The 57671-nt window shown below is 44.2% G+C and carries 43 protein-coding genes and 1 pseudogene (1 of these 44 running past the window's edge); 27 read left to right on the top strand and 17 right to left on the bottom strand.

Translation table 11 applies throughout. The features are described 5' to 3' along the window. From IEY67_RS12485 to IEY67_RS12475, 3 genes are all read right to left on the bottom strand, one after another. Positions 1–50: the beginning of a DUF6722 family protein gene (locus IEY67_RS12485; RefSeq protein WP_122357271.1), read on the bottom strand. 169 nt of this gene lie to the left of the window's left edge; only the first 50 of its 219 coding nucleotides appear in the window; it begins with the start codon at positions 48–50; the stop codon falls past the left edge of the window. Between the two features lie 311 nt (positions 51–361). After that, positions 362–2698, bottom strand: a complete 2337-nt coding sequence (locus tag IEY67_RS12480) for an ATP-dependent helicase (RefSeq protein WP_183671581.1) — start codon at positions 2696–2698, stop codon at positions 362–364. 37 nt (positions 2699–2735) lie between these two features. Further along, a complete protein-coding gene (locus IEY67_RS12475) occupies positions 2736–4946 on the bottom strand; it encodes an outer membrane beta-barrel family protein (RefSeq protein ID WP_183671580.1) in 2211 nt (736 codons plus the stop codon). A 205-nt stretch (positions 4947–5151) separates the two neighbouring features. On the opposite strand from IEY67_RS12475, the gene IEY67_RS12470 reads away from it, so the two are divergent. Further along, positions 5152–6069 (top strand): helix-turn-helix domain-containing protein, encoded by a 918-nt coding sequence (locus IEY67_RS12470; protein ID WP_183671579.1) that lies wholly within the window; start codon positions 5152–5154, stop codon positions 6067–6069. A 20-nt stretch (positions 6070–6089) separates the two neighbouring features. Continuing rightward, positions 6090–6983, top strand: coding sequence for a class A beta-lactamase, subclass A2 (bla, locus tag IEY67_RS12465; protein WP_183671578.1), 894 nt, complete (start codon positions 6090–6092; stop codon positions 6981–6983). Positions 6984–6998: 15 nt separating this feature from the next. Here the strand turns inward: bla and IEY67_RS12460 are convergent, their stop codons facing one another. Both IEY67_RS12460 and IEY67_RS12455 read right to left on the bottom strand, forming a co-directional pair. Then, complete coding sequence (locus IEY67_RS12460; RefSeq protein WP_183671577.1) at positions 6999–8156, bottom strand: MalY/PatB family protein; 1158 nt, start codon at positions 8154–8156, stop codon at positions 6999–7001. Further along, positions 8153–9019, bottom strand: a complete 867-nt coding sequence (locus IEY67_RS12455) for a DUF3737 family protein (protein ID WP_122357275.1) — start codon at positions 9017–9019, stop codon at positions 8153–8155. Before IEY67_RS12455 ends, IEY67_RS12460 begins: the two co-directional genes overlap by 4 nt. A 303-nt stretch (positions 9020–9322) precedes the next feature. Here IEY67_RS12455 and IEY67_RS12450 point away from each other — a divergent pair, with 303 nt between their 5' ends. Continuing rightward, the gene (locus IEY67_RS12450) at positions 9323–9916 is read left to right on the top strand and encodes a sugar O-acetyltransferase (RefSeq protein WP_183671576.1); all 594 of its coding nucleotides are present in this window, start codon (positions 9323–9325) and stop codon (positions 9914–9916) included. A gap of 173 nt (positions 9917–10089) precedes the next feature. Here the strand turns inward: IEY67_RS12450 and IEY67_RS12445 are convergent, their stop codons facing one another. Both IEY67_RS12445 and IEY67_RS12440 read right to left on the bottom strand, forming a co-directional pair. Continuing rightward, the gene (locus IEY67_RS12445) at positions 10090–10497 is read right to left on the bottom strand and encodes a secondary thiamine-phosphate synthase enzyme YjbQ (protein ID WP_183671575.1); all 408 of its coding nucleotides are present in this window, start codon (positions 10495–10497) and stop codon (positions 10090–10092) included. A 14-nt stretch (positions 10498–10511) separates the two neighbouring features. Beyond that, positions 10512–11309: a hypothetical protein gene (locus IEY67_RS12440; protein WP_183671574.1), complete on the bottom strand. Its 798-nt coding sequence runs from the start codon at positions 11307–11309 to the stop codon at positions 10512–10514. Positions 11310–11406: 97 nt separating this feature from the next. On the opposite strand from IEY67_RS12440, the gene IEY67_RS12435 reads away from it, so the two are divergent. From IEY67_RS12435 to IEY67_RS12420, 4 genes are all read left to right on the top strand, one after another. Continuing rightward, entirely contained in the window at positions 11407–12339 is a 933-nt protein-coding gene (locus tag IEY67_RS12435) for a DUF362 domain-containing protein (RefSeq protein ID WP_122356687.1), read from the top strand. After that, complete coding sequence (locus IEY67_RS12430; RefSeq protein WP_183671573.1) at positions 12339–13952, top strand: 4Fe-4S binding protein; 1614 nt, start codon at positions 12339–12341, stop codon at positions 13950–13952. The genes IEY67_RS12435 and IEY67_RS12430 overlap by 1 nt, the downstream gene beginning before the upstream one ends. Before the next feature lie 40 nt (positions 13953–13992). Next, positions 13993–15123, top strand: coding sequence for a tRNA guanosine(34) transglycosylase Tgt (gene tgt / locus IEY67_RS12425; protein ID WP_122356691.1), 1131 nt, complete (start codon positions 13993–13995; stop codon positions 15121–15123). 94 nt (positions 15124–15217) lie between these two features. Beyond that, positions 15218–16303, top strand: coding sequence for an LptF/LptG family permease (locus IEY67_RS12420; protein ID WP_122356693.1), 1086 nt, complete (start codon positions 15218–15220; stop codon positions 16301–16303). A gap of 122 nt (positions 16304–16425) precedes the next feature. On the opposite strand, the gene IEY67_RS12415 is transcribed toward IEY67_RS12420, so the two are convergent. Beyond that, entirely contained in the window at positions 16426–17895 is a 1470-nt protein-coding gene (locus IEY67_RS12415; protein ID WP_229801047.1) for a PCMD domain-containing protein, read from the bottom strand. 235 nt (positions 17896–18130) lie between these two features. Next, entirely contained in the window at positions 18131–19303 is a 1173-nt protein-coding gene (locus IEY67_RS12410; protein ID WP_183671572.1) for a DUF4925 domain-containing protein, read from the bottom strand. A 234-nt stretch (positions 19304–19537) separates the two neighbouring features. On the opposite strand from IEY67_RS12410, the gene IEY67_RS12405 reads away from it, so the two are divergent. After that, on the top strand, positions 19538–19738 hold the full coding sequence (locus IEY67_RS12405) for a hypothetical protein (protein ID WP_183671571.1): 201 nt from the start codon (positions 19538–19540) through the stop codon (positions 19736–19738). An 86-nt stretch (positions 19739–19824) separates the two neighbouring features. Here IEY67_RS12405 and IEY67_RS12400 read toward each other — a convergent pair whose 3' ends face one another. The 4 genes from IEY67_RS12400 to IEY67_RS12385 all read right to left on the bottom strand — a co-directional run bounded on the left by IEY67_RS12400 (position 19825) and on the right by IEY67_RS12385 (position 23716). After that, positions 19825–20010, bottom strand: coding sequence for a CDGSH iron-sulfur domain-containing protein (locus IEY67_RS12400; RefSeq protein WP_122356703.1), 186 nt, complete (start codon positions 20008–20010; stop codon positions 19825–19827). A gap of 96 nt (positions 20011–20106) precedes the next feature. Continuing rightward, on the bottom strand, positions 20107–20631 hold the full coding sequence (locus tag IEY67_RS12395) for an acyl-CoA carboxylase biotin carboxyl carrier protein subunit (protein WP_122356705.1): 525 nt from the start codon (positions 20629–20631) through the stop codon (positions 20107–20109). 15 nt (positions 20632–20646) lie between these two features. Continuing rightward, a complete protein-coding gene (gene accC / locus IEY67_RS12390; protein ID WP_183671570.1) occupies positions 20647–22158 on the bottom strand; it encodes an acetyl-CoA carboxylase biotin carboxylase subunit in 1512 nt (503 codons plus the stop codon). A 13-nt stretch (positions 22159–22171) separates the two neighbouring features. Beyond that, complete coding sequence (locus IEY67_RS12385; protein WP_122356708.1) at positions 22172–23716, bottom strand: acyl-CoA carboxylase subunit beta; 1545 nt, start codon at positions 23714–23716, stop codon at positions 22172–22174. A gap of 395 nt (positions 23717–24111) precedes the next feature. Between IEY67_RS12385 and IEY67_RS12380 the strand changes: the two genes are divergently transcribed. After that, entirely contained in the window at positions 24112–25236 is a 1125-nt protein-coding gene (locus IEY67_RS12380) for a sialidase family protein (RefSeq protein WP_183671569.1), read from the top strand. Positions 25237–25306: 70 nt separating this feature from the next. Here the strand turns inward: IEY67_RS12380 and IEY67_RS12375 are convergent, their stop codons facing one another. Beyond that, on the bottom strand, positions 25307–26596 hold the full coding sequence (locus tag IEY67_RS12375) for an L-cysteine desulfidase family protein (RefSeq protein WP_122356726.1): 1290 nt from the start codon (positions 26594–26596) through the stop codon (positions 25307–25309). A gap of 226 nt (positions 26597–26822) precedes the next feature. Between IEY67_RS12375 and IEY67_RS12370 the strand changes: the two genes are divergently transcribed. Beyond that, positions 26823–27986, top strand: coding sequence for a hypothetical protein (locus IEY67_RS12370; RefSeq protein ID WP_229801046.1), 1164 nt, complete (start codon positions 26823–26825; stop codon positions 27984–27986). 91 nt (positions 27987–28077) lie between these two features. Here IEY67_RS12370 and IEY67_RS12365 read toward each other — a convergent pair whose 3' ends face one another. Beyond that, complete coding sequence (locus IEY67_RS12365; protein ID WP_183671568.1) at positions 28078–28740, bottom strand: YMGG-like glycine zipper-containing protein; 663 nt, start codon at positions 28738–28740, stop codon at positions 28078–28080. 132 nt (positions 28741–28872) lie between these two features. On the opposite strand from IEY67_RS12365, the gene IEY67_RS12360 reads away from it, so the two are divergent. The 12 genes and pseudogenes from IEY67_RS12360 to IEY67_RS12310 all read left to right on the top strand — a co-directional run bounded on the left by IEY67_RS12360 (position 28873) and on the right by IEY67_RS12310 (position 47541). After that, on the top strand, positions 28873–30801 hold the full coding sequence (locus IEY67_RS12360) for an AAA domain-containing protein (RefSeq protein WP_183671567.1): 1929 nt from the start codon (positions 28873–28875) through the stop codon (positions 30799–30801). Positions 30802–30892: 91 nt separating this feature from the next. Further along, entirely contained in the window at positions 30893–32125 is a 1233-nt protein-coding gene (locus tag IEY67_RS12355) for a Cof-type HAD-IIB family hydrolase (RefSeq protein WP_122356815.1), read from the top strand. Beyond that, complete coding sequence (locus IEY67_RS12350) at positions 32122–33210, top strand: isochorismate synthase (RefSeq protein WP_183671566.1); 1089 nt, start codon at positions 32122–32124, stop codon at positions 33208–33210. Before IEY67_RS12355 ends, IEY67_RS12350 begins: the two co-directional genes overlap by 4 nt. Before the next feature lie 371 nt (positions 33211–33581). Beyond that, positions 33582–35243: a 2-succinyl-5-enolpyruvyl-6-hydroxy-3-cyclohexene-1-carboxylic-acid synthase gene (gene menD / locus IEY67_RS12345; RefSeq protein WP_183671565.1), complete on the top strand. Its 1662-nt coding sequence runs from the start codon at positions 33582–33584 to the stop codon at positions 35241–35243. 57 nt (positions 35244–35300) lie between these two features. Further along, positions 35301–36125 carry a 1,4-dihydroxy-2-naphthoyl-CoA synthase gene (gene menB, locus IEY67_RS12340; protein ID WP_122352848.1) on the top strand — a complete coding sequence of 275 codons (825 nt, stop codon included), beginning with the start codon at positions 35301–35303 and terminating at the stop codon, positions 36123–36125. A gap of 12 nt (positions 36126–36137) precedes the next feature. After that, a pseudogene (locus IEY67_RS25160) lies at positions 36138–37151 on the top strand (o-succinylbenzoate synthase); the annotation flags it as partial. Between the two features lie 63 nt (positions 37152–37214). Next, complete coding sequence (locus tag IEY67_RS25155; protein ID WP_373292255.1) at positions 37215–38303, top strand: AMP-binding protein; 1089 nt, start codon at positions 37215–37217, stop codon at positions 38301–38303. Between the two features lie 24 nt (positions 38304–38327). Continuing rightward, positions 38328–40292 (top strand): DUF3857 domain-containing transglutaminase family protein, encoded by a 1965-nt coding sequence (locus IEY67_RS12330; RefSeq protein ID WP_183671563.1) that lies wholly within the window; start codon positions 38328–38330, stop codon positions 40290–40292. A gap of 6 nt (positions 40293–40298) precedes the next feature. Further along, positions 40299–42008 (top strand): DUF3857 domain-containing protein, encoded by a 1710-nt coding sequence (locus IEY67_RS12325; RefSeq protein ID WP_183671562.1) that lies wholly within the window; start codon positions 40299–40301, stop codon positions 42006–42008. A gap of 121 nt (positions 42009–42129) precedes the next feature. Next, positions 42130–44646: a beta-N-acetylglucosaminidase domain-containing protein gene (locus IEY67_RS12320; RefSeq protein ID WP_183671561.1), complete on the top strand. Its 2517-nt coding sequence runs from the start codon at positions 42130–42132 to the stop codon at positions 44644–44646. Positions 44647–44799: 153 nt separating this feature from the next. Further along, a complete protein-coding gene (locus tag IEY67_RS12315) occupies positions 44800–46107 on the top strand; it encodes a bifunctional folylpolyglutamate synthase/dihydrofolate synthase (protein WP_122352842.1) in 1308 nt (435 codons plus the stop codon). A gap of 24 nt (positions 46108–46131) precedes the next feature. Then, positions 46132–47541, top strand: a complete 1410-nt coding sequence (locus IEY67_RS12310; RefSeq protein ID WP_122352841.1) for an MFS transporter — start codon at positions 46132–46134, stop codon at positions 47539–47541. Positions 47542–47625: 84 nt separating this feature from the next. On the opposite strand, the gene IEY67_RS12305 is transcribed toward IEY67_RS12310, so the two are convergent. After that, complete coding sequence (locus IEY67_RS12305; protein ID WP_183671560.1) at positions 47626–48717, bottom strand: acyltransferase; 1092 nt, start codon at positions 48715–48717, stop codon at positions 47626–47628. Positions 48718–48966: 249 nt separating this feature from the next. Here IEY67_RS12305 and ispE point away from each other — a divergent pair, with 249 nt between their 5' ends. From ispE to IEY67_RS12290, 3 genes are read left to right on the top strand one after another with little or no spacing between them, the layout of a single operon-like run. Next, the gene (gene ispE / locus IEY67_RS12300) at positions 48967–49776 is read left to right on the top strand and encodes a 4-(cytidine 5'-diphospho)-2-C-methyl-D-erythritol kinase (RefSeq protein WP_183671559.1); all 810 of its coding nucleotides are present in this window, start codon (positions 48967–48969) and stop codon (positions 49774–49776) included. Further along, on the top strand, positions 49773–50348 hold the full coding sequence (locus IEY67_RS12295) for a class I SAM-dependent methyltransferase (protein WP_122373092.1): 576 nt from the start codon (positions 49773–49775) through the stop codon (positions 50346–50348). Before ispE ends, IEY67_RS12295 begins: the two co-directional genes overlap by 4 nt. 16 nt (positions 50349–50364) lie before the next feature. Next, positions 50365–52857: a S9 family peptidase gene (locus IEY67_RS12290; protein ID WP_183671558.1), complete on the top strand. Its 2493-nt coding sequence runs from the start codon at positions 50365–50367 to the stop codon at positions 52855–52857. An 80-nt stretch (positions 52858–52937) separates the two neighbouring features. Here the strand turns inward: IEY67_RS12290 and IEY67_RS12285 are convergent, their stop codons facing one another. Next, a complete protein-coding gene (locus IEY67_RS12285) occupies positions 52938–53939 on the bottom strand; it encodes a malate dehydrogenase (RefSeq protein ID WP_122373090.1) in 1002 nt (333 codons plus the stop codon). A 182-nt stretch (positions 53940–54121) separates the two neighbouring features. On the opposite strand from IEY67_RS12285, the gene IEY67_RS12280 reads away from it, so the two are divergent. Together IEY67_RS12280 and IEY67_RS12275 are read left to right on the top strand one after the other, a co-directional pair. Beyond that, complete coding sequence (locus IEY67_RS12280) at positions 54122–55936, top strand: YgiQ family radical SAM protein (RefSeq protein WP_183671557.1); 1815 nt, start codon at positions 54122–54124, stop codon at positions 55934–55936. A 75-nt stretch (positions 55937–56011) separates the two neighbouring features. Then, complete coding sequence (locus IEY67_RS12275) at positions 56012–57574, top strand: TlpA family protein disulfide reductase (RefSeq protein ID WP_183671556.1); 1563 nt, start codon at positions 56012–56014, stop codon at positions 57572–57574. Positions 57575–57671 lie beyond the last annotated feature (97 nt).

Genomic DNA, 57671 nt, shown 5'->3' with positions numbered 1-57671 from the left:
GTCTCTTTACGGACTTTTTGCTTTTCTTGTTGAACTATAAACTTTCCCATAACGTAAGATTTTAATTGTAATCAGTTACAAATGTAATTATTTTTTCATCTATAAGGATAGATTATCAAATTATTTTCATTCAAGTAAACCGGATTTAGTATTAAGATATTGCAAGATACAAATTAGACTGGGGCATTAATGGATAATATTCTTTGAAGGTGATGCCGATCTCTATCTCAAAGACAAAAATCAGAACTATATCCAAACGGATCTTTTTGAATGCTGATGTACCATTCCAGTTCGTCTATATGAAGATGGAAGTTATGACCTTTTCGCTCGAATCCTGCATTTTGAGAATTTGTGAACTTATTTACTTTATGATTGTCAACCGGGCAAATTTTAAAAGTAACTGTTTTTGTCCGAAATGAGTAAATGCCACTGTCGCTTTGGCATTGCCTCCATCTCCTTCGATAGCAATAACTTCACCTTCCCCGAAGCGGTCATGGCGTACTTTGGCTCCGACACATAAACCGGAGAGATCGGAAGCTGGTGCAGAAGACGATACCGGAGAGGAAGTTGCAGTTTCCACCTTTCTCAAACGCTGACGTTGTTGTGCCTGTGCCACAGGAGAGATAAAAGACGGTTCTTCTTTCTCCACTGCCCGAGGCTGCTGGAAAGGTGAAGAAAAAGCCGGACGTTCAAAGCGTTCACGGGCAGCAGCAAACGTATCTGCTGACGAGTCTGCCGGAAGTTCCAGAAACTGCACATCGATATCTTTCAGGAAACGACTGGGAGAACACATGGCACTCTGCCCGTTCCGGAAACGGCTCTTGGCATAAGTCAGTACACAGTTTTCTTCGGCACGGGTAATTGCTACATAAAATAAACGACGTTCTTCCTCCACCGCACGCGGATTATCTTTCGACATGGACGACGGGAATAGTTCTTCTTCCAGACCGACTACAAACACATTTCTAAATTCCAATCCTTTGGCAGCATGAACAGTCATCATGGTAACTTTATTCGCCTGTTCGTCTTTGTCATTATCCTGATCCGTCAACAGGGATATTTCAGAAAGAAAGTCTGCCAGAGAAACTTGTTCGACTCCTTCCTCGCGTCTCAGTTCGCAAAATTCAGCGATGCCTTTCAATAACTCCTGCAGATTCTCCTGTTTACTGATCCCTTCTACCGAACGATCCTGAAAGAGCGTACTGACGATTCCACTCTCCTTTACGACCATAGCAGCCATTTCTTCAGCGGAAAGACGTGCATTCTCCTGTATAAACCGTTCGATCATTTCACGGAAATCGGACAACTTCTTCGCCGTCCCACTATTGATCGGCAACGCATAATCAATCGGCGCATTCAGTACGGTCCAAAGACTTACGTTATTTTCCGTAGCAGCACTGATTACCTTATTAACCGTTGTATCACCGATTCCCCTGGAAGGATAATTGATAACACGTTTAAAAGCCTCTTCATCATGCGGGTTGACTATCAGGCGCAGATAAGAAATTACATCCTTCACTTCTTTACGCTGATAAAAAGACAAGCCGCCATATATTTTGTAGGGTATTCCTCTTTTACGAAGCGCCTCTTCCAGAATACGCGATTGGGCATTTGTCCGGTACAGAATGGCAAATTCGGAATAATCATAATCCTTGCGCATCCGCATTTCATTGATCATAGCTGCTACTGCGTATCCTTCTTCATAATCGGAATAGGAAGAAGAGACACGGACTTTACTGCCTTGCTCCTTTTCCGAATATACGTTCTTGAATATCTGTTCTTTATTCTTATGGATCAGACTGTTTGCCGCATTTACGATATTCTGTGTAGAACGGTAATTGCGTTCCAATTTGAAGATACGGCAACCCGGATATTGATTTTTGAATTGCAGGATATTATCGATATTGGCTCCGCGGAAAGAGTATATACTTTGAGCATCATCTCCCACCACACAAATACGGCGATGTTGCTCGCAAAGTTTCTGAACGATCAAATGCTGGGCAAAGTTTGTATCCTGATACTCGTCAACCAGTACAAACTGAAAGAAGCTACGATATTTTTCCAATACTTGCGGATGGTCGCGAAACAGGATATTCGTTTGAAGCAGCAGATCGTCGAAGTCCATTGCTCCTGCCTGCTGGCAACGGTTCTGATAGCGCTTATATATTTCACGTAACAAAGGGACTTTCGAATCTATATCATGCTGCATCAACTCCTTGGATTGCTCATAAGCCTTCCAGGTGACCAACGCATTTTTAGCATTCGAAATACGGCTCTGTATCATTCCGATACGATACACTTTATCATCCAGCTGCATCTCTTTGATAATCGCTTTCAGCAGACTCTTCGAGTCGGATGCGTCGTAAATCGTGAAGTTGGAAGGGTAACCGATATGTTCTGCTTCATAGCGAAGGATACGTGAAAAGATCGAGTGGAACGTTCCCATCCATAACCGGCGTGCCGTCTGGTCACCGGTTATCTTTGCAATACGTTCTTTCATTTCACGTGCCGCTTTGTTGGTAAAAGTAAGTGCAAGAATACTCTGAGGTGCCAGCCCCAAATGTACCAGATAAGCTATCTTATAAGTAAGTACTCTTGTCTTACCGGAACCGGCGCCGGCAATCACCAGCGACGGCCCTTCATTATATTTAACAGCTTCGCGCTGACTCTCATTTAGTTGATCCAGATATTCTTCCACGTACCTTCTCTTTTTAGGAATACAAAGGTACTAATTTTTATTTATTTGAACGTTCCAGGTCGTCGTTCGTGATACTACGGGCAACCTTCCTCACATTCTCCTTCAATTCCCCGAAACGGTAACTTACTGAAATACCGAATGTATTATCGTAATACCGGATTTTCTGGGTGAGATTAAAATCCGGATAAATTTGTTTACCGGTTCCTTTCCGGTTAGGTTGCAGGAAATTTTGTCCGCGTAAAGCCAGCGTCAGTTTCTCTTTCATAAACGATTTAGAGATCGTTGCTCCGTAATAGTAAAATAAATCAGGATGATAACCCAGCGATATTTCCTGTTTACCGCAACCACCGGATAAATTGATACGCCATCCCCGGTTCAGCTTCTGTGAGAAATTGGCATATATACCTCCACTTACTCCCTGATTATCCAGTCCGGGAAGTAGAGTTTCATACTTCTTGTCGACCCACAAGTTCAGATAATAAAGAGATGCATTGACCGACAACGAAGTCTTAGCGGAAGGATTATATCCAACATAACCACCTAGTCCTCCGCCTCTTATATTTTCCAGATTTGCATAGGTATGATTCTGCACATTATTCGCATCCAGGAACTGATACTCACCGACCCCTTTGCGGGATTCAGTATAAAGCACGGTTGCCTGCATATTGAAGTTGGAGGCAAAATAGCTATAAGCCAATGTAATGCGATGATGTTTCTCCGATTTCAAATCCGGATTTCCGTAGTTGATACTCTTTCCCGTTATCGAGATATAAGGATTCAGACGGTCGATACCCGGCCTGCGCAAACGTAAATTATAAGACAAACGAAGACTCTGAAGATCGCTTATTTTAAATGATCCGGACAAAGACGGCACCCAGTCGGTTGCCTGATAACCGAAATCCTTTCCATCGCCTTCCTTATAGGTTACGTCCTGCCAGGTATGTTCCATCCGAAGGCCGCTTTTGACTCCCCATTTTTTATATGAATAGCCGTAACCTGCATAAACAGCCATTATATTCTGCAAATGTCTATAATCGAGAAAAGGTTGATAATCCGAAGGACTCCAGTCATCCGATTCCTGTCTTTTCACTTCTGAAATCGCTTTGCTGCTACTGACCCGGCGTATATATTTCAATCCGCTTTCCATACTATGTTTTTCAGTAAACGGATTTGTATAATCCAGTTGTAATGTATGTTCGTCACTCTTTGCTTTATTCCGTTGATGGTTAAAATTTTCCAGATATTCCAACGAAACAGCATCTCCTTGTTTATCTATAATTTCTGAATAATTATTGGTGTTTTGTGGAGAATAACCATACTGATATGACAATGTAAGCATCTCTTTCTTATTTCGCCTGAAAGAACGTTGATAATCTGCTTTTATCGAATTATATCCCCATTTATCATAATCATTCCGGTCATGCCCATAAGAATATACAGGTTCATATCCGGCGTCTTCCATGGAATAGCTAACGAAACTGTTCGATTTGTTATGCCCATTATTCAAAAAGCCAGATAAGGTTATCAGGTTAAGAGAATCGATCTCCAGACTAGCTTCCAGGCCTCCATAATGTCCGGGTGTTTTATAGGAACTATTGTTATATTGGTTCAGGTAAGTTTCTTCAGGCCTGTTAAACTGCTGCTGAAAAGATTCGGCCTTTATCTTACTTTTATAATGGCTGAAAGAATAATTGGCAGAGAGTGATAACTTGCCGTATTTGATCGTAGCATATCCTCCTATCATCTGCATTCTGTTCAACAAGATCGTGTTCAGATCTGCATTGTATCCTTCGAACTCCGAACCTTTGGTTATAATATTCAGTACCCCGCTAACCCCTTCTGCATCATAACGTGCCCCGGGATCGGTAATGACCTCTATCTTTTTAATCGTATTAGCCGGTATACTCCGCAATGCTTCTTTCGGATTATTCGATAATATACCGGACGGTTTACCATTCATATAAACACGGAAGCTACTGCTGCCGTTTACTTTGATATCGTCATTACCGTCGACAGTTACAAACGGGACTTTCCGAAGCATCTCAAGCAATGTATTAGTTTTCGAATCGGGATCGTCCGCTATATTATAAACGGTCTTATCCACATCTGCCTTTATTAATGGCTTGGCTGCAACCACGCTCACTTCCGATAGTTCGATTTCTTTGAGGGACAGGGAATCAACCTGTCCGCATACTTCGATACTTTTAGAAAGTAAGATCAACACGCATAAACCAACTATTTTTTTCATATAATATATTTTAATTGAATTATCCGAAACAAAAGTAGACGGCAAAAGGAACGACGGTATAAATAATTGGCGTACATCTGTCTGACATTTATCTGACAATTGCATGACATCCCGTTATTTAGCGGATTTCACGAAAATAGATACGAATGTTACCGGTACGGATTACAATAAATTCTTATCTTCGGGCGTTAATAAAAGAAAAACGATGAACACACGGTTAGCAGCAAATCTATCGGTTATTTTTACAGCCTGCATGCTTGTACTATCATTCAGTTTCGGCTTTCATAATTATTCGGAAGCACAGAAAGCAATCGTTTCGGATCTGAATCAGGCATTGCAGCAGACTATTATGCAAAAGTCCGGACAATGGATGAATCAGGATACACTTAAAACTTATTCGCGCTTGTCTGCTCTTTTCGGAAATCCGGTCTCTATCGAAAGTTATAATAAAGATTTTGCCGAAGCATTGAAGTTTGAGCAACTGAAAAAGAAAAGCGGTATTATTGTACACGTAAAAAATAAGAAAACAACAGATAAATCTATCGCATACGTAACTCCTGAAAAAGACCAAACACAGAATTATCTGGCAAGCGATACCGTTATCTGGCTGAGTGCCAACCTGAATATCCCCGAAGCATCACAGGAAGAACTGGGAATTTCTTTTCAAGGATATATCAATTACTCGACTACGGATATTCTGGCACTTACAGATAAACGAACTCCTTTGATACTGTTGATCGTTGCCATCTTGTCCGGTGCCCTTTCTGTCTTTTTATTTCGTCGCAGAAGCGCAAGCCAGCCACAAGAAGAAAAGACGTTGGTCTTCGGAAATCTGACTTTTTCCTGTCACCATGCATGTTTCTATAAGGAAGACCGGGAGAAACTAAAACTTACTCCGCAACAATACAAGATCATGGAAATGTTTTTCCTCTCCTCCTCCCATATCCTGCCAAGAGCAGATATCTGCGATACACTATGGCCGGGGAAAGACAATGCCGACGAAACGTTGAACACTTTGATCCGACGTCTGCGTCCGCTAGTAGAAGATAACAGCAATTTAAAAATAACGACCGACAGAGGAAGAGCTTATCAGTTGGAGATCAAAGAAAGCATTGCGGTATAAATGTTATTCATTTTATATTTATGAAACACATACGTATTATTTTTTGTACTCTTTTCTGTTTCTGCTACATTGCCGGTTTGCAGGCACAGTCAGAGCAATTAAAAGCCAATATTCAAGAAATTATCAAAGATAAAAAAGCCCGGATAGGTGTAGGCATCATATTAAATGGCAAAGACACTGTTACCGTTAATAACGAAGACCGGTATCCGATGATGAGTGTATTCAAGTTTCATCAGGCATTGGCTGTACTCAATTATTTGCAACAAAACAATCTGCCTCTCGATACCCAAATATGGATAGAGAAAGAGGATATGATCGAAAACACCTACAGTCCGTTGCGTGATAAATATCCCCAGGGAAATGTATCCCTTCCGATCAGTGAACTGTTGAAGTACACTATCCAGCTAAGTGATAATATAGCTTGCGACGTCTTATTCAAATATATAGGCGGTCCTTCTGTTGCGGATAAGTATATCCGTTCCTTAGGTCTACAGCAATTCTCTATCGTAATCACCGAAGATGATATGCATCTGGATTTATCAGCTTGCTACCTGAACTGGAGCACTCCGTTGGAGGCTGCCCGTTTATTAGACATCTTACTTACCCGGCCATTATTTAAAGAGGAATATCAGGAATTTATCAAAAATATCATGATCGAATGTGAAACCGGAAAAGACCGTTTGCCACTGCCATTATTAAAAACAAAGGCAGTTATAGGACACAAAACCGGTACCAGTGATCTGAATGAAAAGGGACAATTTATTGGTACAAATGACATCGGTTTTGTTCTGCTTCCGGATGGAAGCAGATACACTGTTGCTGTATTTATCAAAGATTCAAATGAAAGTATGGAAACAAATGCGAAAATCATAGCTTCTATATCGGACGTGATTTATAAATACCTCACTGAATGAGGTATTTATATCCTCTTATTTCAAAGCACGTCTAAGCCTGCCTAAACCATCGATCAGAAGCGCTCTCGGACAAGCAATATTGATGCGAATAAAGTACTTACCCACTTCACCATACATGTTTCCTTCGTTTACCAACAGTTTTTCCTTATCCAGCAAAGTCTTCACAATCTCTTCCGAAGATTGTTTCCGGGCGGAACAATCGACCCAAACCAAATAGGTTCCTTCCAACGGTAAAACTTTCAAATGAGGGAGATACTTCTCAAAATATCTTTTCAGGTAATTATAGTTGCCCAGCAGGTATTGTTTAAGTTCTTCCAACCATTCTTCACCTTCATTGTAGGCAGAGATCAGGGCTTCAACTCCAAAAGGATTCACATCGCAGACCTCGTTGATATTAATCGCCTTGTCTATTTTCATACGCACATATTCATTGGCAGAAATAATGTTTGCTATCTGTAATCCAGCCAGATTAAAAGCCTTGCTAGGTGAAATACAGGTAACGGAATTCATCAGGAACTCTTTCGAGATGGAGGCAAAAGGTGTATAAGAATGCCCCGGAAAAACGAGTTCGCAATGAATCTCATCAGCGACCACCCATACCTCATTCCGAAAACAAATTTCGCCGATATGCATCAATTCCTGCCGGGTCCAAACTCTGCCTGCCGGATTATGCGGGTTGCATAAAAGTAATAATTTGACTTTTGGATCGGAAGCTTCTTTTTCCAAACCATCGAAATCGATCCGGTAAGTTCCATCGGTATAAAGAAGTGGATTGGTGACCACTTCGCAACCGTTATTACGAATAGAGGAGAAAAAGCAATTGTAAACCGGAGTTTGTACCAATACACGATCGCCCGGCATGGTCAGAGCTTTGATTATGGCTGATAAGGCCGGAACTACACCAGAAGTATAGATAATCCAATCTTCCTTTATTTGCCAACCGTGCCGTCGCATGAACCAGTTCGTTACAGCTTCGTAATAAGCGGAAGGCACTTTGGTATAACCGAAAATGCCATGTTCCACTCGTTTGTGCAATGCTTCAACCACACAAGGGGCTGTGCGGAAATCCATATCGGCTACCCACATGGGAAGGACATCCTCTTCTTTCGCTGTATCCCATTTATAGGAATTACTTCCACGACGGGGTATTATTTCATCAAAATAGTATTTCATTGATTGAAGCAAGTTATGTTATCCCACAGTCTCAGTTCACAATTTGCCGGTCGCAGGATGTTTTCATCAATAATGATTTCATTATAACTTTCAGCCGTAATACATCCGGTACGCGGATTTTTTATGCTATGTACCGGGCTGTTAATGGTAGCTTGTACACTGCTATATTCAAAACAAAGATCAGCATCATCCGCCATTGTACAGTTCTCCATCACCAGGTCATGTGCATAGCAAAGAGCCTGTGTTCCTGATATTTTGCAATTTACCAGACGCAGGTTATGTGAGTGCCATCCCAGATATTCACCGGTCAGTTCAGAATCGTACACTGTCACATTTTCAGTATTCCAGAAGGCATCTTTCGAATGGATAACGGCATTACGGATTTCGACATTCTTGCAGTACTGGAATGAATAATTCCCATTCTGGCTGTAATTCTCAATATGAATATTCTCTCCGTGCATAAACAGGTAATCTGCTTTGTCGACCTGTACATTCTTCAGTTCAACGTTGCGGCAATGCCAGAATGTTTCCAACGCATTGGATAGTTGCACATTCTCTAATTTGATCCCATCCATATCACGGAACATCTTCGGGGCTTCTACAATAGTGTCAGTCATTTGCAGATTCCTTGAATACCATAAGGCAGCACGTGCTCCATCAGTAAAAAGACAATTTTTCAGGATAAAGCCATCGTTATGCCAAAAGGGATATTTACCCTCGAAGCGGCAGTTTACCGCGATGATATTACTGCATTCTTTTAAAGCTGATTCACCTGTATGAATCGTTACATTTTCCAGTTGTAAATCATGTGTCGCAAATAAAGGACGTTCGCCTTCATATTCTCTGTTCTTAATAATTTCCATAATTCAATTAATTAGTTTATTCGTTATTTTATAATTTCTATTTGTTTTTTATAGCAAGACTTTACTGAAGAAATCCGTCTGCTTTTCCGCATGGTTATTTTCTACACTACAAAATTACAATCGGGATATAATATCTTTTGTAGACAAATTACTGGTATCATAACCCAAATTACAGAAATTCAGAATATCGTATTTCCATGAGGAATATAATGATACATATAGATTTATTCGTATTTTTACGGGTGTAGCAAGTCTACAAAGCAGACTGCCATTCGACTATGCATTTAATACAGTTATCAGAACATGAAAACCAATTATCAAAAATTTTTAGCCGGTGAATACTGCAACCGGCTCGACAAAGAGGTTTTGGATATGATCATCCGGAATAAAAGATTACTCTCGAAATTTAATGCAACGGATATTTCCGATACGGAAGCGAGGACGGAACTTTTGCATGAAATGTTCGGGAAAGTGGGCAAGCATGTCAGCGTGGATATCAATTTTCATTGCGAATGCGGTAAACATATCTTTATTGGGGATAAGGTCGTTATAAATATGAATTGTACCTTTTTAGATGATAACATTATTACGATCGGAAACCATGTTTTAATTGCTCCCAACGTACAACTATATACAGCAACACACCCGGTAGCTGCCAGCGAAAGATTTGTAGAAAACTGGGATGAAAATTCAGGGGAACTCTTTTTCAAAACGAAAGCCCTCTCGATCACTATCGGAAATTATGTATGGATCGGAGGCGGCGCTATCATCCTTCCGGGCGTCACAATCGGAGATAATTGCGTCATCGGTGCCGGAAGTGTGGTAACCCAATCAATACCCGCCAACAGTATAGCGGTTGGAAATCCTTGTAGAGTTATCAGAAAAAATTCCAATTGACAGGAATAGTCATTTGTTCCCTATTGTCTATTTTAACGTACCCAACTAATTGACAATCGATTACAGTTTCCTCGTAATTCCCGGGTTTGGAAACTCCAGTTCCCTCCGCAGGAAACTGTAATTTCCCAGGCAGGGAACTGGAGTTTCCTACTTAGGAAATTTACGGAAACTAACTATATAATTGTAATACTCAACCTGCGGCTGTCCCCGCCGTCGCGGAATTCACAAAGATAGATACCTTGCCAGGTTCCCAGGTTCAGACGATGGTTCTTTATCGGAATAGTTACAGACGATCCTAATAGCGAAGCCTTGATATGGGCAAACATATCATCGTCACCTTCCAGCGTATGGGTAAAATAAGAAGCTCCGTCGGGCACCAATTTATTGAAAAAGGTATTGAAGTCGTGACGGACAGACGGGTCCGCATTCTCATTCAGGGTAAGCGCGGCAGAAGTATGTTTGATAAACAGGAATAACAGGCCATTTTCCGGTAGTTCCGGCAGACGGGAAACAATATCCCGTGTGACGAGATGGAATCCCCGGTTATAATGAGGCAATTGTATATCGAATGTTGTAGCCATGATAAATCTCCGGTTTATTGTTCCAGTAATCCTTCCAGATAACGTTCCGGTGATAAACCGACCTGTTGCATGAATCCGGCAAGGGCACTAAAGTTCAGTTCTTCAGTCTCACTGTCAAGTAAAGTTACTTTGCGGATGACATTCAGGGGCAAAGAGATGGGAACGAAAGGTCGCAATTGCCCGTCCTCATACCGGTAACCGGCATCGGCAGGATTGCGAAGGACTGTCAACCGCCATTCTTTCTCCGGTGCACATGCCGGATTCTTTACTTCCAGGCAAGCATTACATAAAAGTGAGAAGAAACGCGAATCAGCCGTAAAACCACTGTGCTCTTCATCGAAAAAGAACTTATCGTATTCACGCTCCATCTGTGTAACAAAATTGGCGAACACCTGCCCTTCATCGTATTTACAGCGGATCAGGAACATGTTTTCAAAAAGACAATGTTCAGCCAATTGCTCATAATCGAGTGACAAACGCAGATATGGCAATCCGGAGTCTTTTACTTTCCCGGGAAGAAAAGTGCCGTCTTCATAAAAAGATAACTTATAAAGATCCATCTCCGGCCCGATCAGCATCCGCCGCTTTTCACGAAAAAAAGGAATGGCTTGTTTACTCTCTTCCTTTGGAATTCCTTTCTGTACTTCATACTCACCTATGGCTTTCCTTAGCAACGACAATCCATATTGATATTCTTCCCTGGCAACGGTATATAATAAATTTTCAGCTTGTAAGATAAATGCCGGTTCCCCAGCCGGTTTCATGCAACCTTCGACAAAGGAATGCAGTGATATATAAGTATATAATTCCATTAAATTAATATTTTTTACGGGCAAAGATACACTATAATTCAGAGAATTGCTACCTTTGTTTCAACTATCAATAATTCTAATAACCAATTACAACAAGATGAAACGTCGTGATTTCTTAAAGACCAGTGTAGTAGCTGGTGCCGCTCTTTCAATAGACTTTAAAGGGTTGCAAGCTGCCTTATCAACCAATACGATGGCAGTGGAACAAGCCCCTGAAATGGTAGCCGTTATGGGTGGCGAGCCTGAAGTCATGCTTGACAAAGCATTGGAGACCCTGGGGGGAATCGGAAAGTATATCAAAAAAGGGCAAAAAGTCGTTATCAAACCGAACATCGGATGGGACCGTACACCGGAACTGGCAGGAAATACCAACCCACAGCTTATCAAGGCGCTGGTAAAGAAATGCCTGGATGCTGGAGCAGAAAAAGTAACCGTTTTCGACCATACCTGCGATAACTGGCAGAAATGTTATGAAAGCAGTGGTATCGCTGCAGCCGTAAAAGAAGCCGGAGGTATTATCATGCCGGGTAATGACGAAAAGTATTTCAAAGAAGTATCTATCCCCAACGGAGTAAAAGTAAAATCAGCCAAGATACATGAAGCACTGATCGAAGCCGATGCCTGGATCAACGTTCCTATCCTGAAGAATCATGGTGGAGCAAAACTGTCCTGTGCCATGAAGAATTATATGGGGATCGTTTGGGACCGCCGGTTCTTCCATCAGAACGACCTGCAGCAATGTATCGCCGATATTTGTACCTGGCAGAAGAAACCGGTACTGAATATCGTAGATGCTTACCGTATGATGCACCAGAACGGGCCGCAGGGTAAAAGCGCTGCAGACGTAGCCACATTGAAATCCATGATTGTCTCTCCGAATATCATTGCGATCGACACGGCCGCTCTGGCTCTGTTCAACCAGGTAAAGAAACTGGATATGGAAGCTGTCGGACACATCGGTAAAGGAGAAGAATTAAAACTGGGAACAACGGATTTAAAGAAAGTCAATATCAAACGTATTAAGATTTAATGAAGCGACCTAATTATTTAAAAGGACTGAGAGTTCTGCTCGCAGTCCTGTTTTTTATACCCATCCTTCTTTTCTTCCTGGACTTTACGAATAAGATGCCGATGGATATACATAAACTGCTGCATGTCCAGTTACTGCCTGCTATTTTGGGCGGTATGTTCGGGATCGTAGCCGTTCTACTTCTGCTGACGTTATTCTTCGGGCGTATCTACTGTTCGGTAATCTGTCCGGCCGGAGTTTTCCAGGATATGATCAATCGCCTGTTCTGTATAGGCAAAAAGAAGAAAAAAGGGATACGACGGTTCAAATATCATAAACCCTTGAACTGGGTACGTTATGTTCTACTGGCGGCAACAGCGATAACGGCTGCACTGGGATTTTCCGGTCTGTGCCTGTTACTCGATCCCTACAGTAATTTTGGACGCATCGCAGCAAATTTGTTCCGCCCTTCCGTCATGTGGGGAAATAATATATTGGCCGACTGGTTAATGAAAATGGATAACTACTCGTTGTTTCATGTAACGATCAGTACCGTGAGTATTGCAGGTCTGATGGCCGGTATCGTGGCATTGGTTGTATTTGCCGTGATGGTTATTTTCCGCGGCCGTCTGTTTTGTAACTCGTTATGTCCGGTTGGAGCTTTGCTTAGTCTGGTTTCGCGTTATTCATTCTTCCGTATTACGTTCGACAAAGAGGCTTGTACTCATTGTGGGAACTGTGAACATACCTGTAAAGCAGAAGCGATCGACGCTAAAAATCTGACGGTCGACACATCGCGTTGCGTGGATTGTTTCAACTGTGTTTCATCCTGTTCCAAAGGCGGATTGCAATACCGTTTCAACCCTCCTTTCAGGAAAGAAGAAAAGAAGATTGCCGAAGCTGCCATGAATATGGAAGCAGAACCGCAACCGGCAGTGAACAGCCGTCGTACTTTTCTGGCTACCGGAGCTACTGTTGCCGCTACCCTCCCGATCGTTTCGGCTATTGCGGAAGGTGTTGAACAAGCCAAAGGTAATGGACATGGGAATGGTCACGGAAAGAGAAAAGGCCGTAAAAAATGGCCGCCCGTTACACCTCCGGGATCACTGAGCCTGGAACGTTTCAAAGACAAATGTACCGGATGCCATATCTGTGTGGTGAAGTGTCCGAGCCAGGTATTGCGTCCGGCCGGATTGGAATATGGTTTCGATTATCTGCTGAAGCCGCGCATGGCCTATCTCAGTAGTTATTGTAATTACGAATGCACGATATGCTCGGAAGTTTGCCCGGCCGGTGCCATTATGCCTATCACGGTGGAAGAAAAGAAATCGTTGCAGGTAGGTATTGCCACTTTCTTTATCAACCGTTGTATTGTGAAGACGGAAGGAACCGACTGCGGTGCCTGCTCCGAACACTGTCCGACACAGGCTGTACACATGGTGCCTTACGAAGGAACACTGACGATCCCGCAGGTAAATCCCGACTTATGTGTAGGTTGCGGCGGCTGCGAATCGATCTGTCCGGTGCGTCCGATGCGGGCTATTATCGTGAAGTCGAATGTGGTGCATCAAACCATTGTTTTACCGGAAGAGGAAGAAGTCAAAAACGTAGAAGTAGATGACTTCGGATTCTGATAGAATTATATTACCTTTGCGCCCAAAGCAAAGATAAAGAATGAAATTCGAATTACAACACAACGATACTAAGACAAATGCAAGGGCGGGCTTGATTACAACCGATCACGGGGTAATCGAGACGCCCATTTTTATGCCTGTCGGAACACAAGGCACAGTGAAAGGCGTCCACATGACCGAACTGAAAGAGGATATTAAGGCACAGATCATCCTGGGTAACACCTATCATCTATACCTGCGTCCGGGTCTTGAAATCCTGGAGAAAGCCGGGGGATTGCACAAGTTTAATACATGGGACCGCCCTATCCTGACCGACAGCGGAGGTTTCCAGGTATTCTCGCTTTCCGACAACCGCAAATTGCACGAGGAAGGAGCCGAGTTCCGTTCTCATATAGATGGTTCAAAGCATCTTTTCACCCCCGAAAAGGTAATGGATATCCAGCGTATCATCGGTGCCGACATCATTATGGCTTTCGACGAATGTTGTCCGGGAGATGCCGACTATGATTATGCAAAAAAGTCACTGGGGTTGACCGAACGATGGCTGGACCGTTGTTTCGACCGTTTCAATTCCACGGAGCCGAAATATGGCTACAGCCAATGCCTCTTCCCGATCGTACAGGGTTGTGTATATCCAGATCTGCGCCGTCATGCGGCTGAGAACATAGCAAAGAAAGGGGCTGACGGAAATGCTATCGGCGGACTGGCTGTCGGCGAACCTACCGAGAAGATGTACGAAATGATCGAGGTTGTCAATGAAATATTACCCAAAGACAAACCTCGCTACCTGATGGGGGTTGGGACTCCGATTAATCTGCTGGAGGCGATCGAGCGCGGCGTGGATATGTTCGACTGTATCATGCCGACCCGTAACGGACGTAACGGGCAGATCTTCACGCAATACGGTACGATCAACCTGCGCAATAAGAAATGGGAGGACGACTTCTCCCCTGTCGATCCGGATGCCCACTCATACGTAGATACGCTTTACAGCAAAGCATACCTGCATCATCTGATCAAAGTAAACGAACTCCTGGGTCTGCAAATTGCTTCCATCCATAACCTCGCCTTCTATCTGTGGCTGGTGAAGGAAGCACGAAAGCATATCATCGCCGGTGACTTTGCTATCTGGAAAAGCGGTATGGTGCAGCAACTAAATAATCGACTTTAAGAATTGAAAATTGAAGATTGAAAATTGAGAATTTCCATAATCTATTCCAGTTTTCAATTTTCAATTCTCAATTTTCAATTAAAAAGACATTCGCATGAAATTCAAATTAAAACGGATAGACTGGTATATCATCAAGCAGTTTCTCGGAACGTATGTTTTCGCGATCATGCTGATCATCTCTATCTCCGTCGTATTCGATATAAACGAAAAGATCGATAAGTTCCTGAAACCCGAAGTTCCGCTGCAGGCGATCATTCTGGATTATTATATGAACTTTATCCCCTATTTCGCCAACTTGTTCAGTCCACTGTTCACGTTTATCGCGGTCATCTTCTTTACCTCGAAGCTGGCGGACAATTCGGAGATTATCGCCATGTTGGCAAGCGGAATGAGTTTCCGGCGGCTGATGCTGCCTTATGCGATCTCGGCTGCGATCATTGCGATAGCCAGTTTTGTATTGAGTGCTTTCATCATTCCCCCGGCCAATGTGACGCGTATCGATTTTCAGAACAAATATATCAGGAACAAAAAAGTGGAATATGCCCGAAACATACAGATTGAAGTGGAACCGGGTGTGTTCGCTTATTTCGACCGTTATGACGCACGCCCGAACATGGGTTATCGTTTCTCACTCGAACATTTCGAAGGAAAGAAGCTGATCTCCAAGCTGACGGCCAATTCGATCAAATACGACTCGCTATACAAATGGACCGTGATCGATTATATGATCCGCGACTTTGAAGGAATGCGCGAACATATCACCCAAGGTTCCCGTAAAGACACGACGCTGACGATCATTCCGTCCGACTTCCTGATCTCGGTAAACGATTGTGAGACGATGACCTCCCCACAGTTGGCAACTTATATCGAACGGCAGAAAACGCGTGGTATAGGTAATATCCAGACATTCCAGATCGAATATCATAAACGTTTCGCTTCCATCATGGCGGCATTTATCCTGACCTCTATCGGGGCTTCTCTCTCCTCACGCAAAATCAAGGGAGGTATGGGTATGAATATCGGTATCGGACTGGCTTTGAGTTTCTCTTACATCCTGTTCACCACGGTTACATCGACCTTTGCGATCAACGGATATGTAAGTGCGATGGTGGCCGCCTGGATCCCGAATATTCTCTATACGTTCATTGCCATTTATCTGTACCGGAAAGCGCCGAGATAATCACTGGTATCCCTGCTTATGAGCCATGAAATGTTTGTGGTAGCTGAAAAATAAAAAAGGAATGTATCAAAACTAACTTTGACACATTCCTTTTTCACTATATGGATTTTACGAATCGTATATTATTCGAAAACGACTTCCAGTTCATCTATATATAAGGTACTTCCGGGTGCTCCCTGGAAAGCATCACCTTTACTGCTGGAAGAGAAAATTAGAGCCAGCTTATACAATTTGGTTGAATCATACGTTTTGCCATCCAGAAAATTGAATTCGAGGCTGAACGGAGTATATTCCGCTTTCGCCGTACCGTCGGCCAGCTTCGCTACTGCTACACGTTTATCAGAATCGCCGATATCTACGCCTGTCAATGTTTCCTTCTCGTCAGCTACTTCATATAAAACTCCCATTATGCTGCATTCGTCCGTCAATTCCGGATGTTCTATAATATTTGCTTTTTCAGAACCATCTAAAAATAATTCACCAGGAGTATATTTATAATATCCATTAAAGAGCAACGGTTTTTTATCACACATGATACCGAATTTCGTACTGTTCAACTGGTTCGAAAAATCAATTGCAAAACGACCTGTATATAAAGAGCCGGAAGTAATAGCAGGTGCCATAGATATATCCGCTGTATTCTTAGTAACCAGTTTAGCAGCCGTTCCGCTAACAGCGTCATCTGTTGGAACAACCGGAAATTCGCCCGTATAACCAAAAAGCGCTAATAAGCTGGCTCCGGCGGTACTGGTAGCCCATTTATCATCAGGGAATGGCGTTTTGTAGGCAGCCTTACCGGTTCCTTTGTCAACCCATTCGTCTAGTGAATATTTCTGCATTTTGCCAGCTACGGAAACAGTATAAGTCGTGGTCGTAATTCCATCCTCCGAAGTCACAGTGTAAGTGACAGGTTTAGAGAAATCCTGCGCTACACCGCTTGCCGGAGTGATAGTCGCTTTATCAGAAATTTTGATTGTTGGAACTAAAGTTGCCAATTCTTCCGCTTTGATGGTATCTGAGACCATAAAGGTGATGTTTGTTCCATCAATTTCCGGCTGTGAAACGACTTCTTTGCTGTCGAAAGTAAATTCTGTGATCTTAGCCTCCGAACTCTGGTCGGTAGCCAGTTTCGTACCCGTGAAATCGACTTTCACCGTGATGGCTGCACCTGACTGGGTAGCTTTTACATTGATCACCATATCAAGTTTTTCACCGGCAATAGTACCGTTCATTACCACATCGCAATCGCCGACGATAGGTAACGTCAACTTTTGTTCGCCATCGAACTTACAAACGTCATCACTTTGTTTTTCTACATTACATTTGTCTACGGAAATGTTTCCGAGTACCATAGCCCCGAAGCTGAAGTTTTTCAGTTCCATCTTGATCTGGTTGTCGCCGACTTTGGTCACATACACTTTCTGGGGAAGATTTTCACCGACTTTGGTTCCGTCCAGATCTACATCGAGCGTTCCTTTATATACGCCGTCAAATTCTGTTCCGATAGGTCCTGCCTTATCGTCATCACTACAAGCCGTGAACAAACTTAGCATGCAAAGCATGCTGAATAAATACATTAGTTTTGTTTTCATAAATCTGTTAGTAAACTAATACCTTTTAATTATTAAAATAAAGTTCTTCAAAACAGCACGAAGATAAGGATAATTTTCGATAAAACATTTTGTTCAGGAAAGGCGTTGACGGATAAATTGTTTGGGATATAAAGGTATACCTGCATACTAAACAAAAAAGAAGGCATCCTTTTGAGATACCTTCTTTTTGATTTTAATAAATTATTGGGGATATTTCTTCAATTCCAAATTAAAATTATTCTGTCACAGGAAGCAATGTAAGACCGATCTGAATGTCTGTTGTTGTAGCAATAATATCAGGCATAGCTACCAAGACCGGTTTCAAAAAGGCATCCACCAAAGCGCCTAACTCCTCACCGGCACTTCCTTTCAAAAGTTCAACCAATGAATTAACAGTCTGCTCATCTTCGAACAGAGGAGCTATTTGCTGCAACAAAGGAAGTAACACGTCTTTGCCTAAATAAACGACAGTATTCCCGTCTTCATTTGTTGTATAAGACAGAGGAACGCCTTCTGCCAACATCGGTACAATATTTTTAAGCAGCCCCATAACAAAACTCAAGTCAGCCGCACGCGATTTATTTGCCACAGCCATGATCTGATTTGCATTCAGATAAACATACAATTTATCCCCTTTTACGGCATACATGGCCAAATTCAATGGCGACTCCTTCCATTCAGTATCGGCAGGAGTATTTTTATATTTGGCTTGGATGTTTCCATCAGGCAAGAAAGTCACTTCATTCAAAATGCCGAACAACAATTGCGGGACTGTCATTCCATCCTTAATCGGGGCCATTCCCATTGTCAACAGTAGAGCACTTTGAATATCCCATGTTCCTCCATTAAATGGAAATTCATCAGCATTCCAAACAATATGGATAGGATCAGCAGCCATAAAACCCACCGGAGCCAACTTCCATGATGTACCTACCAAATCAGTTTTAGGCATGGTCACTTTCAAATCCAATTTCAAACCATCCTTGGTTGCTTCTCCTTTATAGTTAATGACACGGCCATCTTTCTCATCAGTTCCTTCGAAAGACACTTTTTCGCCTTCTACCAATAAATCAACATTCAGGGTAGTCGTCAATTCTCCCGGTACGACACCGGCTGTAGCAATTCCCTCAGTCGAAGTATTGTTAGTTGATTTTCCAGCAGGTATTAAACCTGACAGGTCAAGACTTGCACCGGATAAAGTCAATACAGCTTTGTCAACACTTTGTGATGTAAACGAAACCTCTTTTCCCAACATAGCCTCACCACTATAGGTCAACTGCAAGCCGTTCTTATCGGTAAATACAGTATTTTCCACAGGGCATTTTACATCATCATCATCATCGCTACAAGCGGTGAAAAAACTTAAGATACAAAGTACAGTAAATAAATACAATAAATTTTTCTTCATCCTTTTTATAAGTTTAATATTAATTGGGTGCAAATATAGTTCTGATTTTTAACTTTACGACTAAAAAAAACATTTTCTAACATCAGAACCCAAATTTCCCCTAAGAAAACTATTTTTCTTCCATTTTTTACCTACATTTAGCTCGTCCGACTATCGGAAAGCTTCAAAAACGAAAAAAAATAGTTTCCGACAGTCGGAATCCATTTTATTTACATTTTTTTTAGATTCGAACAGTTGGTCGATAAAGATCAGGCGAAAGAAACGGCGATCGGCACTGTGATCGATGCCGTGAATGCAGAGATCGTTCAATTCTCGGAAACACTGTCGCGTCGTGGTGTAGGGAAGAAAGCGAAGGTCGAGCCGGATGATAAGCCGATCATTCCTCCCGAAGAAGGTGGTGGTGAAGGTGGTGGCGACCGACCGGAGATAGAATAAATCCATCATTTATAACCAAAGAAAATCCGTAGCTCTTGAGGAGCTACGGATTTTCCGAATGTAAATGTATATCTATTATTACCAGGTCACAGTTTCATATGTGATCCGTCGCAAAACGGTTGGTTCTTTGAATGACCGCAACGGCAAATCGCCGTTCTTTCCATGATCATTTCTTTTCCATCGGGTGTGATCAGTTTTACCGGGCCTTTCACCAACAACGGACCTTTATCCATTGCTTTCAGTTCTACTAAAGGTTGTTCTTTGTTTTCCATAACTTCTAATTCTATTGGTTTTTATTTATATTATGTAAGCTTTATATAAGAACAATGACAAATTTACATTTGTTTAGTAAAAACAATAAATAGGATTTATTCTACCACTAACATTTTATCATTGACAGCGACTTTATCGCCACCGGTAATATAAACCTCCTTCACTATCCCGTCTATCGGGCTGCGTATCTCGTTTTCCATTTTCATGGCGACCAATACACAAAGCGGAGTTCCCGCCGTAACTTCATCACCGGGTTTCACATTCACTTTCAGGATCACGCCCGGCATCTGTGCAGTGATCACCTGACGGCCGACAGCCACCGACTGGATACGCGACAGGCGCATCTTCTTCAGTTCGTCGATTACCTGTACCTGGAAATAATCGCCTTTGTTCTTAACTTCGTACACATCGTCGGATATATTGGATATCTGGACACCGTGCGATTTATGATTGAGGATGATGGAATAGATGCTATCCCCTCCCACATTATAATCTACATTATATATCTTGCCGTTTACGGAGACTTTCTTTACCGGGCCGTCTTCCAGTATTTCCACCTTGAATTCGGTGTCGGGCATATCATTTACTGTTGCAAAATAGGTTGCTAATGCTTTTGACATAATCAGATCCTCCTTTTAATAGTTATTGGCAGTCATCTGCAGTTTACCGTAATATTTCCATAAAGACTCGCCTACCAACGGGACTGTTGTCATACGGGCAGAGGCCTCCTTCTCCTGTTCGAAATGCTTGATGGCCGCAGCAATCACGGCAACCAGCGGATCGTTGTTCTGACGACGTTTCAGATCTTCCTTATCGAATTTGGTATCGATGAAAGTCGTATCGTAATTCCCTTTCAGGAACGTCTCGTTGTGCAAGACACGCTGATGGAACGGGATCGTCGTTTTAATTCCCAGAATCTTATATTCCCGCAACGCACGTGCCATATTGGAGATGGCTGATTCGCGGTTACGTCCCCAAGTACACAGTTTGGCGATCATCGGGTCGTAATGCAAAGAGACTTCAAATCCGGCATACGCGGCACTGTCCAGACGTACATTACGTCCTTCGGGCGCTTCACGAACCTTGATGACACCCGGCGAAGGCATAAAGTTATTCTCCGGGTCTTCCGCATAGATACGGCATTCGATGGCCGCCCCTCTGAACTCTACATCTTCCTGTTTGTATGGCAACGGATTACCGGCAGCCACCAGGATCATATCACGTACCAGATCGACACCCGTAACCTCTTCCGTCACCGGATGTTCCACCTGCAGACGGGTATTCATTTCCAGGAAATAGAAGTTCTGGTCTTTATCCATCATAAATTCCAACGTTCCGGCACTGTAATAACCGATCTTCTTACAGGCTTCCACAGCAACAGCCAGCATCTTCTTGCGCGTCTCTTCCTTTACAAAAGGTGACGGCGATTCCTCGATCACTTTCTGGTTACGGCGCTGGATAGAGCATTCACGTTCATAGAGATGGATCACATTCCCATATTTATCACCCAAAACCTGTACTTCGATATGATGCGGATTCTCAATATATTTTTCAATGTAAATAGCATCATTCCCGAATGAATTTCCGGCTTCGGAGCACGACAGACGGAAAGCTTCTTCCAGTCCTTCTTCATCCCGGACCAGACGCATGCCTTTACCACCTCCGCCAGCCAATGCTTTCAGCATGATCGGATAACCGACCTCTTTAGCCACCTTGCGGACTTCGGCTATATTGTTAACCGGCTCTTCTGTTCCGGGAACGACAGGTACACCGGCTGCTTTCATGATCTTGCGGGCCTCGGTCTTAATCCCCATTTTAGCAATAACATCGGCACTCGGACCAATAAATATGACACCTTCTTCTTCACATCTGCGGGCAAAATCTGCATTTTCAGATAGAAAACCGTATCCCGGATGGATAGCGGCACCGGTTTTCCGGGCGATTGCCAGGATCAGATCGGGTTTCAGATAAGAAGTGTCTGTTTCATCTTCCGAGATACAGTAGGCTTCTTCGGCATATCGTACATGCAAGGCACCCCGGTCTACATGTGTATAGATCGCAACGGTCGGTATATTCATTACGCGGCAGGTACGAAAGATTCGCATCGCAATTTCGCCGCGATTGGCTACTAATACTTTCTTTATCATAATCGTTCGCGTATTAAAGTGGTAAATTGGAATGTTTCTTCGGCGGATTGGATTGCCGTTTATTAGCCAGCAGTTCGAAGCTGCGGATCAGGCGGGCACGTGTTCCCGACGGTTCGATGATCTCGTCCACATAGCCCAGTTCGGCTGCCCGGTAGGGATTAGCGAATTTCTCACGGTAATCATCCTGCAATTCCTTGCGTTTCTTCTCTACATCCTCGGCCTTTTTCAGTTCTTTGCGGAAAAGGATATTCACGGCACCGTCCGGTCCCATTACAGCGATCTCGGCAGTCGGATAAGCGAAATTGATATCGCCGCGGATATGCTTGGAGCTCATCACATCATAAGCTCCGCCGTATGCCTTACGGGTAATAACCGTTACTTTCGGCACTGTCGCTTCACAATAGGCATAAAGCAATTTTGCCCCGTGGCGGATAATACCTTCATATTCCTGGTTAACGCCCGGAAGGAATCCCGGCACATCCACCAATGTCAGCAACGGAATATTGAAAGCATCGCAGAAGCGCACGAAACGGGCCGCCTTCACGGAAGCATTTATATCCAGCGTCCCTGCCAGAGCGGCCGGTTGATTGGCTACAACACCGATCGTTTTTCCGTTCAACCGGATATAGCCGATAACGATGTTCTTGGCATATTCTTCCTGTACTTCAAAGAAATTATGATCGTCGGCAACCGATTCGATCAGTTCTTTCATATCGTAAGGCTGATTCGGATTGGTCGGAATCAGATTATTCAACTGTTCATCGATCCGGTTCGCGCTGTCGGTCGTCGGGATGAACGGAGGTTCTTCCATATTATTACTTGGAAGGAATGACATAAGTTCGCGTATCTTCAGAATACAATCCATATCGTTATCCCCTGTGAAATGAGCTACTCCGGAACGACTGCTGTGCACTTCCGAGCCGCCTAAATCCTGCATTGTCACCTCTTCTTGCGTCACACTCTTTACCACTTCCGGCCCCGTAATAAACATATAGCTGGAATCTTTCACCATAAAGATGAAATCGGTCAGAGCCGGTGAATAGACTGCACCTCCGGCACACGGCCCCATGATCGCACTGATCTGTGGAATAACCCCCGAAGCCAGCGAGTTACGCAAAAAGATCTCCGCGTAACCGGCCAGCGAGCGTACACCCTCCTGAATACGTGCTCCGCCTGAATCGTTCAGACCGATCACCGGTGCACCCAGTTGCATCGCCATATCCATAATCTTACAGATCTTCCGTGCATATGTCTCGGAAAGAGCACCACCGAATACCGTAAAATCCTGGGCAAATACAAATACCGTACGTTTACCTATCAAACCGTAACCTGTCACTACCCCATCGCCCAACGGACGCTGTTTCTCCAGTCCGAATTCTGTACAACGATGGGTTACAAATTTGTCGACTTCCACAAAACTTCCTTTTTCAAGAAGTAATTCGATTCTTTCACGGGCAGTCAGTTTACCCGCTGCGTGTTGTTTTGCGATACGGTCTTCGCCGCCTCCCAGCTCTGCCTGATGGTTCAGAGCTGCCAATTGTTCAATTTTTTCTTTCATGGCGATTGTCGGTTTTTATTGATGAACTTTATTTTATTACTACTGGTGATATATACAAAAGTAAGAGTAACAACTATCTTAAACTGTATTATATATTACACAGTAAATATTCCATGATCTTAACGCCTTTACAAGATAAACATTTGAAAGTATGAAACTGTTACGGAAACCAATCGAATTTATCGATAGAGTTATCGATAAGGTCTATATCAAATATCTTTTCGATCTGATAAAAATGTTATTATCCATAAGGTTTATATACTAAAAGTCTCCTGATTTATTCTTTTTAGCCAAAAAATAACCGACCGACAAGTTAATTTACATAAATATAACGAACTGTTTATTGGATATCAAAAAACCTTTCTGTTAATTTATCTCACAAATAAGATACATTTATGAAGAAATTATTAATAACATGTTTTACTTTGGCTCTACAATTAGGCTACATTTTGCAAGCACAGGAACCAACTACTGATATTTTTCGGAAAGATCAGGACGGATATAGTTGTTTCCGTATTCCTGCAATTGTTCAAAGTAAAACCGGAACTCTATTAGCTTTTGCTGAAGCACGCAAAAACAGTTGTTCTGATACCGGAGATATAGATATTGTATTAAAACGTTCAGAAGATGGAGGAAGAACATGGAGTAGTCTGATTATTATATGGGATGATGGTGAGAATGTGTGTGGTAATCCAGCCCCTGTTGTAGACCAAGAAACCGGACGTATTATTTTAGTAAGTTGCTGGAATTTGGGAGAAGACCATGAAAAAGACATTATCGACCAAACCAGCAAAGACTCACGAAGAATATTTGTTCTCTACTCTGATGATGACGGAAAAAAATGGTCCGTCCCCAAAGATATAACATCTTCTGTTAAACATTCAGATTGGACATGGTATGCTACAGGTCCTTGCCACGGTATCCAAATACAAAATAAAAAATATAAAGGACGAATAGTGGTTTCTGCTAATCATATGGTTGCTGGTACAAAATCCTATCATTCCCAACTTATATATTCTGATGACAAAGGTGACACCTGGAAACTCGGAGGTGTGGTTAGCGAACATGGAGGAAATGAAAGTAGCGTTGTTGAACTAGGTAATGGTGAGCTTATGTTGAATATGCGAAATTATAATCGGGAAGAAAGTAAAACCCGCTCCTATGCAATCAGCAAAGATGGCGGAGAAACAATTTCAAAAATGCATTACCTCCCTGAATTGATAGAACCTATTTGCCAGGGAAGTACGATTAATTTTATGAGAAGTGGAAAAATCAGTAACTATATTTTATTTTCAAATCCGGCATCAACAGAGAATAGAGAAAAAATGACGATCAAATTAAGTGAAGACAACGGTCAAATGTGGCCACATACCTATTTGGTATATCCCGGTCCTAGTGCTTATTCAGATTTGGTCAATTTGTCTGATGGAAATATAGGATTACTATATGAATATGGTGTTAACAATCCATACGAAAAAATAGGATTCACTATCATCCCTTTTAATAAGCTCAAAAAGTAAGATAAAATAAAAAACCTCCCAACTGCAAAGAAACAGTTGGGAGGCCAAAGTAATGAACAAAAACAATCTTTTAGCAAGACTTGCCTGTCATAATATCTAATACCAATTTGTCTGTTTCTTCCATTCCACGGGAACCTATCGCTGTCAGATTCGAGATCGATTTATCCACATCCTCGTCGATAATACCTTCCACAGGAGTCACCACTTTGTTCTCCATCGCCATCAAAGCGGAGATCATTGCCGTAGAGACACCGCTCGAAACCTTCAAGGCGCAACTGGGCTTAGCCCCGTCGCAAATCATCCCCGTAATATTTCCGATCATATTCTTGATCGCATACGAAATCTGTGCCTTATTACCACCCATCAGATAAGTAATACCGCAACTGGAACCGGTAGCTGCAACCACACAACCACAAAGGGCAGACAATCGTCCGAGGCTCTGCTTAATGTAAATAACCATCAGATGGCTAAGTGTCAGGGCGCGTATCAACTGCTCTTCCGGACAATCGATATCTTCGGCGAAAGATAAAACCGGTAACGTGGCCGCAATACCCTGGTTACCGCTTCCTGAGTTACTCATAACCGGGATCATCGCTCCATCCATACGGGCATCACAGGCAGCAGCCGTCATCACCAACATATGTGTATAGGCCGAATCGCCCATGTATTTCCGTCCGTATTCTCCGGATACGGTTTTGCTGACAGTATGCCCGTAATGACCTTTTATAGAGGCTTGTGCAGCCTTCTTATTTAGATCGGCTGTTTCAAGGATAAAGCGGATTTCATCGAGCGGCATTTCCATCGCAAACTCATAAACGGTAGAAAAAGATAATTTTAATTCTTCCTCGTGGCAGATAGTATCGCCGGATAACTCTTTCCGCAGATCGGTCAGTACCACCCCATCCTTTTCCACATAGATTATATGCGTATGTTCGTGGCAGATGACAACCTTCGACGTCTCTTCGCCGGCAGTACAAATAACCTCTATATATAATTTGTCGACATTTTCCTTTAAAGCAATATGGATAATCTTATTCTCTATCATGGCCTTTCCCAACTCCAGAGCTTCCGGCGTTATATCCCGCAGCACCTCCAGTTCGTAAGCAGACTTTCCGATCAGCGTACCCAAAGCAACGGCAATGGGCAATCCTACCATTCCGGTTCCGGGAATTCCTACGCCCATGGCATTCTTCAGAATGTTGGCGCTAAGTAACACCTCGATCTTTTCGGGACGGTGTCCTAAAACTTCGGCAGCCTTGGCAGCAGCCAAAGCGACAGCAACAGGTTCAGTACAGCCAATAGCAGGAATTACCTCCTGATGTATGAGGGATATAATTTGTGATTTTGTCGTATTATCCATGAAAACTATGTTTTATGCGTTAGATTGGGGCAAAGGTAATGATTTAATTAATTACCGGACTTTATATGATCAAAATTATCACTTGTTTTCAGGCAGAAAAGGCAGATACAAAATGATTTGTAATTTATGTTATACGTTTCGCTAAATTTAGAATGAATATGATAAATTCGCAGCGTCCAACGCCATAGCGGGGAAAACTGAATGAATTAAAAATAAAAGATTGTTTATGGAAAGGAAAAGATTTATTTTCTACGGGTTGGCGATGCTCGTAGCGTTATTGTTAGTGGCTAAAATATTGATACCGGCATCACCGCCCTCCTCTTCGCCGCCGGAAAGCCTGTTGTCTGAAAACGATGATCTTCTGGAACGCGCGCTCCCTTCACTCGAATATATCCGGACCCATCAGCCGGAAGGTATTCCAGCTTTACATTCTGTTTCTGTTTATTCTCACAACGACTCGTTAAAACTGGATTATTGTTATCCAGATACTCTTATCACCAGACTTATCTCTCCGATTTTTGCTCCTTCTACCCCAACTCATCATCCGGAACACCATTATCAAACATTCCTGGCCACCATACCGGAAGGTGAAGATAGCTTTTTTAATATAGAATATCCGGAATTATGGATACCGACAACAATCTATGTCGTATTCCTGCTATTTCTGTTATCAGTACGGGGAGCTTGTCTTACAGCGGGAATACTTCGCCGGAAATGGGTACACATAGACGAAAGTAAGCCACAACCTCTTCCCTGCCGCTGGGGTAAAGGTCAGTGGATACAGATAACGGACACTGGAGTTTATATCTGTATCAGCGTATTTATTATGACCGGATTATTATCCATGTCACCAATCCCGAAATGGCTGGGCGACAGCCACAGGAAAAACGAAGAGAGTAAATTGCATCCGCCTCTTCGCCTGGAAGGTTTTAGTATGGACCCCGGCAAACTGCTCCAACCGGATGCTTACGGTATCTCGGCTACAGGCGGTGAAAAAGTCTGTATGCTGAAACTACGTTCGTATTTGGACAAGCCTCTGGTGGAAATTATCCGGCAGGCGGATGACGGTACCGTGCAACCGGAATATATTTACGCAGCGAAAAGTACGCCGAGGCGGTTCGTCGTTACCCGGCCGGATATTCTGCATTCACTGGAAAAACTATACGGCAAACCTATTCCTTTATTGAAGATGTCTTTATTGGAAGAATATGATGAATATTACCGTCCGGGGTCCGGCCTGAAAACACTGCCTTTGCCCGTATACAAAGTTGAAATTGACAACAAGGCACAGGATCTCTATTATTTCCCTTCTTCTAAGCCGACATATTATCATTATAATTCGAATACGAAGCTGCGGAAGAAAATTTCATCCTTGCCCGATAAGTGGTAAAGATTATTATATAAGACAAGTATGTTTCAAAAGTACTGAATGGAACTTTTGAAACATACTCGTTTATTCTGATTTTTCCGGTTCTTATAAGCTAGTTATCAGCGCCTATCGTTTCGACAGTAAATATTTCCTCATCTGTCCCATTACCGCGTCCTTCTTCCAGACGGACACTGAAAACTGCTTCACCTGTTTTTAACTCTTGTGAGGCACGTACTGTCACTTCATACGTGACAGGCTCATCCTGTGAAACCCTGGCTATCCGCACAGGATCCGATATTTCCAGATGTTCCCCTTCCTTTATTTTCACTATGGGAACAACATTCACTGCTTCCTGAAAACTGTTATTTACGATCACGAACGAGATACGGCAAGTTTCACCGGCATCGATCTTTTGGTTATAAGTCAGGCTATCCTCATCCAGCAAGATGTCTTCTATCCTCAAGTCAGGAAGAAGCACATGAGACGATGGCGTATATTTAGCCGGTCTGCTCCGCTCGACATAAGTTTCATTATCCGTACTGGCAGCGATCGATGCTCCGGCAATACCACCGACTGCCGTTCCTATGAAAGAACCGATTTCACCTCCTCCGTCATCATCGATTGCCTCCCCGATCAATCCGCCAAAGATCCAGCCGATAAAAGAACCGACCTGTGCCCCAAAGCCGGCCTTGTCTTCAGTGCTCATATTCCTCATTGCCCCGCAACCAGGCAGTATCAACAAAGAAATCATCAGGAAGAGAACTACATTTTTCATATATCAACTATTTCTTTACTGTTTACCGGCAAATAAGATCTTCCGGTTTGACTTTATGACAGAAGAAAGGGGAAAAACCCCCATCCGTTTCCTTTTTTTTATGTAAGTTTGCGGTCTCTTAAACAAAGAATAATGATCAATCAATTTCAGACTCCATCTGCAGACTTGCAACATCAGTATGATCTTCTGCAAAAAGAATTTGAATACGAAAAAGAGATGTACAGGGAGCAGACAGAGCGGACCGGAATACACCGGCGTATCCAACAGGGAGTTTGCTGGTATCCTGCTATTCCGGGAAGAAGTTATTACAATTCGCTGAACCAGCTCGTCGTCGAAGTCGAACGCCGGGATGATAAGGAGATAGAACACAATTTCGAATACGGCCGTCCGGTCTGTTTCTTCACGACAGATGTCAGCGGGAAACCCAAATATCTGAACTTTTCGGCTGTCATCAGTTATGTGCAGGATGACCGGATGGTTGTCGTCTTGCCGACACCATCCGCTTTATTCGACCTGCAAAATGTGAACAGCGAACTGGGAGTTCAGCTTTATTTCGATGAGACAAGCTACAAGACGATGTTCAATGCACTCTCCGGTGTCATGAAAGCGAAAAACGACCGGCTGGCTTATTTACGCGACGTCTTACTCGGGAAATCATCGGTGACCCGAAGAACGCTTTTCCCCATCCGCTTCCCGTGGTTGAATACAACCCAGGAAGAGGCGGTCAATCATGTACTGGCAACGAAAGAGGTATCGATCGTACACGGTCCTCCCGGGACAGGGAAAACGACTACGCTGGTAGAAGCCATCTATGAAACACTGCACAGGGAAAACCAGGTAATGGTCTGTGCACAAAGCAATACGGCTGTCGACTGGATATCCGAAAAGCTGGTAGACAGGGGAATTAACGTGCTCCGCATCGGTAATCCGACACGAGTGAACGACAAGATGCTCTCATTCACCTACGAACGACGCTTCGAATCGCATCCGGACTATCCGGAACTTTGGGGAATCCGTAAGGCTATCCGGGACATACAATCTTCTTTCCGTAAGAAAAGCCATGCGGAAAAAGATACTGCCCGCAACCGCCTTTCACGCCTGCGTTTCCGGGCCACCGAACTGGAAGTAAAGATAGATACGGACCTGTTCGATGAGGCTCGTGTCATCGCATGTACCTTAGTGGGATCAGCCAACCGGGTCCTGACGAACCGGCACTTTACTACCCTGTTTATCGATGAAGCGGCACAGGCTCTGGAGGCTGCCTGCTGGATCGCGATCAGTAAAGCAGACAGGGTGATACTCGCAGGCGACCACCACCAACTCCCTCCTACCATCAAATGTATAGAAGCGGCACGTGGCGGACTCGATCGCACGCTGATGCAGAAAATAGCCATCAGTAAACCTGAAACGGTATCGCTGCTTAAAATACAATACCGGATGCATGACGATATTATGCGCTTTTCATCCCACTGGTTTTACCGGGATGAACTGCAGGCGGCACCGGAAGTAAAATATCGTGGTATCCTGGCTTACGATACTCCTATCGTCTGGTTCGATACGGCTGATTGTAATTTTGAAGAAGACCAACAGTCTGAAAGCCAGAGCCGGATCAACCGGCAGGAAGCAGAACTGTTGATCGAACAACTACAAAGTTATATCGAGAAGATCAGCAAAGAACGCGTGCTGGATGAGAGTATCGACTTCGGACTGATCTCTCCCTATAAATCGCAGGTACAATATATCCGGAGCCTGATCAAGCGGAACTCTTTTTTCAAACCGTTCCGGAGACTGATCACCGTACACACGGTGGACGGCTTCCAGGGACAGGAACGCGATGTGATCATGATCAGCCTGGTCCGTGCCAATGATCAGGGAAATATCGGTTTCCTGAACGATCTTCGCCGTATGAACGTCGCGATCACCCGTGCCCGCATGAAGTTGATCATCCTGGGAGACGCTTCTACCTTGACAAAGCATGCCTTTTACAGGGAACTTTACAAATATATTACGGCAAACGGCCTTGTAATTCCAATAAAACCAATCCCTGAAACGGATAAATAGTATGGTTTATCCGTATATTTCATGCAAGGATTGGTAAAAAGGTAAGTCAGAATTATGTATATTTGTCATCTAAACAAAAAAACAGCAAGCCATGAAGTACAAATTATTAGTTTTAGACGTAGACGGGACATTGCTCAACAGCAATAAAGAGATAACTGCCCGTACCCAGGCTGCTTTACTGAAAGTTCAGCAGATGGGAATACATATTGTATTGGCATCCGGCAGACCGACCAACGGGGTCATGCCGCTGGCTAAGGCTCTGGAACTGGATCATTACGGTGGTTTCATTCTTTCATATAACGGTGGACAGATCATCAATGTACAAACGGGTGAATTACTTTTTGAAAAACGTATCAATCCGGAAATGTTGCCCTATCTGGATAAGAAAGCAAAGAAAAACGACTTTGCCATTTTCACTTACCATAAAGATTACATCCTGACGGACAAACCTGACAACAAACATGTGCAGGAAGAAGCCGCCTTGAACAATATGCGTGTGATCGGCGTCGATAATTTTCCGGAGGCTGTCGACTTCAGTCCCTGCAAATGTGTTCTTGCCAGCGACGATGAAGCAGAACTGGTAGGTTTGGAAAATCATTGGAAGAAACGTTTGGACGGTGTACTGGACGTATTCCGGTCGGAAGATTACTATCTGGAAGTTGTCCCCCAGTTTATCAACAAAGGGAATACATTGGGCGTTCTGATGGCAAAACTGAATATCACGACAGAAGAAGTGGTAGCCATCGGCGACGGTATTGCCGACGTACCGATGTTACAGCTTGCCGGAACCAGTGTTGCGATGGGCAACGCCCGCGATTCAGTAAAGAGTTGTACGGACTTCACCACTTTGGCTAACGATATGGACGGTGTTGCAGTCGCTGTGGAAACAGCGATCCTGGCAGCGATCAAACCGACGGAAGTTCCTTTGGACCAGTTGAACATACGTGCCAAACATGCACTGATGGGCAATCTGGGCATTCAATATACTTATGCTTCTGAAGACCGCGTGGAAGCAACCATGCCGGTAGACGAGCGTACGCGCCAGCCTTTCGGTATCCTGCACGGTGGTGCGACACTGGCCCTGGCTGAAACTGTTGCCGGATTGGGTTCCATGATCCTGGCAAAACCGGACGAGATCGTTGTCGGAATGCAGGTAAGCGGTAGCCATATGTCATCGGCCCATGAGGGAGATACTGTACGGGCCGTAGGAACAATTATCCACAAAGGTCGTTCTTCACATGTATGGAACGTAGATGTGTTTACCTCTACTGATAAACTGGTATCCTCCATACGCGTAGTGAATAGTATATTAAAAAAGAAATGAATTCAGAAGAAACAAGCGAAGCAATAGATTCATTGATCAGGCAGGGCCGGAGTTTTGCAATTTACCGTATACCGGGAGAAAAACACCCGCGATTCGTCATGCAGAGTTCCGGTTCTGCCCGCCTTTTATACAGCATAGAAGAGCTGAACGGACAAACAGGATTCGTGATCGCTCCTTTCCGGGTCACCCCGGATTGTCCCATTGTATTGATCCGCCGCGATCTAACAGAGGTACCGGCTGTCTTGCCAATGGATTCCATTCGAATGGATCTGGAGTTTCATCCGAATGGAACTGAAAATCCATCCGAATGGAAAACGGAAGGTGATTATATCCGTTGTTTCGATTCCTTCATCAAACCTTTGCAGGAAAAGAAACTGGATAAGCTGGTCCTTTCACGCAGTCTGACACAAAACCGTCTGTCCGGTTTTTCACCTGCAAAGGCTTTTTACAAAGCCTGCCAACAATATACCCGTTCGTATGTCTATCTGTGCCATACGCCACAGACCGGGACTTGGATCGGAGGTACACCCGAAATCATCCTCTCCGGAGAAAAAGGAGCGTGGAACACGGTCGCCCTGGCCGGGACACAGCCGCTTCAAAACGGCGAACTGCCGACCTATTGGGACGAGAAGAATAAGAGAGAACAGCAGATTGTCGCCACCTATATCCACGACCAGCTTACTTCACTCGGTATCGACTCGATCATGGAAGGTCCGTATTCGGCACGTGCCGGCGCTTTATGCCATCTGAAAAGCGATTTCAGGTTTACCTTGCGTGAAAACAATAAGTTGGGCGACCTGCTCAATTTGCTCCATCCTACCCCTGCCGTCTGCGGATTACCAAAAGCCGATGCTTACCGGTTCATTCTGGACCATGAAGGTTACGACCGCCGCTATTATTCCGGCTTTATCGGGTGGCTAAACCCCGAAGGCAGAACCGACCTGTACGTCAACCTGCGTTGTATGCATATCGAAGACAAAATACTTACGCTTTATGCCGGCGGAGGTCTGCTCTCTTCCTCAGAACTTAACGACGAATGGCAGGAAACGGAAGATAAACTACAAACGATGAAAGCTTTGTTGTAAAAACGACTATACGTTTCCGGTCACAAAAACAATTGTTTTCGTAACAGAATACAATTGTTTTTGTAATCAAATACAGTTGTATTTTAAAGTAAAAACAATAGTCTCTTTTATTTATTCTTATTATATATGTAGGGTTTTGACAACCTTTTGACAGAGCACCCTGTTACCTGCAGAATATCAACCAGTTAGACGTGACAGACATCCGGCAAGAGAAATATTTGTGATTTTTCACCCCCAAACATTTGATAATAAATACTTTATAAATCATCAACAAACAATAGACAGCGGAAGGTTGATTTGATGCGTATCCTTATTATTAAATCAGATATTATGGTTACTTTTGCATATAAACTCCAATATGAGAATTTGATATGTATTCAGATAAAAAGAATATTCTTCAACTCGTTGCTCTGCTAAAAGAGCACAATATCAGCAAAGTAGTATTATGTCCGGGAAGCCGAAATTCCCCGATCGTTCATACGTTGGCAAATCATCCGTCTTTTTCCTGTTATTCCGTCACAGACGAGCGGAGCGCTGGCTTTTTCGCTCTCGGACTGGCATTGCACGGAGGAAAACCGGCTGCTATTTGTTGCACTTCTGGTACGGCTTTGCTGAACATACATCCGGCTGTAGCGGAAGCATTCTATCAGCAGGTTCCTTTGGTAGTTATTTCTGCAGACAGGCCTGCTGCCTGGATCGGACAAATGGACGGACAAACATTGCCGCAACCCGGCGTATTCGGTTCGCTGGTAAAGAAAGCCGTCAACCTGCCGGAAATACAGACTGACGAAGATGAATGGTATTGTAACCGTCTCGTCAACGAGGCTTTATTGGAGTTGAATCATCATGGAAAAGGTCCGGTCCATATCAATGTGCCGATCTCGGAACCTTTGTTCCAATTCACGACAACCGAATTACCCGACGTCCGTGTCATCACCCGTTACCAGGGGCTCAACATATACGACCGGGAATATAATTCATTGATCGAACGGCTGAACAAGTACAACAAACGCATGGTGGTAGTCGGACAGATGAGCCTAATCTATCTTTTTGAAAAGAAAATATCCAAACTGTTATACAAACATTTTGCATGGTTGACGGAACATACCGGAAACAGGACCATTCCCGGTATTCCGGTCAAGAATTTCGATGCAGCGCTTTATGCCCTGCCCGAAGAGACGTTAGAGAAAATGGTCCCCGAACTGGTAATTACTTACGGAGGCCATATCGTATCCAAACGTTTGAAAAAATTCCTGCGTAACCATCCGCCCAAAGAACACTGGCATGTATCGGCAGACGGCGAGGTTGCCGACCTTTACGGCTCTCTGACGACAGTGATCGAGATGGACCCGTTTGAATTTTTAGAGAAGATAGCCTATTTACTGGAGAATAAAACGAGCGAGTTCCCCCGCGTCTGGGAAAATAATACAAAGGAATTGCCCGAACCGGAATTCGCTTACTCCGAAATGGCCGCGATCGGTACGCTGATCAAGTCGTTGCCGACTCCTTCCGCTTTACACTTAGGGAATAGCTCGACAGTGCGTTATGCCCAGTTATATACATTACCGGAAGAGGTGGAGGTTTGTTGTAACCGGGGTACGAGCGGCATAGAAGGTTCGCTTTCAACAGCCTTGGGATATGCTACAGCTTCGGACAAGCTGAACTTTATCGTGATTGGCGATCTGAGTTTCTTTTATGATATGAATGCTCTCTGGAACAGTAATTATGGCTGTAATGTTCGTATTTTGTTGCTGAACAACGGAGGAGGCGAGATTTTCCAAGCATTACCCGGCTTATCTTTGTCGGACAAGACACACCGTTTTGTCACGGCCTCGCATAAAACGTCTGCACAAGGTTGGGCGACTGAACGGGGATTCCTTTATCAGGGAGTACATAATACCGAAGAACTGGAAGAAGCGATGAAAGCCTTTACGGAACCGAACCCAGCCAGCCAGCCGATCCTGATGGAAGTGTTTACCGAAAAAGAAAAAGATGTCCGCTTGTTGAAAGAATATTATCATAAACTAAAATAATATGCCAATCAGGAGTTACTTTCATTGGCACATTGGCAAATTAAATAATTATATATTATGTCTACACAAAGAGAATGGAAAACAATAAAGGAATACGAAGATATTCTTTTTGATTTTTATAACGGGATTGCCCGTATCACTATCAACCGCGAACGTTACCGTAATGCCTTCACGCCTACTACAACGACGGAGATGAGCGATGCACTTTATATTTGCCGTGAACGCCAGGATGTAAATGTGATCGTTCTGACAGGAGCCGGTGATACCGCATTCTGCGCCGGAGGGGATATGAATGTAAAAGGTCACGGCGGTTATATCGGTAAAGATGGCGTGGCACGCCTGAATGTGCTCGATGTACAGAAGCAGATCCGCTCTATGCCTAAACCGGTCATTGCTGCCGTAAATGGTTTTGCAATCGGTGGAGGCCACGTATTACATGTAGTTTGTGATTTGACTATTGCTTCGGAAAATGCGATCTTCGGACAAACGGGTCCTCGTGTAGGTAGTTTTGACGCCGGTTTCGGTTCTTCTTATCTGGCCCGCATCGTCGGACAAAAGAAAGCACGTGAAATATGGTTCCTCTGCCGTAAGTATAATGCACAGGAAGCACTCGATATGGGACTGGTAAACAAGGTTGTTCCTTTGGATAAGCTGGAAGACGAGTACGTTGAATGGTCTGAGACCATGATGATGCACAGTCCGCTTGCCCTCCGTATGATCAAAGCCGGCTTAAACGCCGAACTCGACGGCCAGGCAGGCATCCAGGAACTTGCCGGTGATGCAACCATGCTTTACTACATGACCGACGAAGCGCAGGAAGGCGGTAAAGCATTCCTGGAAAAACGCCGCCCTCGTTTTGAGGATTATCCGAAGTTCCCATAAAGCTGTTGTCTTATGTCTTATCATATACAAATCATCCCCAGGGTACTGCATTTCAAACAACCGGCAGGAACATCGAGGGGAACATATACTACGCGGAAAAGCTGGTACTTATATCTTACTTCGAAAGAAGATCCCGGACGAATTGGTATAGGGGAATGTGCTCCCCTTCCTAAATTAAGTTGTGATGATCTGCCGGATTATGAACAAATACTGGCAACGATCTGCCGGCAAACGGAACGAACAGGAATGCCTGATACGGAAGCGCTCCGTCCCTATCCTTCCATCCTCTTCGGACTGGAAACAGCTTTCCGTCATTTCAGTACAGGAGATTTTGCCCTCTGGGACACCCCTTTTTCAAGGAGTGAGGCAGGTATTCCGATCAACGGCCTGATCTGGATGGGCGATTATAAAAAAATGCTGGAGCAGATCGAAACAAAAATGCAAACCGGCTTCCGTTGCATCAAACTGAAAATCGGAGCGATCAACTTTGAGGAAGAACTGGCGTTGCTAAAACATATCCGCGCCCATTTCTCTGCGAAAGAAATAGAACTACGGGTAGATGCGAATGGCGCATTCTCTCCGGTAGATGCCCTGGATAAATTATATCGGCTATCCGAACTCGACCTGCATTCTATCGAGCAGCCTATCCGTGCCGGACAATGGGAAGAGATGGCACGTCTTACAGCACAGACACCGCTTCCTATTGCACTGGATGAAGAACTGATCGGTTATAATACCCTGCAGGAAAAAAAAGAGCTTTTGTCTGCTATCCAACCGCAATATATCATATTGAAACCTTCCCTGCATGGCGGCATAAGCGGCGGTCAGGAATGGATAGATGAAGCTGAAAAACAAAAGATCGGTTGGTGGATCACTTCCGCCCTGGAATCTAATATCGGATTGAACGCGATAGCACAATGGTGTGCCACATTCAATAATCCGTTACCACAAGGGCTGGGAACGGGGGCATTGTTTACAGACAACATAGAGATGCCTTTGTCCATCCATAAAGATTGTTTATGGTACGATGGTAACTCTTTCCCTTCCGGAGAGGTGGTAGAGAGTGTGCTACAGCCGGAGAGAAAAGAACTGTCAACAGACCCTAATAAACAGGAGTTACATCTGGAAAACGATATTATTTGCCATGCAGATAATATACAGCAATTAATTTCCGAACTCTCCGACAATACGCCGCAAATACAACGTGATCTTTACAACTTCCTGGCAGACTGGTTCAATGAATCTCCTTATATAACGGTACACACCTCCGGTTCTACCGGAACACCCAAAGCATTTATCGTTCGCAAAGAGCAGATGATGCAAAGCGCAATCCTCACCTGTTCTTTTCTCCAATTACAAAAAGGCGACACAGCCTTATTATGTATGCCTTTACAATATATTGCCGGGAAGATGGTAGTCGTACGTGCACTGGTTGCCGGATTAAAACTCATCCTGCGTACGCCGTCAGGACATCCGCTGGCTGATGTAAAAACCCCGCTCCGCTTTGCAGCAATGATTCCTTTGCAGGTATACAATACACTTCGAATACCGGAAGAAAAGGTACGTCTCTACCAAACGGAAATACTGATCATCGGAGGCGGAGCAATCAACAAAGAACTGGAAACAGAGATCAGGGCATTTCCCAACACCGTCTATTCTACCTACGGCATGACGGAAACGCTCTCGCATATCGCATTACGCAGGTTGAACGGGCCGGAGGCCTCTTCTTCCTACACTCCTTTCCCTTCCGTACAACTTTCTCTGTCACCGGAGGAAACACTTGTTATCGATGCCCCTCTGGTGTGCGACGAAACTTTAGTAACGAACGACATTGCCGAGATACATCCGGACGGTACTTTCACCATCCTGGGAAGAAAAGACAACACCATCAATACCGGAGGAATAAAAGTACAGATAGAATGTGTAGAAGAAACACTTCGTTCAATAATTTCTGTTACCTTTGCGGTAACGGCTGTTCCACATCCGGGATTAGGGGAAGCAATTGTGCTATTGGTGGAAAAGGCAGCAGATACGGACGGCCTTCCTGATAAGATCGCCTCCCTCCTGCCCAGATATCAACAGCCTAAATATATCAGGCAGGTAGACGCCATCCCACTTACAGGGAGTGGCAAAACAGACCGGAAAGCCTGTCGCTTACTGGCTGCACAACTAATCTGATCATCATTTAAAAACACTATACTTATGAGGTATTTGACACTTACCGTATTATCATTTCTCACGCTATCGTCCGCCTACGGACAGAGTGGAGAAAGTTGCCGGTTCGCACCGGACCCGACGCTTCAAAAACCGGAGGTTTATGCCGGATATGATTGCGTCAACCTCCTGGACAGTACATCCGTAACCGTACAACCAACCGGTTCGGGGTCTTTTTCTGTCTGCAAAACCATCAAGATACAGACTCCCCGCGGAGCAGTCGCCAACCGTATCATCAAATACGATTACGACCCGCTGACAGCTTTTGCCCAATTCAAGAGAGCGACCGTTTACCGTGCCAACGGAGACGTGATCAACCTGGATGTCACACAAGCCTGTGATTACGCAGCACCGGCACGTGCCATTTATTGGGGTGCCCGCCAGATCATGCTTGAAGTAGGCCAGTTGAATCCGGGCGATATTCTGGACTATGAGATCGACAAGAAAGGTTTCACCTACGCATTATTGGCAGATGGCGGTGATGACGAATCCCGTTTCATCCCTCCTATGCGCGGGCAATTTTATGATATCGTTCCTTTCTGGGTTACCGAACCGACTGTGCGTAAAGTGTACAAAGTATCCATTCCGATGGAAAAAGAGATGCAGTTCCAGTTCTATCAGGGTGACTGTGCTTCCTCTATGCGTTACGAAGACGGACGTAAAGCATATACATTCTCGACGAACGATATCATGCCGACCAAACGGGAACCCAATATGGTAGACCTGTTCGATGCGGCTCCGAAACTAATGATGTCATCCACTCCGAAATGGCAGGATAAATCATTGTGGTTCAATAAGGTTAACGAAGATTACGGAAGTTTTGCTCCATTACCCGAAGCCCAGAAAAAAGTAGACGAACTTATCAAAGGGAAGAAAACGGAAATGGAAAAGATCGCCGTCCTCACCCATTGGGTTGCCGATAATATTCGTTATTCGGGTATCTCGATGGGAAAAGGAGAAGGTTTTACACTTCATAATACCCAGATGAATTATACCGACCGCTGTGGTGTTTGTAAAGATATCGCCGGGACATTGATCTCCTTCCTCCGCATGGCAGGCTTTGAGGCTTATCCGGCTATGACAATGGCAGGCAGCCGGGTGGAAAGTATCCCCGCCGACCATTTCAACCACTGTGTCGCTGTCGTTAAATTATCAAGCGGTACTTATATGCCTCTCGACCCGACCTGGGTTCCTTTCTGCCGTGAATTATGGAGCAGTGCCGAACAACAGCAAAACTATCTGCCGGGCGTTCCGGAAGGTTCCGATCTTTGCCTGACTCCCGTCTCCGCTCCGGAAAACCATTATGTACGCATTCATGCAAACAACAAACTGGATGCGAAAGGTACACTGACCGGACAGTTTACTATCACTGCCGAAGGCCAGTCGGACAGTAATATCCGCGGTATGTTTACCCGTGGCTGGCAGTCACAATGGAAGAATATGCTGGAAAGCCAGTTATTGAATGTTTCTCCTAAAGCCCGTCTGATCAGCGTTGATTACGGTAAAGACCCGAAAGACTATCAGGCTGCCCCTATTAAGATCACTTTCCGCTACGAGATACCGGAATATGCTATTGCCGGTAAAGAAGAACTGGTATTTAAACCGATGGTAATGAACAACCTGTATAATCAGGTAAAAAGCTATCTGCGCATTGACACCGACCTCGCCGAACGTCAGTATGGTTTCAAAGATGCTTGTTCCCGACTGGTTGAACTGGACGAAACAATCCAGCTGCCCAAAGGATATAGCCTGCTGAATGAAGCTAAAAACGAAAGTAAGCAAAGCGACGCCGCCGACTTTGAAGGTTCATTAAGCCAGCAAGGCGATAAAGTGATGCTTCACCAGAAGCTCGCTTTAAAAAAACGTGTATACGAAGCGAACGACTGGGACGGTTTCCGTTCAGCCGTCAATGCACACAAAAGTTTCGGAGATTATTTAATTATTAAAAAGTAAAAGACGATGACTAGGATATTAAATAAATTCGCGCTGCTTCTCTGTCTGCTCGCCCTCACAGCATCTATATTTGCTGCATCGGAAGCTGAATACAGGAAGTTATCGAAAGCATATATTTTGAATGCAGACGGCAGTCAGGAGTTCCGCTATACTATGGAACTGACCCTTTTCACCCATACTGCCATGAACGGTACATACGGAGAAAGTTTCATTGTATACAATCCCCAATATCAGGATTTGAAGATCAATGCTTCTTACACCAAACAGAAAGACGGTAACATCGTTAAAACGCCGGATAATGCTTTTGTCGAAGTACTACCCCGCGCGGCAGCCGATGCTCCGGCTTACAATAATCTGAAAGAGATGGTTGTTGTCCATACCGGACTGGAACTGGGGGCAACCATTTATCTGGATTATACCCTGACCTCCAAACCGGGTTACCTTCCGGAACTGGATATCTACGATGAGATTTTACAGACTTCTCCGGTAAAGGAATATACGATCTGCTTGTCTGTTCCTGAAAACAAACCGCTTGCCTATACCCTGGAGAATGTCAATTCCAAACCCATAGTGGCAACTGCCGACGGAATGAAAACCGTCACCTGGAAACTGAATAATCAGCCGGCCTCTTCCCGTGATCCGTTCGTATCGACTGCCAATGGAGATGTTCCATTCCTGACAGCCTCTACTTATGCATCCAACAAAGATGCCCTGCATACGTTATTTGCCCAGTTCACTCCTGCCAATGATGTACAGTTGAATGCTATCGCTGAAAACCTGACAGCCGATAAAAAGAATGACACCGAAAAGCTACAGGCGATCCTCAAACATGTGACCGAAGATGTCGGTTACAGCCAGGTACCTTTACGCGATACCGGATTCAAGATCCGTTCAATTAACGATGTATTCTACTCCGCTTACGGAACAGAAGCGGAAAAAACAAACTTGCTGAACGGTCTGTTAAATGCAGCCGGTATCAAGGCAGAAACAGCCGCATATTATCGTGTCAATGCAGATCCTGCCAGCCTCGGATTGAATGCCATAAAGGAACTGGTCGTTATTGCTAACGCAGACGGCAAACAATACATCATGTCTCCGATGTCCAGTAAAATGGCTGCAGCCGGTTGGAACAACCAAACACCGGTCATCAGCCTGACAAATGCCGGGACCCCGGTAGCTATCAGTACACCTGACGCCGGTATAAATTATGAAGTAGCTATATCTGTTTCTCCGGAAAAAGCAGAATCGCAGGTGAAGGCTACGATCGGTGACGCCTACGCACCTTATTACGGTGGAAACAGATCTGCGTATGCAGGAAGCGAATCATCTTCACAGCCATTGAAAGCGAACAACGGCTATGTAATGGTCACTTTACCGGATGCCCCTGTCAGTCTGGCGTACAGCAGCTATTGCCATATGAACAGTACCCGTAAAGAAAACCTGTTATTACCCTGTAAGTCGAACGAACATTATGCTTACACGGTAACGATACCGACAGGTATGGAACTCGCAACCCCTGAATCTGTAAAAACAATCGAAAATGCAGCCGGGAAAGTCGTCATTTCCGTCAAACAGGACGGTAATAAAGCAGAAGTAGAACGTTCTTTGCAACTGAACAAGCAATTATATACGCCGGCCCAATTCGTTAACTTACGCGACTTGTTGACAGAATGGGGAAATAAATCGAATAAGGTGCTGTTATTGTCAGTCGACTAAGTAAATACAAACAATAATTTATTCAAGGATGGAATGACAGAATTATCTTGTTCCATCCTTGTTTTTTTATTGAATAGTGATAACTTTACAACCTAATATTAATCACTTAAACCGTTGATCTATGCAAATACTATCAAATCTACTCTTAACACTTTTATTATGTTGCATTCCGGGGATTACTTATGCCCAAAGCCTCTCTCTGGAGCTATATCCCCAACCGCAGCATATTGTCATTTCCAACCAGCAATATATCCCTTCCCACGGATATACCTTGCAAGGTATCAGCAATCCGGACGCCGATGCAGTGAAGATATTGAAAAAAGCATTGCCTTTTGCCCAATCCGGCAAATCGTTGCCGCTGGAAATCAAAAAGCTCAAAGCAAAAACACCCGAAATGGAACGCTCCGGTGCCTATATTCTGGATATATCCAAGAAAAAGATCACCATCGAGATCGTAGACAACCGTTCCTTGTTCTATGCAGCCCAGACATTGAAACAGTTGGTCAGCTACAATGAAGCAGGAAAACGTACACTCCCCCTCTGCACTATTACAGACTATCCCGACGTACTTTACCGGGGAACTGTCGAAGGCTTTTACGGAACTCCGTGGAGCCATGCCGACCGTATCAGCCAGCTTCGCTTCTACGGAGAGTTTAAGATGAACACTTACATTTACGGTCCGAAAGACGATCCTTTCCACAGTGCCAGCTGGCGCGAACCTTACCCTGTCGATCAGGCTAATCAGATCAAAGAACTGACAGCCGAAGCCGCGCGTAACAAAGTCGATTTCGTATGGGCAATCCATCCGGGACAAGATATCCAATGGAATGCGACCGACAGCAGTAATGTTATTTCCAAATTCGAACAGATGTACAATTTAGGCGTACGTGCTTTCGCCGTTTTCTTCGATGACATTTCCGGGGAAGGGACCAATGCAGCCAAACAGGCAGGCCTGATGAATTATATCCAAAAGGAGTTTGTAGAAAAGAAAAACGATATCCAGCCATTGATCATGTGTCCGACAGAATATAACCGTGCCTGGGCTCGTACCGACTATCTGGATATTCTCGGCGAACAACTCCATCCGGCTATTCAGATCATGTGGACCGGTAACCGTGTAGTAGACGATATCACCCTGGAAGGTCTTGAATGGGTAAACAAACGTATCCGACGTCCGGCTTATATCTGGTGGAATTTCCCGGTAAGCGACTATTGCCGCGATCATTTATTGATGGGACCGGCTTACGGTCTGGATACACAAGCTTCGAACGCCATGTCCGGCTTTGTCGCCAATCCGATGGAACATGCGGAAGCATCTAAAGTGGCCCTGTTCGGTGTCGCTATGTATAGCTGGAATATACACAATTACGACCCGCAACTGGCATGGGAAAAGGCTTGCGAATATTTAGTGCCGAAAGCATCTATCGCTTTCAAAACATTCTGCGAGAATAACAGCGATCCGGGACCTAACGGTCATTTATACCGCAGGGAAGAATCGACCCGCTATCAGGCTTTAGCCGATAATTTTCTATCCGGTTATCGGAACGGACGTTTCGGCGAAAGAGATGCGAATCAACTCGGGGCTTTGTTCGCACAGATACAGGTGGCTCCTGAACTGATCTATAACCAGGGCGACAACAAAGAACTGATCAAAGAGATCAATCCCTGGCTGATGCAATTCGAGCTACTCGGCAGATGCGGAACCAACGCATTACACATGGCGCATGCCTGGTATGAAAAAGACCGCCAGAACACCTGGCAACGTTTCCTGGCTGTCTCTGCCGTTATGGATAGCATGAAATTAATCAACCGTTCTTTCAATCAGAATCCATACCAGAAAGGCGTCAAAGTCAGTACGCGGGTACTTATGCCTCTTATTGAAGGAATATACAGGCAAACCAGCCGTAACCTGCTCTCGACAACAGAAACTCCGTCCAACGAGATCCGGGTAAGTACGGCTTCAACCATTACGAATGTAAACCAGTTGAAAAATCAACCGTGGTCGGAAGATGATGGCCTGATCGCATATGTCCCCATGCTCGAAGTCGTAAAAGTGGAACCGGACGAGTATATCGGCCTGGGATGGGAAATCCAGAAAGATGCCGAATCTTTCACATTCAACTTACCGCAAAGTAATGTGGAAGGACGTGTATTCGAATGGTCGGCAGACGGTAAAACATGGACTCCCCTCTCCGATATTCCGGCGGACCGGACCAAATTTACCGTCAACAATGTTGATTCGAAAGCTCACTTTATCCGGATGCGTAACAATTCCGGCAAACAAATGGAATTAAAGGTGGCCTCTTTCTCCGTAAAGACCAAAGAAGTTCCTGAAATCAATGAAGAACTGATGATGTACGATTTGAACCTGAATACCTACAAGACATTGAAACCGGGTGAAAAAGTAAATGTGAAATGTGAAGGTGTAGATCAGTATATCGAATTCTATCTGTCAGGCGACAACGAAAGTATGGTATCCGTTTCCGGAGAAGATAAAGAAGGTGAAACCAATATGTTGTACTGCGGATATGCCGGTTACATCAGACTGAACAAGATATCTTTTGATGATATACAAACACTAACGATCACTCCGGCAGGCAAAACCCCGATCCTGATCCATCAGATCGTAAGGGAATGATCGACTGAACAACCAATAAAAAGAGCCGTAAGTGATGTAATTTACGGCTCTTTTCTTTATTTCCTGGAACATGACACTGATATTAAAAGGTTTTCAATTCTTTGCCTGTCTGTATTTTTCTAACTACTTTTGCCAATTATAAAAACAAACAGCATGACTTACGAAGAAACGCTTCACTATCTATATACAAGCATTCCGGTATTTCAGCACAGCGGGGCATCCGCTTACAAGCCGGGATTAGATACCAGTATCGCACTGGATAATTATCTGGGTAATCCGCATAAAGCCTATAAAACGATCCATGTAGGAGGGACAAACGGAAAAGGTTCCGTCAGCCATTTACTGGCTGCGATCCTTCGTCAGTCCGGATATAAAGTGGGACTTTTCACCTCGCCTCACTTGATTGATTTCCGCGAGCGTATCCGTGTCAATGGTAAAATGATCCCCCAGGAATATGTTATAGACTTTGTTGAACGTCACCGTACCACTTTCGAACCTCTTCATCCCTCCTTCTTTGAGCTCACTTCTACTATGGCTTTCGATTATTTCCGTGCCGAAAAGGTAGACTTTGCCATTATTGAAGTAGGTATGGGCGGACGACTGGACAGTACGAACATTATCACACCGATCCTGAGCATCATTACGAATATCAGCCTCGATCATACGCAGTTCCTGGGTGATACGGTTGAAAAGATCGCATTCGAGAAGGCCGGTATCATCAAACCGAAAGTTCCGGCACTCGTCGGAGAAATATATACCCAAAGTGTCGCACAGGTCTTTGCCGATGCTGCAGACAGGAACGATACGTTGGTTTACTTTGCTTCGCAGGAGGACCTGCTAAACGAATCGTATCTGATGGATACGGGTGAATGGTATTTCGACTCTGTCGAATACGGACAGCTATTCGGCGAGTTGGGCGGAGTTGCCCAGGTCAGAAATGCCAAAACGGTTCTCGCTGCCCTGAATCTGCTTCACAGCCTAGATATCGATATTCCGGATGAAGCCGTTCGTGAAGGTTTCGAGCATGTTGTAGAGTTCACCGGATTAATGGGACGATGGCAGGTTTTACAGGAAAAGCCGAAAGTGATATGCGATACAGGTCACAACACCGGCGGATGGCAATATCTGAATATGCAGCTCAAAGAAGTGATAAAACGTTCCCGTCGTACATATATGATTGTCGGTATGGTAAACGATAAAGATGTCAACGGCGTACTGGAGTTAATGCCTACCGATGCTTTTTACTTTTTCACACAGGCGTCTGTCGAACGGGCAATGTCGTCAACCGATATCGCAGCTTTAGGTATGATGCATGGTTTAAGCGGTGTCACCTGCGATAATGTAGCTGTAGCTGTCGAACGTGCCCTCGCAACTGCCGGGGAAGACGATACGATCTTTATCGGAGGAAGTACTTTTATCGTAGCCGATGCGCTGCCTCTTTTCATGAAAGAAAACAAATAATATAACTTAATTAAAACAAATATCATGATTGAACAAATTCATCAGAAACTGAGCGACTCAAAAGTGGCACGATGGAGCGTGCTGGCACTTGTCGCCTTTACTATGTTATGCGGGTATTTCCTCACCGATGTGATGGCACCGCTTAAACCGATGTTGGAAGAACAACTTTCCTGGAATAGTACCGAATACGGCTTCTTCACAAGTGCCTACGGTTGGTTCAATGTCTTCCTTTTCATGTTGATCATCGGAGGTATCGTACTGGATAAGATGGGTGTCCGTTTTACCGGAGTCGGTGCCTGTATTTTAATGATTATCGGTTGTTCTCTTAAATATTATGCAATATCCGATTTCTTTACCATGGAAGGTGAATTGTTCGGATGGAAAGCCCAGGTTATGGTTGCGGCTCTCGGTTATGCTATCTTCGGTGTTGGTGTTGAAACAGCCGGTATCACCGTTTCCAAGATCATCGTAAGATGGTTCAAAGGGAAAGAAATGGCATTGGCTATGGGGCTTGAAATGGCTACAGCCCGTCTGGGTACGGCACTCGCTCTGTCTATTACTGTTCCGGCAGCGAAGTTTTTCGGTAGCATCTCCGCACCTATCCTGCTTTGCCTCTGTATGTTGTGTATCGGTCTGATCGCATTCCTTGTATTCTGTGTGATGGACCGTAAGCTGGATGCTTCTATGAGTGCCGTCGAACAGGCAGAAGAGGAAGAACCGTTCCGTCTGAAAGATATCGGTCTGATCATTTCCAGCAAAGGTTTCTGGTTGATCGCCCTGTTGTGCGTATTGTTCTATTCTGCCGTATTCCCGTTCCTGAAATACGCAACCGACCTGATGGTCAACAAATACAATGTAAGCCCCGACCTGGCTGGTAACATTCCGGCCATCCTGCCTTTCGGTACAATCCTGCTGACACCGTTCTTCGGAAACCTGTACGACCGTAAAGGAAAAGGAGCTACTATCATGATCTACGGTGCATTGATGCTGATCGGCGTACACCTGCTATTCACATTGCCGATCCTCAACGAATGGTGGTTTGCTACCATTGTCATGGTCGTATTAGGTATCGCTTTCTCCCTGGTTCCGTCAGCCATGTGGCCTTCCGTTCCGAAGATCATCCCGGAAAAACAGCTGGGTACAGCTTATGCCCTGATCTTTTGGGTTCAGAATATCGGATTAAGTATGGTTCCACTATTGATCGGATGGGTACTGGATACCTACTGCAAGATCGACAACGGTACCGGAAAACCGGCCTACGATTATACGCTGCCGATGGCAATCTTTACCTGTTTCGGTGTGTTGGCATTGATCATCGCTTTACTGTTGAAGCGTGAAGATAAGATCAAACATTACGGTCTGGAACAGCCCAATATCCAGAGCGATGCCGATAAAGCACGTATCCTTGCAGAAGAAACGATTGCAGAGCCTTAATGAACTAAGGTAAACATAAAAAGTCCCGGTATTTTCTTCGAGTAAAATACCGGGACTTTTTTTATACTAAACACTTACATTCTTTTAATCTCCGATTATCCATTTACTACCGGGTAAAAGCGAGAGAATCTTTGTCGTAACATAACAGCTGGCGAAGGTACTCACAGCAATGCAGGGTATGGCGGCAACAGTCGGTAATGCCAGTGTTTGCTTGAACACTGTTACCCATAATCCGAGCCAGAATATATGCATCAGGTACATACCATAACTGAGTTTCGACATTTCTGTTATCAGCTTTGGAGCCTTCGGACGGTCTATACATGTAAACATAAGGAACGTGCCCGCAGTAAGAATCACACAGTTGATCGTACAGAAAGCCCACCCTATTTCTATTACGGGAGTAGTATGAAGTTCTCCGGGTATAGCCTGGATATAGAACGAATAGATGGTCAGTGCAGCCCCTACGACCATCAGGACGAATCCTATGGCAAGACGTTTGGTGCGATCCCAGGTAAGATGAACACGTATGTAATGTGCCAAAACAAGATACCCCAGATAACCGGAGAAATACCACAACATATGGTATTCATTCCAGAAACACTGTCCCCACACTTCACCACACCAGCGGTTGAGATATGGCATACATGTCGTCAACAGGAACAGCCCGATAAAGAAACGTTCTTCCTTCGCCGTGGCTTTACTCAGCCAGGGTGATATGATAGGTATAAAGAGGTAAAGACTGATCAGGGGATACATAAACCATAAGTGCCCGGCCAACGTAGGGAAATTTAGCAATATTCGCGATAAGTCCTTTATGGATGTTTCTCCATCTATCTGTCCCCACAACATAGGCAAAGTGCTGTATAATATCATGAATATGAAAAACGGCGGCAGGATCCGGATACAACGCTGGCGGTAAAACTGCCACATGGTCTGTCCCTCCTTCATCGGTGCAAGAAGAAAGGCGGAGACAATCATAAACAGGGGAACTGCCATACGTGAGAAACCGTCATACACCGCCACCCACAGCCGGTCTGCCTCATTGGCTAAAAAAGATTGCGGCCCCGCCATATCTGTGGACCCGGGAGCGCCATAAAAATTTTCACTGGCGTGAACAACCATAACAAGGAAGCAGGCAAACACGCGTACATAGTCTAAAAAAACGATTCGTTTCATTTTCTTGAATTTTCGATTGGAATTAAATTAACACGCGGCGAAGATAATCAATATTTCCGTAAAATCAGTCTTTCCTCATTCTTCAAAAGTAACCTTACAATACCTAATCATTTCAACCGGATATTACAGATCTATGAAAAAGTTTTGAACTACAATATATAAAGTAATAATTTACCACGATATACAGCTTGCTTATAAAGATTATTTTGTTTACGTTTGTCTACAAAACATAATTAAAAAAATCTATCTATGATTTGTTTTCCTAATGCCAAAATAAACCTGGGTCTGAATGTCGTCAGCAAGCGACCGGACGGTTATCATAATATTGAAACTGTATTCTATCCAATACCCGTGAAAGACGCGCTTGAAATAGTAAATGCAGAAAAGCTCTCTTTCACCCAAACCGGCATACAAGTAGATGCCCCTATCGAAAAGAATCTGGTGATAAAAGCACTTAATCTGCTTAAAACATACTACGAGGTACCACCTTTGGAGATTCATTTACTGAAAGCGATCCCTTTTGGTGCCGGATTAGGCGGCGGATCAGCTGATGCAGCTTTCATGCTGAAATTACTGAACGATTTTTGTAAATTGAACATACAAAACGATGAATTGGAAAAGATAGCGGCAACTATCGGTGCCGACTGTCCTTTCTTTATCCGCAATATACCCGTCTTTGCTACTGGGACAGGGAATATTTTTGAACCGGTTGAACTGTCACTGAAAGGTTATCACCTCTGCCTGATAAAACCTGACGTAGCGGTCTCCACTCCTGAAGCCTATTCGTTGGTGACACCGGCTGCACCTGTCCTGTCGTTAAAAGAGGTTGTCAACAGACCCGTTTCCGAATGGAAAAAGTTAATGATAAATGACTTTGAGCAAAGCGTATTCACCAAACATCCGGTCATCGGGCAGATCAAAGAGGCACTTTACAAGGCTGGTGCCGTTTATGCCTCTATGTCCGGTTCCGGTTCCTCCGTTTTCGGATTGTTTGAAGCTCCGACACAGTTAAAAAATCAATTTAGCGATAGCTTTGTCTGGGAGGGACAATTACCATGACTGTTATAGCCGATTTCTTCGATGCTTTGGCCGACCGCTGGGACGAACTTTGTTTCCATGCACCGGAAAAGATCAATTATATACTGGAACAGACCACTCTGCATAAAGGACTTCGTATACTCGATGTAGGATGCGGAACGGGCATACTGGAACAGTATCTGCTGACCTATGCCCCTGTTCACATCACAGGTATCGACCTGTCTCCCCGAATGATCGAAGAGGCACGCAGGAAATATGCCACACCGATCGTGGATTTTCGTTGTATGGATATTATGGACCTGAAAGATGAAAAATTCGATTATATCATAGCATATAGCGTATTTCCCCATTTCGAATATCCGGATCAGGTGATCGATCATCTGGCAAACCTGCTTGTGCCGGGAGGCGAACTTGTGATCTGTCACAGTGAGGGAAGGGAAAATATAAACGGTCATCATAACAAACAAGCCAACAGGATATCGTTCGGACTACCTCCCGCCCGGGAAGTTGCCGCCCTGATGGAACCTTATTTCCATATCGATGCGATGGAAGACAGCGACCAGCTTTATATGGTCAGCGGAATCCGAAACTAATAAATACAAATATAACATGAATAAATGTACCAGCTTATTATCTGTATTACTTGTATCTGCTTTTACCTTACAGGCGGCAGAGGATGTAAAAGTAATGCAATTCCTGCATGCCGGTCCTGTTCCGGTGAACAAACCGATCATGGCAGACAGCCTGAATGTCAATGGAAAACCCTTTGAAATCAAGAATCTGTTGAACTCAACTGTTCCCTTCGACCGGGCATTGGCAAATGCAACTGTTCTGAATGCCGATACCGCCGGAATGATCAGTTTCGATGCACCTCCAAAAGGATATGCCTTGCATTTCTTTTCTTTTTACCTGAACAGCGACCAGTATACCAAAGGGACATTGGAAGTTTCCGGTCCGGGATCATTCGACGTGTATGTAAACAACAAGAAAGTAAATGCAACCTCCGAACTGGAGATGGAACCGCATCGGTATGAAGTAGTAGTAAAATACCTGACTGCCGACAACGATACCTGTCCTCCAACGTTGAAAGCAGTTTATAAAAGTGACAAGAAAGCAAAAGTTGTTGCTTCACTGAATCCTGAGAAACGGTATACTTCCCGCGACATACTGGAAGGGACAAACTTCCGCGGAGCCAGTGTCTCCCCCAACGGTAAATATGTGTTGGTAAAATACTATACGCGCCTGGAAGGAGGGAAAAGTGAATCGTATGCACAGTTACGCGATGCCGCCAGCGGACGTATTTTGTTACAGGATAAAGGTTTTATCATGAATGCAAGCTGGATGCCCACCAGCAGCAAGATGTATTTTACACGTACCGGGTTCAATGGGAAAGAGTTGGTAACGGTCGATCCGGCAACGATGCAGGAAGAAGTGCTGGCAATGAATCTGCCGGAAGGAAGTTTCAACTTCACTCCCGATGAAAAAACACTCCTTTTCACCGTACAGGAAGAAGGCCCGAAGGATGGTCCCGATATGCTCCGTATTCTGGAACCGAATGACCGCCTGCCGGGATTCCGTAACCGTTATTTTATCTGGCGATATGATCTGCAATCGGGATTATATGAACAACTGACTTTCGGCCATAACAGTACATATATTAATGACGTTAGTCCGGACAGCCGTTACATGTTGTTCAGTACCAGTGAGCAAGATTATACCTCTCTGCCTCATTCACGCAACTCATTATATAAACTCGATTTGCAGACGATGGCAGTCGATACGCTTTGGGAACATGCCAAATATGTAAACGGCGGAACCTTCTCTCCCGATGGAAAAACATTACTGGTCAGCGGCTCGGGTGATGCTTTCGGCGGAATAGGCCTGAACATCAAAGAAGGGCAGATGTCCAACACATATGACGGCCAGTTATTCCTATACGATCCGGTTACACGGAAAGCGACTGCATTGACTAAAGACTTCAATCCGAATGTCACAGGTGCCCTTTGGAATAAATATGATGGCCTGATCTACATGATGACAGAAGATCAGGATTACCAACGTATCTATACCTGTAACCCGGCAAACGGAAAGATCAAACAGATCAATACATCCGAAGATGTAGTTTATAACTATTCTCTGGCAGAAACCGCTCCTGTGATGTATTATTACGGACAGAGCGTTTCTAATGCAAACCGTTTGTATGCTTATGACCTGAAAAACGGGAAAAGCCGGTTGATATATGACCTGTCGGCCGAAAAACTACGGGATGTGAAACTTGGAGAGGTACATGACTGGAACTTCACGGCTGAAGACGGAACGACCATACAGGGGCGTTACTACCTGCCACCTAACTTCGATCCGGATAAAAAATATCCGATGATCGTCTATTATTACGGAGGAACTTCACCGACGAACCGTGCGTTGGAGTTCAGCTATTCCATGCACATGTATGCCGCTCTGGGATATGTTGTCTATACCCTTAATCCTAGTGGTACGACCGGATTCGGACAAGAGTTCGCCGCCCGTCATGTGAATGCATGGGGAGAACCGACTGCCGACGAAATCATCCGTGGTACGGAACTGTTCTGTAAAGAACACCCTTTCGTAAACCCGAAGAAGATCGGTTGTGCAGGTGCCAGCTACGGTGGTTTCATGACTCAATATCTTCAAACACGCACAGATCTGTTTGCAGCCGCAGTCAGCCATGCAGGTATCAGCGCCCTGAGTAGTTATTGGGGAGAAGGATATTGGGGTTATGGTTATTGTTCGGTAGCCAATACGGGTACTTACCCATGGAACAATCCGGAATTCTTTACCAAACACAGTCCGTTATTCAATGCCGATAAGATCAAGACACCGTTATTATTATTGCATGGAAATGCCGATACAAATGTTCCGATCGGAGAAAGTATCCAAATGTTCCTTGCCTTGAAACTGCTTGGCAGAACAGTGGAGTTCGTTCAGGTAGATGGCGAGAACCACGGAGTGGCTGATTATAAGAAACGTCTGGAATGGCAAAATACAATCTTTGCCTGGTTTGCCAAATGGTTGAAAGACGAACCGGAATGGTGGGATGCGATGTATCCGGAAAGAACTTTATAAACATTTTCCATTATATAAAGAAAGGGAGTGCCGATGACCGGTCACTCCCTTCTTCGCATATATATCATTAAAGAAACAGCTTATTTCATGTGGGGATTCAATGTATGCCACAAATGAATTTCCGGAATAATCCCCATGCCGATTACTTCGTCACGCAGTTTACTCAAGTGTACGTAACTTTCTGTCAGTTCGGCATTTTCTTTAGCCGTTCCCTCTACCTCTTTATAGAAGATACCGTCTTTGGTAATTTCAGTTTCCATAGCCATCATGATATGGTCGAATTTACCGGTATGAACATAAGTGCCGGCAGGCCAGCGGAATGCTTCACCTCCCATAGCTGCACGGATCATTTCGATAGACAGATAAGACGGACTCTGGAAAGAAGAGCGGCCGCGAAGTTCGATGATACGTTTTCCACCTTGTATTACTTTAACTTTCAGATCTTCCCATTGTTCGTCCGTCAGTTCCGGTGTACCGATCAGATCCAGTAACGGTTTTCCGTCTACCGTGGCAGTAGAAGCAAAAACAGCCATCTGCTCGCCATGTCCTCCATATGTACGACAACCTTTTACCAGGTTCTGACGGATACCGAAATGCTGTGCTAATGCTGTTTGCAGTCGTGTACTGTCCAATGCAGCCAATGTACTCACCTGTGATGGTTTCAGTCCGGAATATAACAGCGTGATCAATCCGGTAATATCGGCCGGGTTAAAGATCACTACTACATGTTTTACATCGGGACAATAAGAACGAATATCTTTTCCGAACTGGGCAGCGATCTCGGCATTCCCTTTCAGCAAGTCTTCACGGGTCATACCTGCTTTACGGGCTGCACCACCGGATGAAACGACATACTTAGCGCCTCTTAATGCTTCGCTGATATCAGACGTATAAGTAATATTGGCATATTCAAATCCGGACTGGAACATTTCTTCGGCAACACCTTCCAAAGCCGGAGCAAAAGGATCATAAAGACAAATATTAGAGGTTAACCCCATCATTAAAGCTGTCTGGGCCATGTTAGAACCGATCATACCTGCTGCACCTACGATAGTGAGCTTTTCGTCTGTTAATGCTTTCATACTGTATTACTTTTTAATAATTATGTTTGCTAAGAGAACACATATCTTATTGATAATGTTTGCTGTTTCGCTTGTATTTTTCTTTTCGGTTACAAAGGTAAAGCATCCTTTTTTAATACGCCAATCATTAAATTCTATCCCCTATAAGCTGAAGTTATAGCTCAAATTCCTACCTTTGCAGCATGAAAACATTCAGACCGGAAGCATGGTTGCCCACCACTAAGAAGGAAGTCGAAGCACGTGGATGGGATTATATAGATGTAATTCTTTTTAGCGGGGATGCCTATGTGGATCATCCTTCGTTTGGTGCTGCCGTTATCGGACGTACTCTGGAAGCTATGGGACTCCGGGTGGCTATCGTTCCACAACCGGACTGGCGAGGGGATTATCGTGATTTTAAGAAGCTGGGAATTCCCCGGCTCTTCTTCGGTGTTTCACCGGGAGCGATGGATTCAATGATCAACCATTACACAGCCAATAAACGTTTACGCAGCGACGATGCCTATACGCCGGACCGCCGTGCCGGTATGCGCCCCGATTATCCCAGTATTGTCTATACTAAAATCTTAAAGGAACTCTATCCGGATGTACCTGTCGTACTCGGCGGAATAGAGGCTTCTTTACGCCGGTTGACTCATTACGATTATTGGCAGGATAAACTACGTCCGGGTATTTTAGTCGACAGCCCTGCCGATCTCCTTATTTATGGTATGGGGGAATTACCCCTCAAAGAATTAATTACGCAGCTGCAGGCAGGAAAACCTTTTCATGAATTAAAAGACATTCGCCAGACAGCTTATTTGGCTGATAAGGTGGAGAAAAGCACCGATGACATCGTACTCTTTTCGCATGAAGAATGTTTGCGGGATAAATTGAAACAGGCTAAAAACTTCCGCCATATCGAAGAAGAGTCAAACAAATATAATGCGTCACGTATCCTTCAGCAGGTTGGAAAACAAACTATCGTAGTCAATCCGCCTTTCCCTCCCATGACGGAAGCAGAGGTAGATGCTTCGTTTGATCTGCCCTATACAAGATTACCCCATCCGAAGTACAAAGGGAAAGTGATACCGGCATTCGAAATGATCAGGTTCTCTGTCAATCTGCACCGGGGATGTTTCGGAGGATGTTCATTTTGTACAATTTCTGCACATCAGGGAAAGTTTATAGCTTCCCGCAGTAAAGAATCTATCCTGAAAGAGGTGAAGGCTATTACGGAAATGCCCGATTTCAAAGGAAATCTCAGCGACCTGGGAGGTCCTTCGGCCAATATGTATAAGATGAGAGGCAAAGATCAGAGTATCTGCGCCAAATGTAAAAAACCTTCCTGTATCTCTCCTGTCGTTTGCAGGAATCTGAATGCAGATCATACGCCGTTACTCGATATTTACAAAGCAGTAGACAGTATGCCCGGCATCAAAAGATCGTTTATCGGTAGTGGTGTGCGTTACGATCTGCTTCTGCACCGCTATGACGATGAAATCGTGAATAAGTCGGCACAAAGTTATACAGAAGAGTTGATTGCCCGACATGTGTCCGGTCGTTTAAAGGTTGCTCCCGAACATACAGAAGATAATGTTCTGAAAATGATGCGTAAACCTTCCTTCGATCAATTCGGGCAATTCAAGAAGATATTCGACCGTGTCAATAAACAATACGGACTAAACCAACAGTTAATTCCTTATTTCATTTCCAGTCATCCGGGATGTACGGAAGAAGATATGGCAAAACTGGCTATCGAAACCAAAAAACTACATTTCCAATTGGAGCAGGTACAGGACTTCACTCCTACACCAATGACACTGGCTACTGAAATGTATTACACAGGTTACCACCCTTATACATTGGAAAAAGTTTATACAGCCCGTACAAAAGAACAAAAACTGGCACAGCGCCAATTCTTCTTCTGGTATAAACCTGAATTTCGCCGGCAAATCACACAGGCATTGCAGAAAATAGGTAAAAAAGACCTGCTCAATAAATTATTCGGGCGTTAAGCGATAATATTCCGGTCACCCTGCTTGTTTATTACGAAATATTCGTAATATTGCATTTACTTAATTCATACAAACATGGTAAAAGCACTTTTTGCAGGTATATCGCTCATCTTTGCGGTATCCGCACAAGCACAAAACGAGTTTACAATAAAAGGGACAGTAACCGGACTAAAAGACAGTACCGTGATAATGCTCTTTCGAAGTGACGGACAGGTCATGAGTTCGATCGCTCAGGACACTGTATTTAATGAATCTTTCTGTTTTAGGGAGAAAACAGCGGAAGATAAACCGGAAGCAGTAATGCTTATGGCAAGAGATAAAGATTTCTCTAATACCTGGCTGGATGTATGGGTGGCTCCGAATGCTGTCTGTACTGTAAGCGGCAATAATAAACTGCTACGCACCTGGGATGTATCCAGTAATATCAAGGAACAACAAATACTGAACCGATATAAGCAGGCGACATTCGACGAAACCAACCTGGACCAGGAATTATCCATTGAAAGAATGAAGAAAATTTCTCTTCTACGATCCGGAAATCTTTCTGCGGAAGACAGTGACAAACTGAAAAAAGAAATGGCCGAAGTAGAAAAAAAACAGGATTCAGTAAGACACATTATCTCTAAAAAAGAGATTGGTATTATGCAGCAAACTCCTGTAGAAACGATTTGGATGGATAAATTACGGGGATTAAGTATGGAAATGAAATATATGAAAGATTTTCCGTACAAAAAAGAAGTATTCGCCCTGTATGAAAAACTCTCCAATGACGAGAAACAATCAGCAGTAGGCAAAGAGATTTCCGTCTATTTATATCCGCCTGTTACAGTCAAAACCGGCGATGAAATGGCCGATGCTGACCTGTATGATTTGGAAGGAAATGTACATCATCTTGCGGATTACAAAGGGAAATACCTCCTGATCGATTTCTGGAGCCGCGGTTGCGGTCCTTGTATGATGGCTTTACCGGAAATGAAAGAGATATCCGAAACCATGAAAGACAAAGTAACCGTTATCAGCCTGAGCACAGACACTGAAAAAGGTTGGAAAGAAATTTCCAAAACAAAAGATATGTCGTGGGTAAACCTGAATGATTTCGGAGGTATGAGCGGACTGGCAGCTAAATATGACGTCAGAGGAATACCTCATTATGTTATTATCTCACCCGAAGGGATCATCCTGCATTCCTGGAGCGGATATAGCAAGGGTCTGCTCAAACGTAAGCTCAACAAATGGGTAAACAAGGCTAATCGCGTCATGTCAGTAAAAAAGGAAGGGAATACGACGATCATTGAATTTCCTATTGAAAAATCCAGTAATACCGAAACGGTAGAGATCAATAAAATAGAACTGACCGGCACTGAAACAGTCTTTCACATGAAGGCGTTCAATGCTCCGGGATATTGGGTCAGCATCAGCAAAGATACTTATCTGAAAACCGAGAACGGTACACACTTCACACTTAAATCGGCAGACGGTATTACACCGGACGAACGTTTTACCATGCCTGAATCAGGAGAACAGGCCTTTAAACTCTATTTTCCGCCCCTTCCTGCAGGTACAAAAACAGTCGATTTCATCGAAAGTGATTGCGATTCCTGCTTCAAGATTTTAGGCTTACCGTTGACAAATGAATAAGGAAACATGGCGTCCTGGGAAAGAATCACGAGGGCGGGGGGCGTAAAATAAACTGTGTCATGCGCTGTTTTTCTTTCAAGCTCATCGGTCGGGGATC

Source organism: Parabacteroides faecis (assembly GCF_014647375.1).
Taxonomy (GTDB): domain Bacteria; phylum Bacteroidota; class Bacteroidia; order Bacteroidales; family Tannerellaceae; genus Parabacteroides; species Parabacteroides faecis.
The sequence above is the reverse complement of the archived record's forward strand: the minus strand, read 5'-3'. Positions and strand labels throughout refer to the sequence as shown.

Coding starts and splice junctions, on each gene's coding strand:
- IEY67_RS12475 (WP_183671580.1), bottom strand. CDS start 4,946: ATGAAAAAAATAGTTGGTTTATGCGTGTTGATCTTACTTTCTAAAAGT.
- IEY67_RS12470 (WP_183671579.1), top strand. CDS start 5,152: ATGAACACACGGTTAGCAGCAAATCTATCGGTTATTTTTACAGCCTGC.
- bla (WP_183671578.1), top strand. CDS start 6,090: ATGAAACACATACGTATTATTTTTTGTACTCTTTTCTGTTTCTGCTAC.
- IEY67_RS12460 (WP_183671577.1), bottom strand. CDS start 8,156: ATGAAATACTATTTTGATGAAATAATACCCCGTCGTGGAAGTAATTCC.
- IEY67_RS12455 (WP_122357275.1), bottom strand. CDS start 9,019: ATGGAAATTATTAAGAACAGAGAATATGAAGGCGAACGTCCTTTATTT.
- IEY67_RS12450 (WP_183671576.1), top strand. CDS start 9,323: ATGAAAACCAATTATCAAAAATTTTTAGCCGGTGAATACTGCAACCGG.
- IEY67_RS12445 (WP_183671575.1), bottom strand. CDS start 10,497: ATGGCTACAACATTCGATATACAATTGCCTCATTATAACCGGGGATTC.
- IEY67_RS12440 (WP_183671574.1), bottom strand. CDS start 11,309: ATGGAATTATATACTTATATATCACTGCATTCCTTTGTCGAAGGTTGC.
- IEY67_RS12435 (WP_122356687.1), top strand. CDS start 11,407: ATGAAACGTCGTGATTTCTTAAAGACCAGTGTAGTAGCTGGTGCCGCT.
- IEY67_RS12430 (WP_183671573.1), top strand. CDS start 12,339: ATGAAGCGACCTAATTATTTAAAAGGACTGAGAGTTCTGCTCGCAGTC.
- tgt (WP_122356691.1), top strand. CDS start 13,993: ATGAAATTCGAATTACAACACAACGATACTAAGACAAATGCAAGGGCG.
- IEY67_RS12420 (WP_122356693.1), top strand. CDS start 15,218: ATGAAATTCAAATTAAAACGGATAGACTGGTATATCATCAAGCAGTTT.
- IEY67_RS12415 (WP_229801047.1), bottom strand. CDS start 17,895: ATGAAAACAAAACTAATGTATTTATTCAGCATGCTTTGCATGCTAAGT.
- IEY67_RS12410 (WP_183671572.1), bottom strand. CDS start 19,303: ATGAAGAAAAATTTATTGTATTTATTTACTGTACTTTGTATCTTAAGT.
- IEY67_RS12400 (WP_122356703.1), bottom strand. CDS start 20,010: ATGGAAAACAAAGAACAACCTTTAGTAGAACTGAAAGCAATGGATAAA.
- IEY67_RS12395 (WP_122356705.1), bottom strand. CDS start 20,631: ATGTCAAAAGCATTAGCAACCTATTTTGCAACAGTAAATGATATGCCC.
- accC (WP_183671570.1), bottom strand. CDS start 22,158: ATGATAAAGAAAGTATTAGTAGCCAATCGCGGCGAAATTGCGATGCGA.
- IEY67_RS12385 (WP_122356708.1), bottom strand. CDS start 23,716: ATGAAAGAAAAAATTGAACAATTGGCAGCTCTGAACCATCAGGCAGAG.
- IEY67_RS12380 (WP_183671569.1), top strand. CDS start 24,112: ATGAAGAAATTATTAATAACATGTTTTACTTTGGCTCTACAATTAGGC.
- IEY67_RS12375 (WP_122356726.1), bottom strand. CDS start 26,596: ATGGATAATACGACAAAATCACAAATTATATCCCTCATACATCAGGAG.
- IEY67_RS12370 (WP_229801046.1), top strand. CDS start 26,823: ATGGAAAGGAAAAGATTTATTTTCTACGGGTTGGCGATGCTCGTAGCG.
- IEY67_RS12365 (WP_183671568.1), bottom strand. CDS start 28,740: ATGAAAAATGTAGTTCTCTTCCTGATGATTTCTTTGTTGATACTGCCT.
- IEY67_RS12360 (WP_183671567.1), top strand. CDS start 28,873: ATGATCAATCAATTTCAGACTCCATCTGCAGACTTGCAACATCAGTAT.
- IEY67_RS12355 (WP_122356815.1), top strand. CDS start 30,893: ATGAAGTACAAATTATTAGTTTTAGACGTAGACGGGACATTGCTCAAC.
- IEY67_RS12350 (WP_183671566.1), top strand. CDS start 32,122: ATGAATTCAGAAGAAACAAGCGAAGCAATAGATTCATTGATCAGGCAG.
- menD (WP_183671565.1), top strand. CDS start 33,582: ATGTATTCAGATAAAAAGAATATTCTTCAACTCGTTGCTCTGCTAAAA.
- menB (WP_122352848.1), top strand. CDS start 35,301: ATGTCTACACAAAGAGAATGGAAAACAATAAAGGAATACGAAGATATT.
- IEY67_RS12330 (WP_183671563.1), top strand. CDS start 38,328: ATGAGGTATTTGACACTTACCGTATTATCATTTCTCACGCTATCGTCC.
- IEY67_RS12325 (WP_183671562.1), top strand. CDS start 40,299: ATGACTAGGATATTAAATAAATTCGCGCTGCTTCTCTGTCTGCTCGCC.
- IEY67_RS12320 (WP_183671561.1), top strand. CDS start 42,130: ATGCAAATACTATCAAATCTACTCTTAACACTTTTATTATGTTGCATT.
- IEY67_RS12315 (WP_122352842.1), top strand. CDS start 44,800: ATGACTTACGAAGAAACGCTTCACTATCTATATACAAGCATTCCGGTA.
- IEY67_RS12310 (WP_122352841.1), top strand. CDS start 46,132: ATGATTGAACAAATTCATCAGAAACTGAGCGACTCAAAAGTGGCACGA.
- IEY67_RS12305 (WP_183671560.1), bottom strand. CDS start 48,717: ATGAAACGAATCGTTTTTTTAGACTATGTACGCGTGTTTGCCTGCTTC.
- ispE (WP_183671559.1), top strand. CDS start 48,967: ATGATTTGTTTTCCTAATGCCAAAATAAACCTGGGTCTGAATGTCGTC.
- IEY67_RS12295 (WP_122373092.1), top strand. CDS start 49,773: ATGACTGTTATAGCCGATTTCTTCGATGCTTTGGCCGACCGCTGGGAC.
- IEY67_RS12290 (WP_183671558.1), top strand. CDS start 50,365: ATGAATAAATGTACCAGCTTATTATCTGTATTACTTGTATCTGCTTTT.
- IEY67_RS12285 (WP_122373090.1), bottom strand. CDS start 53,939: ATGAAAGCATTAACAGACGAAAAGCTCACTATCGTAGGTGCAGCAGGT.
- IEY67_RS12280 (WP_183671557.1), top strand. CDS start 54,122: ATGAAAACATTCAGACCGGAAGCATGGTTGCCCACCACTAAGAAGGAA.
- IEY67_RS12275 (WP_183671556.1), top strand. CDS start 56,012: ATGGTAAAAGCACTTTTTGCAGGTATATCGCTCATCTTTGCGGTATCC.